This window comes from Kitasatospora sp. NPDC048296 (assembly GCF_043201815.1).
Lineage (GTDB): Bacteria > Actinomycetota > Actinomycetes > Streptomycetales > Streptomycetaceae > Kitasatospora.
This window is the reverse complement of sequence record NZ_JBICZB010000001.1, coordinates 330,176-371,885: the sequence shown is the minus strand read 5'-3', so window position 1 is coordinate 371,885 and position 41,710 is coordinate 330,176. Positions and strand designations below refer to the sequence as shown.

47 protein-coding genes, 2 pseudogenes and 1 riboswitch (1 of these 50 only partly in view) are annotated in these 41,710 nt (G+C 70.6%); of the genes and pseudogenes, 19 read left to right on the top strand and 30 right to left on the bottom strand.

The features are described from left to right. Positions 1-254: hypothetical protein (locus ACGF12_RS01755; protein WP_393023914.1), on the top strand; the 254-nt coding region annotated here is incomplete at its 5' end. 94 nt (positions 255-348) lie between these two features. Here the strand turns inward: ACGF12_RS01755 and ACGF12_RS01750 are convergent. Beyond that, on the bottom strand, positions 349-774 hold the full coding sequence (locus ACGF12_RS01750) for a hypothetical protein (RefSeq protein ID WP_393023912.1): 426 nt from the start codon (positions 772-774) through the stop codon (positions 349-351). Positions 775-1,037: 263 nt separating this feature from the next. Here ACGF12_RS01750 and ACGF12_RS01745 point away from each other — a divergent pair, with 263 nt between their 5' ends. Both ACGF12_RS01745 and ACGF12_RS01740 read left to right on the top strand, forming a co-directional pair. Beyond that, positions 1,038-2,270: a cytochrome P450 gene (locus tag ACGF12_RS01745; protein ID WP_393023909.1), complete on the top strand. Its 1,233-nt coding sequence runs from the start codon at positions 1,038-1,040 to the stop codon at positions 2,268-2,270. An 8-nt stretch (positions 2,271-2,278) separates the two neighbouring features. Beyond that, positions 2,279-2,473, top strand: coding sequence for a ferredoxin (locus ACGF12_RS01740; RefSeq protein WP_393023906.1), 195 nt, complete (start codon positions 2,279-2,281; stop codon positions 2,471-2,473). Positions 2,474-2,478: 5 nt separating this feature from the next. On the opposite strand, the gene ACGF12_RS01735 is transcribed toward ACGF12_RS01740, so the two are convergent. Continuing rightward, a complete protein-coding gene (locus tag ACGF12_RS01735) occupies positions 2,479-2,988 on the bottom strand; it encodes a GNAT family N-acetyltransferase (RefSeq protein ID WP_393023903.1) in 510 nt (169 codons plus the stop codon). A 118-nt stretch (positions 2,989-3,106) separates the two neighbouring features. Continuing rightward, entirely contained in the window at positions 3,107-5,191 is a 2,085-nt protein-coding gene (locus tag ACGF12_RS01730; RefSeq protein WP_393023900.1) for a transglycosylase domain-containing protein, read from the bottom strand. 736 nt (positions 5,192-5,927) lie between these two features. Between ACGF12_RS01730 and ACGF12_RS01725 the strand changes: the two genes are divergently transcribed. Continuing rightward, positions 5,928-7,160, top strand: a complete 1,233-nt coding sequence (locus tag ACGF12_RS01725; RefSeq protein WP_393023897.1) for a hypothetical protein — start codon at positions 5,928-5,930, stop codon at positions 7,158-7,160. Between the two features lie 230 nt (positions 7,161-7,390). Here the strand turns inward: ACGF12_RS01725 and ACGF12_RS01720 are convergent, their stop codons facing one another. The 8 genes from ACGF12_RS01720 to ACGF12_RS01685 all read right to left on the bottom strand — a co-directional run bounded on the left by ACGF12_RS01720 (position 7,391) and on the right by ACGF12_RS01685 (position 12,766). Then, positions 7,391-7,963 carry a GNAT family N-acetyltransferase gene (locus ACGF12_RS01720; protein ID WP_393023894.1) on the bottom strand — a complete coding sequence of 191 codons (573 nt, stop codon included), beginning with the start codon at positions 7,961-7,963 and terminating at the stop codon, positions 7,391-7,393. A 327-nt stretch (positions 7,964-8,290) separates the two neighbouring features. Further along, positions 8,291-9,391, bottom strand: a complete 1,101-nt coding sequence (locus ACGF12_RS01715; protein WP_393023891.1) for a hypothetical protein — start codon at positions 9,389-9,391, stop codon at positions 8,291-8,293. After that, positions 9,316-9,768 carry an NUDIX domain-containing protein gene (locus ACGF12_RS01710; protein ID WP_393023888.1) on the bottom strand — a complete coding sequence of 151 codons (453 nt, stop codon included), beginning with the start codon at positions 9,766-9,768 and terminating at the stop codon, positions 9,316-9,318. Before ACGF12_RS01710 ends, ACGF12_RS01715 begins: the two co-directional genes overlap by 76 nt. 166 nt (positions 9,769-9,934) lie before the next feature. After that, positions 9,935-10,783 carry a helix-turn-helix domain-containing protein gene (locus ACGF12_RS01705; protein ID WP_393023886.1) on the bottom strand — a complete coding sequence of 283 codons (849 nt, stop codon included), beginning with the start codon at positions 10,781-10,783 and terminating at the stop codon, positions 9,935-9,937. Next, positions 10,780-11,295 carry a DUF6879 family protein gene (locus tag ACGF12_RS01700; protein WP_393023883.1) on the bottom strand — a complete coding sequence of 172 codons (516 nt, stop codon included), beginning with the start codon at positions 11,293-11,295 and terminating at the stop codon, positions 10,780-10,782. Before ACGF12_RS01700 ends, ACGF12_RS01705 begins: the two co-directional genes overlap by 4 nt. Beyond that, entirely contained in the window at positions 11,279-11,491 is a 213-nt protein-coding gene (locus ACGF12_RS01695; protein ID WP_393023880.1) for a hypothetical protein, read from the bottom strand. Before ACGF12_RS01695 ends, ACGF12_RS01700 begins: the two co-directional genes overlap by 17 nt. Positions 11,492-11,709: 218 nt before the next feature. Further along, complete coding sequence (locus ACGF12_RS01690; RefSeq protein ID WP_393023877.1) at positions 11,710-11,910, bottom strand: DUF397 domain-containing protein; 201 nt, start codon at positions 11,908-11,910, stop codon at positions 11,710-11,712. Then, on the bottom strand, positions 11,903-12,766 hold the full coding sequence (locus ACGF12_RS01685; RefSeq protein WP_393023963.1) for a helix-turn-helix domain-containing protein: 864 nt from the start codon (positions 12,764-12,766) through the stop codon (positions 11,903-11,905). Before ACGF12_RS01685 ends, ACGF12_RS01690 begins: the two co-directional genes overlap by 8 nt. 282 nt (positions 12,767-13,048) lie before the next feature. Between ACGF12_RS01685 and ACGF12_RS01680 the strand changes: the two genes are divergently transcribed. The 3 genes from ACGF12_RS01680 to ACGF12_RS01670 are packed head-to-tail and all read left to right on the top strand — an operon-like array spanning position 13,049 to position 13,778. Further along, complete coding sequence (locus tag ACGF12_RS01680) at positions 13,049-13,411, top strand: ATP-binding protein (RefSeq protein ID WP_393023874.1); 363 nt, start codon at positions 13,049-13,051, stop codon at positions 13,409-13,411. Then, on the top strand, positions 13,408-13,659 hold the full coding sequence (locus ACGF12_RS01675) for a hypothetical protein (protein WP_393023871.1): 252 nt from the start codon (positions 13,408-13,410) through the stop codon (positions 13,657-13,659). The genes ACGF12_RS01680 and ACGF12_RS01675 overlap by 4 nt, the downstream gene beginning before the upstream one ends. Continuing rightward, positions 13,647-13,778: a hypothetical protein gene (locus ACGF12_RS01670; RefSeq protein WP_393023868.1), complete on the top strand. Its 132-nt coding sequence runs from the start codon at positions 13,647-13,649 to the stop codon at positions 13,776-13,778. Before ACGF12_RS01675 ends, ACGF12_RS01670 begins: the two co-directional genes overlap by 13 nt. Positions 13,779-13,839: 61 nt before the next feature. Here the strand turns inward: ACGF12_RS01670 and ACGF12_RS01665 are convergent, their stop codons facing one another. The 5 genes from ACGF12_RS01665 to hisC all read right to left on the bottom strand — a co-directional run bounded on the left by ACGF12_RS01665 (position 13,840) and on the right by hisC (position 19,295). Then, positions 13,840-14,460: a hypothetical protein gene (locus ACGF12_RS01665; protein ID WP_393023864.1), complete on the bottom strand. Its 621-nt coding sequence runs from the start codon at positions 14,458-14,460 to the stop codon at positions 13,840-13,842. Between the two features lie 13 nt (positions 14,461-14,473). Next, positions 14,474-15,685: an ABC transporter permease gene (locus ACGF12_RS01660; protein WP_393023861.1), complete on the bottom strand. Its 1,212-nt coding sequence runs from the start codon at positions 15,683-15,685 to the stop codon at positions 14,474-14,476. Then, a complete protein-coding gene (locus tag ACGF12_RS01655; RefSeq protein WP_393023858.1) occupies positions 15,682-16,485 on the bottom strand; it encodes an ABC transporter ATP-binding protein in 804 nt (267 codons plus the stop codon). Before ACGF12_RS01655 ends, ACGF12_RS01660 begins: the two co-directional genes overlap by 4 nt. Positions 16,486-16,487: 2 nt before the next feature. Then, complete coding sequence (locus ACGF12_RS01650) at positions 16,488-17,909, bottom strand: efflux RND transporter periplasmic adaptor subunit (protein WP_393023855.1); 1,422 nt, start codon at positions 17,907-17,909, stop codon at positions 16,488-16,490. A 300-nt stretch (positions 17,910-18,209) separates the two neighbouring features. Continuing rightward, positions 18,210-19,295: a histidinol-phosphate transaminase gene (gene hisC, locus ACGF12_RS01645; RefSeq protein WP_393023852.1), complete on the bottom strand. Its 1,086-nt coding sequence runs from the start codon at positions 19,293-19,295 to the stop codon at positions 18,210-18,212. Between the two features lie 336 nt (positions 19,296-19,631). On the opposite strand from hisC, the gene ACGF12_RS01640 reads away from it, so the two are divergent. The 3 genes from ACGF12_RS01640 (at position 19,632) to ACGF12_RS01630 (ending at position 23,368) form a co-directional block, all read left to right on the top strand. Beyond that, complete coding sequence (locus tag ACGF12_RS01640) at positions 19,632-20,789, top strand: LacI family DNA-binding transcriptional regulator (RefSeq protein WP_270145572.1); 1,158 nt, start codon at positions 19,632-19,634, stop codon at positions 20,787-20,789. A gap of 159 nt (positions 20,790-20,948) precedes the next feature. Further along, positions 20,949-22,262, top strand: a complete 1,314-nt coding sequence (locus ACGF12_RS01635) for a metallophosphoesterase (protein ID WP_393023849.1) — start codon at positions 20,949-20,951, stop codon at positions 22,260-22,262. Between the two features lie 263 nt (positions 22,263-22,525). Further along, the gene (locus ACGF12_RS01630; RefSeq protein ID WP_393023846.1) at positions 22,526-23,368 is read left to right on the top strand and encodes a hypothetical protein; all 843 of its coding nucleotides are present in this window, start codon (positions 22,526-22,528) and stop codon (positions 23,366-23,368) included. Between the two features lie 56 nt (positions 23,369-23,424). On the opposite strand, the gene ACGF12_RS01625 is transcribed toward ACGF12_RS01630, so the two are convergent. Both ACGF12_RS01625 and ACGF12_RS01620 read right to left on the bottom strand, forming a co-directional pair. Further along, entirely contained in the window at positions 23,425-24,393 is a 969-nt protein-coding gene (locus ACGF12_RS01625) for an aldo/keto reductase (protein WP_393023843.1), read from the bottom strand. Positions 24,394-24,406: 13 nt separating this feature from the next. Continuing rightward, complete coding sequence (locus ACGF12_RS01620; RefSeq protein WP_393023840.1) at positions 24,407-25,003, bottom strand: NADPH-dependent FMN reductase; 597 nt, start codon at positions 25,001-25,003, stop codon at positions 24,407-24,409. Between the two features lie 101 nt (positions 25,004-25,104). On the opposite strand from ACGF12_RS01620, the gene ACGF12_RS01615 reads away from it, so the two are divergent. After that, the gene (locus tag ACGF12_RS01615; protein WP_393023837.1) at positions 25,105-25,941 is read left to right on the top strand and encodes a helix-turn-helix domain-containing protein; all 837 of its coding nucleotides are present in this window, start codon (positions 25,105-25,107) and stop codon (positions 25,939-25,941) included. A gap of 130 nt (positions 25,942-26,071) precedes the next feature. After that, entirely contained in the window at positions 26,072-26,620 is a 549-nt protein-coding gene (locus ACGF12_RS01610; protein WP_393023834.1) for a hypothetical protein, read from the top strand. Between the two features lie 9 nt (positions 26,621-26,629). On the opposite strand, the gene ACGF12_RS01605 is transcribed toward ACGF12_RS01610, so the two are convergent. After that, the gene (locus tag ACGF12_RS01605) at positions 26,630-27,529 is read right to left on the bottom strand and encodes a LysR family transcriptional regulator (RefSeq protein ID WP_393023831.1); all 900 of its coding nucleotides are present in this window, start codon (positions 27,527-27,529) and stop codon (positions 26,630-26,632) included. Positions 27,530-27,663: 134 nt separating this feature from the next. Here ACGF12_RS01605 and ACGF12_RS01600 point away from each other — a divergent pair, with 134 nt between their 5' ends. After that, positions 27,664-28,050 (top strand): VOC family protein, encoded by a 387-nt coding sequence (locus ACGF12_RS01600; RefSeq protein WP_380608927.1) that lies wholly within the window; start codon positions 27,664-27,666, stop codon positions 28,048-28,050. A 336-nt stretch (positions 28,051-28,386) separates the two neighbouring features. On the opposite strand, the gene ACGF12_RS01595 is transcribed toward ACGF12_RS01600, so the two are convergent. The 4 genes from ACGF12_RS01595 to ACGF12_RS01580 all read right to left on the bottom strand — a co-directional run bounded on the left by ACGF12_RS01595 (position 28,387) and on the right by ACGF12_RS01580 (position 30,782). Further along, positions 28,387-28,539, bottom strand: coding sequence for a thiamine biosynthesis protein ThiC (locus ACGF12_RS01595; protein ID WP_393023827.1), 153 nt, complete (start codon positions 28,537-28,539; stop codon positions 28,387-28,389). A 187-nt stretch (positions 28,540-28,726) separates the two neighbouring features. Further along, positions 28,727-29,692 (bottom strand): hypothetical protein, encoded by a 966-nt coding sequence (locus ACGF12_RS01590; RefSeq protein WP_393023824.1) that lies wholly within the window; start codon positions 29,690-29,692, stop codon positions 28,727-28,729. A gap of 125 nt (positions 29,693-29,817) precedes the next feature. Beyond that, complete coding sequence (locus ACGF12_RS01585; RefSeq protein WP_393023821.1) at positions 29,818-29,946, bottom strand: hypothetical protein; 129 nt, start codon at positions 29,944-29,946, stop codon at positions 29,818-29,820. An 11-nt stretch (positions 29,947-29,957) separates the two neighbouring features. Beyond that, the gene (locus ACGF12_RS01580) at positions 29,958-30,782 is read right to left on the bottom strand and encodes a helix-turn-helix domain-containing protein (RefSeq protein WP_393023818.1); all 825 of its coding nucleotides are present in this window, start codon (positions 30,780-30,782) and stop codon (positions 29,958-29,960) included. A 110-nt stretch (positions 30,783-30,892) separates the two neighbouring features. Here ACGF12_RS01580 and ACGF12_RS01575 point away from each other — a divergent pair, with 110 nt between their 5' ends. The 3 genes and pseudogenes from ACGF12_RS01575 to ACGF12_RS01565 all read left to right on the top strand — a co-directional run. After that, positions 30,893-31,249, top strand: a complete 357-nt coding sequence (locus ACGF12_RS01575; protein ID WP_393023815.1) for a VOC family protein — start codon at positions 30,893-30,895, stop codon at positions 31,247-31,249. A gap of 17 nt (positions 31,250-31,266) precedes the next feature. Then, positions 31,267-31,713, top strand: a complete 447-nt coding sequence (locus ACGF12_RS01570) for an SRPBCC family protein (protein WP_393023812.1) — start codon at positions 31,267-31,269, stop codon at positions 31,711-31,713. A 19-nt stretch (positions 31,714-31,732) separates the two neighbouring features. Further along, positions 31,733-32,410 (top strand): annotated as a pseudogene (locus tag ACGF12_RS01565) (alpha/beta fold hydrolase); the annotation flags it as partial. 33 nt (positions 32,411-32,443) lie between these two features. On the opposite strand, the pseudogene ACGF12_RS01560 reads toward ACGF12_RS01565, so the two are convergent. Then, positions 32,444-32,710 (bottom strand): annotated as a pseudogene (locus ACGF12_RS01560) (SRPBCC domain-containing protein); the annotation flags it as partial. Between the two features lie 473 nt (positions 32,711-33,183). Between ACGF12_RS01560 and ACGF12_RS01555 the strand changes: the two are divergent. Next, entirely contained in the window at positions 33,184-34,575 is a 1,392-nt protein-coding gene (locus tag ACGF12_RS01555) for an FAD-binding oxidoreductase (RefSeq protein ID WP_393023809.1), read from the top strand. A 66-nt stretch (positions 34,576-34,641) separates the two neighbouring features. Here ACGF12_RS01555 and thiC read toward each other — a convergent pair whose 3' ends face one another. The 4 genes from thiC to ACGF12_RS01535 all read right to left on the bottom strand — a co-directional run bounded on the left by thiC (position 34,642) and on the right by ACGF12_RS01535 (position 38,150). Next, positions 34,642-36,456, bottom strand: coding sequence for a phosphomethylpyrimidine synthase ThiC (gene thiC / locus ACGF12_RS01550; protein WP_393023806.1), 1,815 nt, complete (start codon positions 36,454-36,456; stop codon positions 34,642-34,644). Further along, positions 36,451-36,586: riboswitch (TPP riboswitch) on the bottom strand. It overlaps the preceding gene by 6 nt. 162 nt (positions 36,587-36,748) lie before the next feature. After that, positions 36,749-36,949 (bottom strand): DUF5326 family protein, encoded by a 201-nt coding sequence (locus tag ACGF12_RS01545; RefSeq protein WP_380608924.1) that lies wholly within the window; start codon positions 36,947-36,949, stop codon positions 36,749-36,751. A 194-nt stretch (positions 36,950-37,143) separates the two neighbouring features. Continuing rightward, entirely contained in the window at positions 37,144-37,815 is a 672-nt protein-coding gene (gene tenA / locus ACGF12_RS01540) for a thiaminase II (protein WP_393023802.1), read from the bottom strand. Between the two features lie 17 nt (positions 37,816-37,832). After that, positions 37,833-38,150, bottom strand: a complete 318-nt coding sequence (locus ACGF12_RS01535; protein WP_393023800.1) for a cupin domain-containing protein — start codon at positions 38,148-38,150, stop codon at positions 37,833-37,835. Between the two features lie 108 nt (positions 38,151-38,258). Between ACGF12_RS01535 and ACGF12_RS01530 the strand changes: the two genes are divergently transcribed. Next, positions 38,259-38,639, top strand: a complete 381-nt coding sequence (locus tag ACGF12_RS01530) for a phage holin family protein (protein ID WP_393023797.1) — start codon at positions 38,259-38,261, stop codon at positions 38,637-38,639. Between the two features lie 188 nt (positions 38,640-38,827). Beyond that, positions 38,828-39,370 (top strand): NUDIX domain-containing protein, encoded by a 543-nt coding sequence (locus tag ACGF12_RS01525; protein WP_387620923.1) that lies wholly within the window; start codon positions 38,828-38,830, stop codon positions 39,368-39,370. Here ACGF12_RS01525 and ACGF12_RS01520 read toward each other — a convergent pair whose 3' ends face one another. Then, the gene (locus tag ACGF12_RS01520; RefSeq protein ID WP_393023794.1) at positions 39,371-41,071 is read right to left on the bottom strand and encodes a globin domain-containing protein; all 1,701 of its coding nucleotides are present in this window, start codon (positions 41,069-41,071) and stop codon (positions 39,371-39,373) included. A gap of 278 nt (positions 41,072-41,349) precedes the next feature. Beyond that, positions 41,350-41,710, bottom strand: the 3' end of a protein-coding gene (locus ACGF12_RS01515; protein ID WP_393023960.1) for a dihydrolipoamide acetyltransferase family protein. Its footprint extends 956 nt past the window's final position; 361 of the gene's 1,317 nt are visible here — the last part of the coding sequence; its start codon lies beyond the right edge, outside the window — the gene reads right to left on this strand; the stop codon is at positions 41,350-41,352.

Genomic DNA, 41,710 nt, shown 5'->3' with positions numbered 1-41,710 from the left:
CGGCGGGGATGTCCAGGACGGCGGCGATCGGGGCGGTGGTGGCGAACTTCTGCATGGCTGCTTCTCCTTCTCCGGCGGCGGGCCCCTTGTCGGCCCGTCGTTTTCGACAACGGAAAAGCTACGTTGCGTTCGCACATCTGGCAACATCCGCGTTGCGTCAAAACGCCATCACCGCAGGTGGATGCGGTGAAATCGTTGCAGTGGGCGTGAATCGAATGCAACAACCGCCACCCCGCCCGTTGCAATGGATGTGAAATGAACGCTACCCCAGAAGGGTCCGCACAGGCCGGAAACGCCGGATGGCCGGGTGCCGCGGGTGCGGACCGGCCATCTGCGGGGCGTGGAGCGTCAGTTGGGCTTGGGGAAGACGGCGCTCAGGGCGGCGCCACGGGTGAGGACGGCGACCGGGACCAGGGCGAGGGCGGAAAGGCCCTGGAGGACGGCGTACCAGGGCGGGCAGAGGCCGGGGATCAGATCGACGCCGATGATGGCGATCGGCATCACGGCGGAGAGGGTCCGGACGCGGTCGAAGGCCCGGTAGGAGCCCTCGGCGGCGCGGGCCAGGATGCGGAGCAGCACCAGGGCGAGCGCGGGGAAGAGGGCGCCGCGGATCCACATGAACGGCGTCGTCCCGTGGCCGATGGAGGCCATCACGGCGACAGTGGCGAGGACGACGACGCCGACGGTGCCGAAGAGCGTGACGCACTTCCTCGCCGTGGTGAAGGCTTCCTGGGTACGGGAGTTGCCGAGGTTCGCCGGCACGGTCGTGGCCATGGTTTCCGTTCCTCCGTGTCGTGGTGTCGCTGTGCCTACGACGCTACGGAGCGGGCGACCGGGCCGACACGGGTCTGGCCCCACAACCGGGGTGGGTCCAGACCTACCCCTCAGTCGCGGCCGGGGCGACGGTGGCCGAGGGTAGTGGGGGCGAAGAAAAGCTCCTTGATCAATCGACTGATGAAACGTCAAACATATTGCCTCCCATACCACTTGATGCTTCCAGACACCGTCATTCACGGACGGACCATCTGGCATGATTGATGACCGTGACACCCACCGGCAGCCGATCGAGCGAGGCCCCCGCCTATCCGATGGCACGCGGCTGCCCCTACCGGATGCCCGACGGCTACGAACAGCTGCGCGCTGACGGGCCGGTGTCACGGGTGACGCTGTACGACGGCCGGAATGTCTGGCTGGTCTCCGGGAGCGCGGAGGGCCGAGCCCTGCTGCTCGACCCCCGGGTCTCCGTCGATGTCCGGCACCCGTCCTTCCCCGCCCTGACCCCGCAGTCCGCCGAGCAGGCCGAGGCCGGGTTCGCACCCCCGCTCAGCGGCGTCGACGACCCCGAACACGCCCACCAGCGGCGAATGGTGATCCCCGCCTTCGGAGTGCGGAGGATCGCCGCGCTACGGCCGAGGATCGAGGGGTTCGCCGAGGAACTGGTCGACGCGATGCTCGCCCGGGGCGACCGGGCCGACCTGGTCGCCGCGTACTCGCTGCCGCTGGCCTGCGCGGCCAACTTCGCACTACTGGGCGTCCCCGAGGACGACGGCCGCTACATCGCGGAGCGCACCCGCCAGGTGCTCGCCCCCGCCGACGGGAACGCCCCCGGGGAGGCCGGGAAGCTCTTCGGCGAGATCCTGACCCGCCTGCGCGACCTCGTCGCACGCAAGGAGCGGCAGCCCGGCACCGGGCTGATCGACGACCTCCTGGCGGCCCGGCCGGACGAGGGCGGCATGGACGGCGACCAGCTGGTGGCACTCTGCGCGATCCTGCTGACCGGCGGCGACGACACCACCTCCAGCACCATCGCCGCCGCGACCCTCGCCCTGCTCGAACACCCCGACCAACTCGAAAAGCTGCGCCGTGAACCGGAGTTGACACCTGGCGCGGTCGACGAACTCACCCGGCTCACCTCGGTCGCGGACGTACTGCCCCGCGTCGCCACCGCGGACATCGAGCTCGCCGGGCACACCATCCAGGACGGCGACGGCGTCCTCGTCTCGCTGATGCTGATGAACCGGGACCCCGGGACCTGGCAGGAGCCCGACGCCCTGGACATCCACCGCAAGGCCGGCCGACACGTCGCCTTCGGGTACGGCATCCACCAGTGCGTCGGCCAGAACCTCGCCCGCGCCGTCATCGAGACGGCACTGACCGTCCTGCTCCGCCGCGTCCCCACCCTGCGGCTCGCCGTACCCGCCGACCAGGTGCGGGCCAATCCCCCGTACGTGCTGCAGGGCAGCCTGTCCGCGCTGCCGGTCGCCTGGTAGGAGGCGCCGTGGACATCGAACTCGACACCGGCCGGTGCATCGGCTCGGCCATGTGCACCCGGCACGCGCCCGAGGTGTTCACCCAGGACGACGAGGGCATCGTGGAACTCCTCCCGGGCGGCGCGGCCCGGTCCGGCGACCCGCTGGTCCGAGAGGCGGCGCAGGCCTGCCCGGTGCGGGCCATCACCCTGGACGCGGGCTGAAGCCGTCAGCCGAGGGTGCTCTGCATCAGGACGGTGTCGATCCAGCGGTCGTGCTTGAAGCCGACGGCCGTCAGCCGGCCCGCGTCGGTGAAGCCGTAACGGCGGTGCAGCGCGGCCGAGGCGTCGCTGCCGGAGTCGGCGATCACGGCGACCACCTGCCGCAGGTGGGTCCTCGCGCAGGCCGCCAGCAGGGCTTCCAGCAGGGCGCTGCCGAGGCCCCGACCGGTGTGGGCGGGCGCAAGGTAGATCGAGTTCTCGGCGGTGTACCGGTAGGCGGGCTTGGGCCGCCAGGGGGCCGCGTACGCGTAGCCCGCGACCTCGCCGGACACCTCGGCGATCAGGAACGGGAGTCCCCGGGCGGCGAGGTCCTCGAACCGCTGCTGCCAGACGGCGGGCTCGGGCGGCGTCTCGTCGAAGGTGATCACGGTGTCGCGGACGTAGTGCGCGTAGATCTCGGCCACGGCGCCCAGGTCGGCCGGGACGGCGGGGCGGATCACTGCGTCTATGGCTGTCATGGCGGGGAGTGTAGGCCGCGCCGGCCCGGTGGCCTTCGGTCGGGCGGGCCACGCGGTCCGAGCGGCGACCTGCCGACGGCCCCCTGCGAGGAGCAAGGGGCCGCCGGTGTGAGCGTGGTCAGTGCTGCCGGCCGGTCGGGGTGGTGGTCGGCGAGCCCGTGCCGGTGCCGGTGCTGCTCGGGTCGGGCTTGGGTGCGGGGTCGGGGATGTCGGCCATCGGCAGGGACTGCTCGGGCGTGCCGCGCAGGGCCTGGTTCATCGCCATCTGCCAGATCGGCCCGGGGCCGTCGGCGCCGAACACCTCGCCGTGGTGGTGCCCGTTGATGGTGATGTCGCGCATCTCGACGCCGCCCGCGGGGCCGCCGAGCCAGACGGCGGTGGCGAGCTGCGGGGTGTAGCCGTCGAACCAGGCGGCCTTCTTGTGGTCCGAGGTGCCGGTCTTGCCGGCGATCTGCCGGTCGTCGTCCAGGTTGAGCGCGGCGCCGGTGCCGTCCACGGTCACGCCGTTCAGGATGGTGTTCAGCGCCCGTGCCGTGTCCTCGGAGAACGCCTTCTCACAGTGTCCGGCCGGGACGGGCACGTCCTTGCCGTCCACGGTGGTGATCTTGTTGATGGCGAGCGGGTCGCAGTGGGTGCCTTCGGCGGCGAAGGTCGCGTACACGTTCGCCATGGTCAGCGGGCTCATCTCCTCGACGCCCAGGGCCATCGAGGGCACCTCCTCCAGGGGCTTGCCGCTGGCCTTGGTGGTGATGCCGAACTTGTTGGCCATCTGCTTGACCGCGCAGAGGCCGATCTCCTGCTCCATCTGCACGAAGTAGGTGTTGACCGAGCGCGCCATGGCCTCCTTGAGCTGGTAGGGGCCCTTCTCGCTCGCGGATTCGTTGGGCACCACCGTCTTGGGCCGGGCCTCGTTCTTCCAGGTCCCCTCGCAGGTCTTCATGGTCGGGTAAGGGAGCTCGTGCGGGGAGTCGTACTGCTGGGTCGCCGACAGGCCCGCCTCCAGGGCCGCGGCTGCGACGATCGGCTTGAACGTGGAGCCGGGCTGGAAGCCGGTGCCGCCGCCCATCGCCAGGTCGACGTTCAGGTTGACGACGGTCTGGTTCTTCTCCGTCGCCAGACCGTAGGGGCGGGTCTGGGCCATGGCGAGGATCTTGCCGGTGCCGGGCTCGACCATGGTGGCGGCGGCGGAGACGGTGTCGGTGACCCGCACGTTGTCGCTCACCGCTTTCTGGGCGGCGGCCTGCTTGTCCGGGTCCAGCGTGGTGTAGATGTTCAGGCCGCCGGTGTCCCAGAGCTTCTTGCGCTCCTCGGCGCTCTTGCCGAAGGCCGGGTCCTGCTTGACCACGTGGCGCACGTAGTCGCAGAAGAAGCCCATGCCGGCCTTGGCGGTGATGCAGCCGTTCTGCGGGTCCTTGTACCTCAGGCCCAGCGGGGCGGCCTTCGCCTCCTTGGCCTGGTCGGCGGTGATGTGCTTGTTCTCCACCATCTTGTCGATGACGGTGTCCCGGCGCTTCTGGGCGGCCTGCGGATGCAGCTTCGGGTCGTACTGCGACGGGTTCTGGACCAGGCCGGCGAGGGTGGCGGCCTCGGCGATGGTCAGGTCCTTGTTGCTCTTGCTGAAGTAGCGCTGGGACGCGGCCTCGACCCCGTAGGCGCCGTTCCCGTAGAAGGTGATGTTGAGGTAGTTGGTGAGGATCTGATCCTTCGGCAGCTCCTCCTCCAGCCTGATCGCGACCTTGAGCTCCTGGATCTTGCGGCCCAGGGTCTTGCGCTGGGCCTCCTGGACGGCCTCCTTGTCGTCGCCGGCCTTCTCCACGTTGACGTTCTTCACGTACTGCTGGGTCAGCGTGGAGGCGCCCTGGGCGGCGGTGCCGCTCTCCGCGTTCTTACTGAGCGCGCGCAGGACGCCCTTGAGGTCGACGGCGCCGTGCTCGTAGAACCGGGCGTCCTCGATGTCGACCTGGGCATGCCGCATGAACGGCGACATCTGGTCGGCGGTGAGGACGGTGCGGTCGCGCTCGTAGACCTTGGCGATCAGGCCGCCCTTGGCGTCGAAGATCTGCGTCGCCTGGGTCAGCGGCGGGGTCTTGAAGTCGTCGGGGATCTCGTCGAAGCCCTCCGCCGTGCTCTTGGCGGTCAGCCCGATGCCGCCGGCGACGGGCAGGACGAGGCCCGCCAGCAGCACACCGGACAGGACACTCACACCCAGGAAGGTCGCACCGAACCGGGCCAGCCGAAGCGGCCCGTTGCGGGACGGGCGGAGATCCGCGTCATCGGACGAATTCCGTGTCGGAGGGAGATTCGATTCCATTCCGGAATGCTAGAACGGTTTTTCGCATACGACTGTCACAGCCGTGCAACAAACCATCGAAATCAACTCCGGCGAGTCAAGTCGTATGCGAACTGAATGAATATGGCAGAATTCCACGGACAGAACAGAATCTGGCTCCCCTCGCGCGCGCCGCTCCCCTCCCGCAGCCCTACATCACTTTGATGCCGCGAGCGGGGCGAAACGTTGCATGCGTCCGGGCAGCCCTGCCCCAGCGCGGGGCCCGCACCCACCCACCTCCACCGGGGCGCCCGGCTCGCCCCCAGCCCGGTGGAGCGCCCCCGCCCTCCCCACCCGGCCGACGACGGCACCTGTCCTGCCGGTTATGCGGCCAGATTTCCGTTCTACGGGAGTTCCTGCCCCGCCCCCGACCTGCCCTTGTGCACCGGCCAGGCCCTGCAGATCGTCCACCGTCGCCGCGGCCCGCGCACCGGCAAGGTCGCCCCCGAACGCGCAATTCCATGCGGTTGGCCCACTGACTGGCGATCCGCTACTCTCCGGCCCGACGCGGTGGGGGGATTCCACGCGTTGCCGCGGATATTTGCGGCCATTTCGGACTTCTGAGGTTGAATTGAGACTTCGGCACGCAATTCTGGCTGCCTCCCTGATCGTGTCCCCGCTTGCGCTGTCCCTGCCGGCCCAGGCGGCGGGGCCGGACAAGGACCACTCCGTCGCGGTCGACGGCTTCGCCTCGGTGGAGGCCGGCGGCGGTTGGTCCGAGGGCACGGTGACCGTCAAGAACAACGCGGACGCGCCGTACAGTGGCCAGCACCTGGTGCTGTACCTGGGCAGCGAGATGCTCGGTACGGACCAGGTCGCCGCCGAGTACGCGGACGGCGCCTCCGGCAGTTGGCAGCCGGTGAAGCTGGTCAACCAGGCCATGAGCAACAAGCCCACGGGCTACGAGGGCGTTGCGGCCGATCTGACCGGCGCCGGGATCGACGTCCAGCCGCACGCTGCCCGTACCTTCAAGCTGCGGTTCAAGCTGGTGCAGTCCAAGCACGAGGGCCCGTGGGAGGACGTCGAGCTTCGGGCCATGCTGGCAGCTGCACTCGACGCGAACGGCCAGGTCAAGGACTGGACGGCCACGACGCAGAAGACGGTCAGGACGACGGGCCTCACCACCGCGATCACCGGTCTACCCAAGGAAATCCCGGCGGACGGCAGGCCCCACGCCTTCCAGGTCTCGATCAAGACCGCCTACGGCTTCGACTGGCACCTCACCACGTCGTCCTTCTTCCTCTGGGCCGGCCAGAAGTACGGGTCGATGGAGGGCCCGGCCGCATGTGACGCCCAGGTGGACGTCCAGGACCCGAAGGACGGCAGCTGGCACAAGGTCGGCATGAAGGCCGTGGGCATGATCGGGCAGGACGTCGACCTGACCAAGTGGGCCACCGGCCCGGTGGACAACCGGGTGCTCAACGCCCGGATCACGCTCGGCAAGAACTTCAAGGCCGAGAAGGACGCGACGCTCAGCTTCGGCTATTACCCCGGTGCCGGGCCGATGCTGTTCTGGGTCGACCAGCCGATCGCCGCCGTGCCGGTCGAGGGCGCTCCCGAGTGCGTCAACCCGGACGTGCCCACCCCGGCGCCTTCCGTGACGACCGCGCCGACCTCGACGCCGACCGCGCCGGCCGTGACCTCCGCGCCCGCGGTCGTCCCGGTCACCGCGCCCACCACCGCCGCGGCGGCGGCCACACCGGCTGCCGACACCCGCAGCGGCGCCGAGCTCGCCGATACCGGGTCCAGCGGCCTCGGCCTCACCGCCGGCATCGCCGGTGCCCTCCTGGCCGCCGGCGGCGCCGCCATCGTGCTGGCCCGCCGTCGTACCCGCAGCAACTGAGTCGGACAGTCGCTTCCCGAGGTCGTCGGCCTCGGGAAGCGGCTCCCGTCCGCTTTCCCGACGTCGTCGGTGAAATCCTCGCGAGGGGGGATCGCCCGGCCTGTCGGCGTCTGTCCGGTAAGGCGGAGCGGGCCTCGCCGCCGCCGATCACTACAGGTCACGCCCCGACCACACGCTCGACCTGGTCGAACCCGGCAACTGAGAACGCTCAACCCCTGCCGGGAGGGGTGTCAGCGGCTGTTGTTCACTCGGGGAGCTCGGCGCGGGGTGCTATGGGCGGCCTGGCGCCATTCGTCCTCAAGGATGCTGAAGATCAGGGAGTCCCGCCAACCATCGTGGAGCAATTGGGTGTGGCGGAGGCATCCTTCGTAGGTCATGCCGAGCTTGGCGAGCACTCGGGCCGAGCCGAGGTTCCGAGGATCGCAGGTGGCATGGATCCGGTGGAGCCCCAACTCGCCGAAGCCCTGGGCGAGAAGGAGCCGGCCGATCTCGGCTCCGATGCCCTGGCCCCAGACCCGGGGATGGACGATGTAGGAGATCTCGCCCTGCCGCTGGCGCTCATTGCGGACGTGCAGTTCGCCCATGCCGACGGCGTCCGGTCCGAGGCGGGCAACGTAGACGAGCCGGCGTGGTGGCGTGGCCGACCAGGCGCTGACCGCGCGCTCCACGAAGTCCTGGGTCTCCGCCTCCGTGTTCGGTCCCCAGGATTGGTAGCGGCACGCGTCGTCCAGCGATGCCCATGAGTGAATTGCCGACCAGTCCTCCTGAACGATCCTGTCCAGGGCCACGGAACGCCTACGCATGAGGCGATCATGTCGGCCTTCGCCACCGGGATTCAAGGGTGCGGCCCCTCGTGCGGGTGAGCGCGAGGGGCCGCAGAGAGCAAGGTGGCTCTGCGCGGGAAGTCGGGTCGGCCGACTTCCCGTGCCTCGTCTTGAGGAGGCCTCGGTCGGCGTGTTGCCAGAGGTCCGTCTCGGGTTCGACAGGAATCTCGACCAGCTTCTCGTGAGCCGGAAGCTGAACGCCGTGCTCAGTCAGGTGCTCGCCCTGGACGGAGAGGGTGCCCCTGTCCGTCAGGTAGAGCGTCGGGCATTCGCCCTCGTCGCGGGAACCCACAAGCCGTGTCAGCTTCACGATGTCTCCTCGCTCACTCGGTTCGGGTCAGGCCCCGTGTAGGCCGGTGAGCGGAAGGTGCGACGGAACGCTTCGGGCCCGTGCCGCTCATCGAGCCAACTCATCAGGCCGGAAAGGTCACCGCTGATCACGGCGGCGATGATGAGCGTGTGCAACGTGTCCGCATCGGTGCCGGCCATTTCGGCGAGGAAGCGCTGATAGCGCGCGCCGACGCCGCGCTCGTATCCGGACATCGCCAGGTGGAAGCGGTTGGCAACGTCTGGGTCGACGTCATCGAAGTCGCTCGGCTTCAGCCGACCCGTTGTGTCCCGGAATGCCACCTGGTCCGGCGATGCGATGCGCTCGGCCAGACCAAGGCGGTCGGCCACAGCGGCGGCAATCGTCCGGGCCTCACGATCGGTTGCCCCTTCCATCACGATGCCCAGGTTCCGCGTCGAGGCAGTACCGCTGCTGTCCCGCGCCGAGTACGTTCGCCCTTGTGGATCAACCCGGTTGATTCCGTACCGACTTCGAATAATCTGCCCACCCCGGAGTCGGTACTCCCGGAACGACCCCCAATGCAGGCAGTCGTGCGCGTAGGCCCGCAGGAGATCGAGCGCGACCAGCTCCGGCGATGCCAGTTGTGGATCGTTCAGCCGCCCGTACCTCGTGATGACCGACGCCAACTGCTCGTGCCGGTAGCCCTGGTTCGCGTAGTGGAAGCCGCCGAACGCGTCGGGGCGGGTCGAGCGCACCCCGACCCACACCCGATCGATCGGGAGCAGTTGACTCAGCCCCAACTCACGGTAACGGTTGGCCAGTAGATCCGCCCCTTGACGGAACACCTCTCGGGATTCCTGGTCGAGCCAGGTGTCCAGCACCCAGTGAAGCAGCGAGAACGTCACGTGCGGGTGCGCCCGGTCGAGTGCGGCAGTCGCCCGCCGCGCGGCCAGCAGATGGGCCAGCTCGGCGCGCTCGGCCGCGTCGCCACCCAGGTATTCGTTCGGGCCCAGGCAGGACGGCGTGAGCGAGCGGCCGAGGGTCAGTACGACCGACGCCTGATCAGCTGCCGGTGCGGATCCTGCACTCCCTCGGGGAGATCGTCCGGTGAGAACCATTGAGCCTCCAGGATCTCGAACGAGGCCGCCTTGATCTGTCCGCTCACGTACAGGGCCTCGTAGGCAACTTCGACGCGTAGCTTGTAGCCACTCCTCAGGTGCGCCAGCTCGCACACCTTCACCATGAGTCCGGTCTCCTCCCGGACCTCACGCACGATCGTGTCCTCAAAGCTCTCGCCCGCGTTCGCGTAGCCGGTCGGCAGGCCCCACTGCCGGCCCTCCGGCCACATCCGGTGCTTCAGCAGCAGCACCCGGCCGTCCTGGTCGCGGACGATGCCCGTCACGCCGACCATGAACTTCGAGTGCCACAGCCACAACACGCGCCACTGCATCGGGCCACGAATGATCCGCCAGAGCTTCGCAGCGATCTTCTTCATGGGCTCACCCTTCGTCCGGCGGGCCGACCGCGCGGCGCGCGTCCGGCCCGCAATCCCGCACACCTGATGTCAGCGGACATGCTCGTCTCCCCTTCGCCCGGCGATGTGAGCGAGAAGCAGACTAGGGGAATTACAGGCAGCCGCTCAATGATATTCGCGATATCGACTAAAGATCTCGCGATATCCCTCGACAGCGGTTCGCCCACTCACCCAGCTTGATGCGGGCATCATCACCGAACAGGGCACAACCTTCAAACATTGAGAAGATCTCACAATAGTGCAGGACGTCTCGCGGGTCCCGGAACACTACGCGGCCAGTGAACGACTCCATGGTGACAAGGCGATCATCGTACATCGTGAACGTGTTCATCGGGCCGCGGGTCAGCCGTGTTCCGTGTGGGATCACGCCGATTCGCACCCTCGGCAAATAGGTGAGCGAGGCAAGGCGGTCGATCTGGAGGGCCATTGCCAGAGGAGGCACCAGTGCCCAGTTCACCGCCTGCTCCGTGAGCAGGAATGTGAATGACTTCGATTCGTCATAGAGCACCGCCTGGCGCTCCAGCTTGCGGCCGATGACGGCCGTCTTGTCGCCTGGGGCATGGCTCAGGCTCGCCCGGATGTACTCTGGCGTGGCCAGCAGGCCAGTGATCATTGCAGGAAGGAAGTACCGCAGCTCCGTCGCGTCCGCCTCAAGCGACATCAGCTCTGCCTGACGCTTCTCGATCCCCCGCCGCCACGAAGCGCGCTTGTCCTGCCATTCGGTATTTGCAATTCGCGCCAACGAGGAAACTTCCTGGAGGAGCGCAGCCGGCGCTCCCAACGCCCTGAGGATACGCTCCACGTCGACCAGGTTCGGAGTTATTTTCCCGGTCTCGATCTTGCTGATCTTGCTTTGAGAGATGCCGCAACGCGCCGAAAGCCGGTCTCCCGTGAGACCGGCTTCCAGGCGGAGCCTTCTTAACGTTTCGGCCAGGTCCGACTTCGATCTGCCGAGCTGGTCGGGATCGAGCGTCACCCGTGCTCTTTCAGGTACTCGGCAAAGGGAACAGAATGAGCCAGGGCAATTCGCTTCCACTCCTGGTACTGGCGCATGTCGCCGGTGACCAGCTCCCGATTGATCTGGGTGCCGTCAGACCGGAAGTTCAAGTGGACCGCCGAGGAATCATCGAACAGCCACCAGTCCTGGTTCGGAATCCCGAGATCCTGCCCAGTGGCGTCCAGAATTCGGATGTCCTCCCCTGCGACAATGTTGCCCGGGATACCCCAGGAGAACTGATACCTCTGGTAGTCCGTCAGAGGCCGACGCACCACTCGGACCCGGCCGATCGTACGTCCCGAGGAGACGAAGCCGCGCACCCGCTGGTGCCACGCCGTGTTGTGATCGACCGGCTTCGGCTCCCCACGCAGGAAGCGAGAGAGGCTCTCGGCCTCCCTGGGCATCGTGTAGACGGGCTGCACCTCGAACCGGAAGGCGTCGTGTTGGTAGCTGTCGAAGTGGGCGCGCCACTGGTCACCATCCAAGAGCACGGACGGCCTCCCTCAGAACATGCTCGGGGATCTCGACGGCGGACTCCCCGGTCGGCACCTTCAGCTCGGTGAAGTGGTCACCCTGGAACACGAACGTTCCTCGATCGGTGGCATACACGTTCGGGCAGTCGTCATCGTCGCAGTTCGGGCCATTGAACTTGCCGGTAAGACGCGTCAGTTGCTGGTGCTCAGCCATGCTGGTCCCTCCCAGCGTCGGGTACCTCCCGACCCGCCAAAGACGCTAGGGCTGTCCGCGATTCCTGTCCACGATGTATGCAGCATATTCCTGATCTGGAATAAGAATCTTGCCTGCTCTGGAAGATCCAGAAGTCGGCGGCATACCAAATCGGGGACTCCAGTGCGCGGTTGACCGGTGGCCTCTTGCGAGGAGCAAGGGGCCACCGGGACAGATCGCTAGGCGCTGGTGCTCAGGTGGTCGAACTCGCCGACCTTCGCGCCCCGGAGGAACGCGGCGAAGGTGGACGGTGTGGTGCGGACGATGACGTCCCGCTCGTCGGACTCACGGAGCTCGATCAGCTCGTTGGCGGTGCGGACCTCGACACAGTTGTCATTCGCACCGCTGTAGCTGGACTTCTGCCATTCGGAGCTAGGCATGCTTGTCTTTCATCTCCTTGAGGATCGACTGGATGAAGTCTCGTGACTCACCTTCCGACAGCGCGATGGAGTCGACACGTTCGAACGTCGCACGATAGCTCGTGAGCTGGGCAGGAGAATCGAAGAACTGCACGCCGTGGGCGGTGTCCATCTCAACAGTGTCGAGTTCGGGGACAGTGCCTGCTGCGTACGTGAGGTCGGAACTGGGGCCTGGATAGTTGGCGGTGTCGAACGGAACCACTCGAACTGAAGTCTCCGGGTGATTCGAGGCTTCGATCACCGCTGCAAGCTGGTCGCTGAGAACGCCCGGCTCTCCGAACTGGATGCGAAGGGCTGCCTCATGGAGGAACGCCTCATAACGGGGTCCTTCAGAACGGATGAAGTGCTGCCTCTGCAGTCGGAAGGACGTTCTGAGGTCGACTTCGTCTTGAGGTAGAGGCGGGAACCCCAACGAGAAGATGGCGTTGGCGTAGGCCACTGTCTGAAGCAGCCCAGGAATGAATGTGATCGTGTAGGTGGAGAGCCGCTGAGCGTGGCCCTCGATCTCGGCTACGTCGATGGCGTCTGTACCGACAGTGCCGCGATAGGACTCCCACCAGCCCTTCGTTCGCTCGCCTGCCATGGCGGCAAGGGCATCGATGAGCGGCCGGTTGGCACACTTGCAGGCCGCGGCAACGGTGCGGAGACGCTCGGGGCTGACACCGATCTTGGCAGTCTCCATCTGTGTCATCTGTCCCGGGCTGATGCCGAGTTCCCGTGCAAGCTGCGTGCCGCCGAGGCCGGCTTGCTCGCGCATTCTCCGCAGCTCGGCCCCAAGCCGACGCTGGCGGAGAGTCGGGTTTGAGCGAACAGCCATGTCGTCCTCTCTGCGGATGGTGAGGCCAGTCTGCCGCCCCGCGTGGCGAGGGTCCATCTGGGCCCTTCGCCACGGACGGGGGAACTTCTCCACTTCCACCTAAAGTTTCAAGCCGAGTGCGCTATGGTCATTCTCAGATAGATCCGACGGATCGTCAGTAATGCTTCTATTCCGGGCAGTAGGCGCCTGCTGCCCGCGCACCGAAGAGCAGCCATGTGCGGCCTGGCTCACGGCGACGCATCCGTCGTCCCCTCCTCACACCACCGCCTCACGGAGGTTCCCGTGTGCACCCGTAACACCCCCTCGCTCACCCTCTCCAAGCAGGCCCTGCGGAACGCCCTGATCCGCAGCAACTGCGACCCCGAGACCATCTTCAACGCCGAACTCGCCCTCGCCGAGCTGATCGTGAACGCCTGGCGGTACGGCGACACCACCGCGCCCGTCGTCTTCTTCTCCATCCTCGGCCGCACCCTCCACGTCTCCGTCTCCGACGAGTCCGACGCCCTCCCCCACCAGCGCACGTCCGCCGACTTCGCCGAGACGGGCCGGGGCCTCCAGCTCGTGGAGGGCCTCACCCACCGCTGGGGCGTCGACCCCCAGAAGCGCGGCAAGAGCGTCTGGTACGAGCTGGACTTCGCCTCGTGAGCCGCGACCCCATCGCCCCCGACGACCCCCGGATGCGCGACTACACCAGACCCCAGATCACCGCTCTCCTCGGCGAGTTGCACCGCCGAGGCATCCCGCACGGACTCCTCTGGGGCTCCGCCGCCACCCCCGAGACCACCCTCGACGGCCGCATCCTGGTCGACTTCGGCAACGCGCCCGTGAGTACTCTCCTCAACCTCCTCCACCTGCTCCGCGACCTGGACCGGAACGAGGCGTGGACCCCGTGAGGTTCTTCGTCGGCGCCGTCCTCCTCGCCCTCCTGGCCCTCGCGCTCGCCACCGTGGCCCTGGGGGCGATCGCGACCCTGAAGATGCCGCGTCCCGACGACAGCGAAGAACCCCGCTGAACACGCGGAGGCCCTCGCCCCGAACAGGGCGAGGGCCTCGCGGGCGTCCGACGGCTCCGGGTTAGCCGCCGGACGGGTTCCGGTTACCGCCTCCGAAGCCGCCGCCACCACCGCCGCCACCGAAACCGCCGCCACCAGCGGCGCCTTCGACGAGCTGGCTGGCGTTGTAGCCGCCGCTGGAGTCCGGCGTCCCCACGACCGTCACGCTCTGGCCGGGCTGAAGATCTGCGACCTTGCCCTCCTTGTTGAGCTGGACCTTGGTCGAGTCCGCCGTCGTCACCTTGATGGTGTTGCCGTTGGCGTCCGTCAGGTACACGGTGTTGCCGTCCACGGCCTTGACGGTGCCCCGCGCGAAACCAGGCTGCGAACCGCCCTGGCCGCCCTGACCACCCTGACCACCCTGGCCGCCCTGACCACCTCGGCGCCCACCGCCCTGGCCGCCGTAGCCGCCCGCCGCAGGGGCACCCGCAGCCGCAGCCCGAGGCGAGGAGGACTTCCCGCTCGGCGCCTGCCCCTGCTGGTACCAAACCCCGCCGGCGAAAGCCCCGGTGGCGATCACTCCGCCCGCCAGCACCAAGCTCAGCCAAGGCAGCTTCCGCCTCGGCGGCGCCGCCAGCTCCCCACTGACGTCCCGCGCATCCGGCGCAGTCGCAAGGAGCGCAACCTGATCGGCCTGATTCATCGAAGAACTGCTCCTACTCGTGCCGAAGGGCGTCGATCGGCCGCAGCGAGGCGGCCCGGTTGGCGGGGTAGCTGCCGAAGAACAGCCCGATGGCGACGGCGATGCCGAACGCGCCGAGTACGGACTCGGGGATCACCACCGGCTTGATGCCGACGATGCTGAAGTGCGAGCCGGCGATCCCGGCCGCCACGCCCAACCCCGCGCCGATCACCGATAGCAACGTCGACTCGGTCAGGAACTGCCCGAGGATCACGGCCCTAGGAGCGCCCAGCGCCTTGCGGATGCCGATCTCACGCGTTCGTTCCGTCACCGTCACCAGCATGATGTTGGTGATCCCGATCCCGCCGACCAGCAGCGAGATCGCCGCCACCGCGCCCAGCAGCACGGTGAAGGTCTTCGTCGTGCTCTCCCGGGCGGTCAGCAGGGACGCCTGGTTGGTGATCCGGAAGTCCGCCTTGGTCGGGTCGGTGATCGCGTGGGTCCCGAGCAGCACCCGGGTAATATCGGCCTGCGCGGCGGTAGTCGTATCGGCGGAGGAGGCCTGCACCAGGATCTGGTTGACCGGCCCGAACCCGGTGAACGCGTTCTGCACGGTCGGCAGCGGCGCGATCACCACGTCGTCGGGGTCGGTGAAGCCGCTGCCGCCCTTGGCCTGGAGCACGCCCACCACCGTGAACGGGGTACCGCCGAGCACGATCTTCTTCCCGACCGGGTCCTCGGTGTCGAACAGCTGCTTGGCCGTCGTGGCGCCGAGCACCGCGACCTTGCGCGAGCCCAGCACGTCGTCGTCCGTGAAGTACTCGCCGCGCGCGACCTTCTGGTTGGAGGTCTCGAAGTACGCCGGGTACGTGCCCACGATCGAGCCCGGGCTGTACGAGATGTCCCCGTACAGCGCCGTCGCACTGGTCGTGACCACGGGCGCGACGGACTTGATCGCCGAGGAGTCCGTGTCGCTCGCCAACGCCTTGGCGTCCGCGACCGTCAGCTTCTTCACCGACGAGGTGGCCCGGGAGCCGCCGGCCGCCGAACCGGCACTGACCGTCAGCGAGTTGGTGCCCAACGAGGTGATGGAGTCCTTCACCGCCTGCGAGGAGCCGTTGCCCACCGCCAGCAGCAGGATCACCGAGGCGACACCGATCAGCACCCCCAGCATGGTGAGCGCCGACCGCACCTTGTTCGCCACCAGCCCGCCGACCGCGAAGCGGAGCGTCTGCCAGAGGATCATGCCGACACCCCCGCCTCGCACAGGAACGGTGGCGGCCCGTCCACCGGGGCCTGCCGGACATCGCTCACGATCTGCCCGTCGACCAGCCGCAGCACCCGCTTGGCGTGCTGCGCGACCTCGTCCTCGTGGGTGATCAGCACGACCGTGCGGCCGGTGGCGTTGAGCCCGTCGATCAGGGCCAGCACGTCCTCCGTCGAGCGGCTGTCGAGGTTGCCGGTGGGCTCGTCGGCGAGCAGCAGCGCGGGGGCCGTGACCAGGGCGCGCGCCACCGCTACGCGCTGCTGCTGGCCGCCGGAGAGCTCGTTGGGCTTGTGCCCGGAGCGCTCGCCCAGCCCGACCAGGGACAGCGCGGCCATCGCCCGGCGCCGGCGCTCGGCGGCGCGCACGCCCGCGTAGGCGAGCGGCAGCTCGACCTGGGCGAGGGCGGTGGTGCGGGGCACCAGGTTGAAGGACTGGAAGACGAAGCCGATCTTGCGGTTGCGGACCAGCGAGAGCTGCTGCTCGTCGAGGTGGCCGACGTCGATGCCGTCCAGCAGGTAGCGGCCGGCGGTCGGGACGTCCAGGCAGCCGAGGATGTTCATCAGGGTGGACTTGCCGGAGCCCGAACTGCCCATCACCGCGACGTAGTCGCCCTGCTCGATGTCCAGGCTGACGCCCATCGGGCCGCCGGTCGCCGGGTCGTCCGGGCCGCGCAGGGCGTGCACGGTGGCGTCGCCGTGCCCGTACGACTTGGTGAGCCGGCTGATCCGGATCACCGGCACGGGATGCGCGGGGACGCGCTTGTCGATGACGTGCTGCATGCTCAGCCCTTACCGCCGCGGCCACCGCCGGCGCCGCCACCGCCGCCACCGCCGCCCGAGAAGCCACCGCCGCCACCGCCCGGGAAGCCGCCTGCGCCGCCGGCGCCGCCCCGGCCGCCCGCCCCGCCGAGGCCCGGGAAGGAGGCGTTCGGGAAGCCGTTGCTGGCGCTGGTGGTGGGGAGTTCGACCTTGTCGCCCTCCGTCAGCCCGGAGGTGACCTGCACGGTGCTGTCGCCCTCGACGCCGACCCCGACGGTGACCCGCTCGGAGCTGCCGTCCGTGTGCACCACGGTCGCGGTCCGCGAGGTTCCGGTGCCCGACAGGGCGGAGGTGGGCAGCGAGAGCGCGTTGTCCGCCTCGCCGGTGATCACCTGGACGGTCGCGCTGAGGCCGGTGCGCAGGGTGCTGGTGTCGCCGCTGAGCTGCAGCGTGGCCGCGTACTGGACGGCCGACGAACCGGCGGCACCGCCGGAGCTGCTCGACGGCAGCGAACTGACCGACAGGACGGTCGCGTTGAGCTTGGTGTCGGACTGCGCGTTCAGGGTGACGGAGGCCGCCTCGCCCTTCTTCAGCTTGAGCGAGTCCAGCTCGGAGAAGTTGGCGGTGACCTGCATCCCGGTCGGGTTGGTCAGCACGATGAAGCCGCTGGGGGAGCCGGAACCGGCGCTCGTACCGGTCGACTTGGCCGTGGAGGAGGACGAGGAGCCGGAGGACGTCGCGGCCCCGACGGTGTCGCCGACCTTCGCCGAGACCGAGGCGACCGTCCCGTCCACCGTCGCGGTCAGGGTGGTGCCGGCCAGCGCCGCCTGGGCGTTGGTGAGGCTGGTCTGCGCGGTGGCGACCTGCTGCTGGGCCTGGGCGACGGCCGCGTCGTCGACCTTGGTGGTGGTGATGGTGGTGGTCTGCGGGGCGGGCACACTGCTCCCGCCCGCCCCGCGACCGCCGCCGCCGCTGCCACCGCCCGAAGCCGCGCCCGACGGGGCGGGCGAGGGAGCGGAGGACTGGGGCAGCGGCTCGGTGGTCGTCGTGGTGACCCCGGCCTGCGCCTTGGTGAGGTTCGCGTTGGCCGTGGTGAGGGCCACCTGCGCGGCGTCCACCTGCTGCTGGGCCGCCGTGGTGTCGACGGTCGCGAGCACCTGGCCCTTCTTGACGGCGTCCCCCACCGCGACCTTGACGGCCGTGAGCCGCCCGCCGGTGGTGAAGTCCTGGGCCGCGTCGGTCGGCGAGACCAGGGTGCCGGTTCCGGACACGGTGGCCAGGACCGTCCCCTTGGTGACGGTCGCGGTACGGGCGACGGGTTTGGCCGCGGCCGTGCCGCCGCTGCCGTCGACCGTGGCGTACACCAGGGCCGCACCGCCCAGCAGGGCCACGCCGAGCGCGGAGTTGACGAGGACGGCGCCTCGCCGCCGTGGGAGCACCTTCATGGCGGACAGCTTCGCCGGGCGCTCTTGCGGAGCCCTGGGCGCGGGCTGGGAGAAGACTGACCGGCCGGATCCGGGCATTACGGACCAACCGCCCATCCCGCGCGGGCACCTTGGCGCGGGCGTGGCCAGCCGTTGGCCGAACTCCCAGCGCCCTCCCAGCGTTCCTCAGCCATCCGGCAGCGCATCCTCAGACGGCCGGCCCGGCAACGCCGCAGGGGCGCACCCCCGTGGAGTGCGCCCCTGCGGAACCGGCGATCGTCAGCCGTCGATCTCCTGACGTCAGCCGCCGGTCTCCCGACCTCAGCCGTTGATCTCCTTGCGGAACGCCTCCGCCACCGCCAGGAAGATCGAGTTGCCCTCGGCCTCGCCGATCGACACCCGCACGCCCTCCGGGAACGGCCGGACGATCACGCCGGCCTCGGCGCAGGCCGCGGCGAACTCCGCCGAGCGCTCGCCGAGCCAGAGCCAGACGAAGTTGGCCTGCGAGTCCGGGATCTCCCAGCCCTGGGCGCGCAGCCCGGCCACCACCCGGTTGCGCTCCTCGACCAGCGCCTCCACCCGCTCCAGCAGCGCCTGCTCCGAGCGCAGCGAGGCGACGGCGGCGTCCTGGGCGAGCTGGCTGACGCCGAACGGGACGGCGGTCTTGCGCAGCGCGTTCGCCACCGGCTCGTGGGCGATCGCGAAGCCGACCCGCAGGCCCGCCAGGCCGTACGCCTTGGAGAAGGTGCGCAGCACGCAGACGTTCGGGCGGTCGCGGTAGAGGTCGATGCCGTTGGGCACCTCGGGGTCGCGGATGAACTCGATGTACGCCTCGTCGACGACCACCAGGACGTCGCTCGGCACGGCGTCGACGAAGCGCTCCAGCTCGGCGCGGTGGATCACGTTGCCGGTGGGGTTGTTGGGGTTGCAGACGAAGATCAGCCGGGTGTTCGGCGTGATCGCGGCCAGCATCGCGTCCAGGTCGTGGTCGCCGCCCGCGGTGAGCGGCACCGGGACGGGCGTGGCACCGGCGATCTGGGTGATGATCGGGTAGGCCTCGAAGGAGCGCCAGGCGAACATCACCTCGTCGCCCGGGCCGGCCGTGGCCAGGATCAGCGACTGGGCGACGCCGACCGAGCCGGTGCCGGTGGCGATGTGCTCGGCGGGCACGCCGAAGCGCGCGGCCAGCTCCGCGGTCAGCTCGCCGACGCCCATGTCGGGGTAGCGGTTGAACGAGCCGGCCGCCGCGACCGCCGCCTCCAGCACGCCCGGCAGCGGGTTGTTGGGGTTCTCGTTCGAGGACAGCTTGTAGGCGTCGGCGCCGGCCGGCTTGCCGGGCCTGTAGGTGGGGATGCCGTCCAGGGTCGGCCGCAGGCGCGGGCCCTGCGCTGACGTACCACTGCTCACGGTCGTACTCCTTCGTGTCTCTCCGGTCCGCCCGCCGTGCCACGGTCGGGATCACCGCCGTGCCCCGGGTACTCGGAACGCGCCCGGACCACCCCGGTCGGGTGCTTTGCACGATACCGACCGGCCCTCACCCGTAGGAGTGAGATGCCCGGACGGGTTACAGGCGCAGATCAGCCATTCTGCCCGGTTCCTATGGCACATGTCAGAGGTAAGACGGCTGGTTTCGAGCGGGTATCGAAGGGGCGCACTCCGGCTCACTAGCGGAGAAACGTATCTCCAAAGCCTCCCGATGCGCCGGTCACAGACCCTTGTCAGGAGCCATACGATCGGTCCGCCATGACAGCAGCAGCCAACCAGAGCGGTCGGCGTCCCACCACCTCACGGCGTTTGGAGCGGGCCGGCATCCGGGATGTGGCAGCAGCCGCCGGAGTGTCGATCACCACCGTCTCCGACGCGCTGAACGGAAAGGGCCGCCTGCCCGACGAGACCCGCAGCCGGGTGCGCGAGGTCGCCGAGCGCCTCGGCTACCGCCCCTCGGCGGCCGCCCGCACCCTGCGCACCGGACGGTCCGGCCTGATCGGGCTGACCGTCACGACCTACGGCGAAGAACCCTTCACCTTCACCGAGTTCGCGTACTTCGCCGAGATGGCCCGGGCCGCCACCAGCGCCGCCCTGGGCCGCGGATACGCGCTGGTGGTGCTGCCCGCCTCCTCCCGGCACGACGTCTGGGGCAACATCGCCCTGGACGGCACCGTGGTGATCGACCCGCCCGACCAGGACCCGCTGGTCAGCGAGCTGTACCGGTCCGGCGTCCCGGTGGTCAGCGACGGCAAGCCCGGCAACTGCCCGGTCACCGCCTGGGTCGACAACGACCACGAGGCCGCCGTGCTCGGCATCCTCGACCACCTCTCCGAGGCCGGTGCCCGCCGGATCGGCCTGCTCACCGGCACCAGCACCGACACCTACACCCGGCTCTCCACCGAGGCCTACCTCGGCTGGTGCGCCAAGGTCGGCCAGGAGCCGGTGTACGAGGCCTACCCGGCGCACGACCCGGCGGCCGGCGCGGTGGCCGCCGACCGGCTGCTCGCCCGCCCGGACCGGCCGGACGCCGTCTACGGACTGTTCGACCCCAACGGCACCGACCTGCTCGCCGCCGCGCGCCGCTACGGCCTGCGGGTGCCGGACGACCTGCTGCTGGTCTGCTGCAGCGAGAGCGACGTCTACGCCGCCACCGAACCGCCGATCACGACACTCTCGCTCAAGCCGCGCAAGATCGGCACCACCGTGGTCAACCTCCTCATCGACGCCATCGAGGGCGTCGACTCCGGGACGGGCGTGGACATCGCCCGGCTCTTCCCGCCGCGCTTCCGCACCGCCGGGAACGGCCCGCCGCCGGGCACCCTGATGCCCACCGAGCTGATCGTCCGCGCCTCCTCCCAGCGGCGGAGTCCGCGCACCACCGTCAGCCCGCCCCGACCCCCGGGCGAGGTCTAGACCTCACTCGAACCGGGCCGACAACCCCGTCGAGGCGCTGACGAGACCATACCGAGCCGGGACAAAACGGACCCCGCGGGACCGCCCGGCTGACGCTCCGGAGGATTGGATACCCACCAGGTGACGACGGCGGGAGAGTGGTCTTCCTATGATGGGCGAATGACACCCGAGGACCGCTTCCCCGGACCTGAGCACCCCCACTCAGGCCCCCGCCACCAGCCGGACCTCGACGTGCTGCCGTACGGCACCTACTACGAACCCGAGCCCGCCGCGGGCTACCAGGGCACGCCGTACGACGCGGAGACCTACAGCGGCTACGGCGGCGCCCGCTACCTGGAGCAGCACTGGCCCGCGGACGGCCACGGACACAGCCACACCGTGCACGCCCAGGGGCTCAACACCGACCAGGCCCCGGCGTTCCCGCACCAGGGACAGTACGACGGCGGCTACGAGAGCCAGGACGTCTACGAGGGCCAGGACGCCTACGAGGGCCAGGACCAGAGCGGCTACGACGACCGCGCCGGCTACGAGCCCACCCTGCCCGACCAGCCCTCCCCCGCCCTCCAGCTCCCCGGCCGCGACGACCCGCCGACCATCGAGCTCGGCCCGCCGCTGCCCGACCCCGCCGCGCCGACCTACCCGTACCCGGCCCCCGGCCCCGACGAGCCGCCGGGCCCGGTCTACGTCGTCGGCGACGTGCACGGCTACCTGGAGGAGCTGCGCGCCGAACTGCGCCACCAGGGCCTGATCGACGCCGACGGCCACTGGTCGGCCGGCCGGGCCCGGATCTGGTTCCTCGGCGACTTCACCGACCGCGGCCCGGACGGCATCGGCGTCATCGACCTGGTCATGCAGCTCGCCGCCGAGGCCGCCGCCGCCGGCGGCTACTGCCGCGCCCTGATGGGCAATCACGAACTGCTCTTCCTCGGCGCCGCCAAGTACGGCGACGAGCCCGTGCAGTCCACCGCCGGCACCGCCTCCTTCCTCGCCGCCTGGCGGCTCAACGGCGGCCAGCAGAACGACCTGGACCGGCTGGAGGCCCACCACATCAGCTGGCTCTCCCGGCTGCCCGCCGTCGCGCTGGAGGACGGGCACCTGCTGCTGCACTCCGACACCACCGCGTACCTGGAGTACGGCGAGTCCATCCCCGACGTCAACGACGCGGTGCACAGCCTGCTCTCGGACGGCAGCGTGGACGAGTGGTGGGACTGCTTCCGCCGCTTCACCAAGCGCTTCGCCTTCCGCGGCGACGCCGGGCCGATGGCCGTCCACGAGCTGCTCGACACCTACGGCGGCACCCGGATCGTGCACGGGCACAGCCCGATCCCGTACCTCACCGGCGCGGTGCACGCGGACGACGGGCAGCCGCCGCACATCCCCGGGCCGTACGTCTACGCGGACGACCTGGCGGTGGCGATGGACGGCGGGGTCACCATGGAAGGGCGCCTGCTGGTCGCGCGGCTGCCGATCTGACCATCCGACCGGCCGTCAACTCCTACCACCACTCGAACAGTTGTTCCCAGCGCTCGGGCCGTCATACGCGCGCGGCCCGGGGCGCGAAATTCCGGAAACCGACTGTCAGCACGGCTGCACCCGCCCCTACCATGAGGCACACCAAACCCGGCCGCCCGTCCGGCGGCCCGCCTCCGCGCCCGCTTCGGCGTCCTGAGGGTCCCCGCGTCCTCGATGCGCGTCCTTCCGCGATGCCGATCGGGGTCCGCATGAACGGGGTCCCCATGTCCAACCCCCCGCCGCTGCTCGCCGAGGACCGCCCGGAGTACGAGCGCCTCCTCGGCGAAGCCCTGCGCGACCGCACCGTGCTCACCGCCCTGCGCGCCCCCGGCGCGCTCACCGCCGACCAGCTGCGCGTCCGCGCGCTGCGCGACGCCGACCGCGTCAACGCCGCGGCCGCCACCGAGTACGCCCACTACACCGCGCTGCGCGAGGACCTGCGCGCCACGCCCCCACCACCGGCCGGCGTCGAACCGTACGCCCCCGGCCTGCTCAGCCAGCTGCGCTCCGCCAACGGCGGCGCCGGGCTGTTCCCCGTCCTCACCGTGCTCACCCCGATCCTCGCCTGGGCCGCCGCACTGGCCCTGCTGCTGATCGGCTACCTGCTGCGCGCCGCCGACTCCGGACTCACCCTCGCCCGCTCCCTGGTCACCGCCGGTTGGGTGGCGCTAGCCGCCGGAGTCGCCGCGATGGCCGTCGGCATCATCGGACTGCTCCTCACCGCCATACGCGACGGCGCCGCCGCCGTCCCGGCGGGCACCGACCGGGAGCTGGCCGCCGAACTCGCCGCCGCCCGCAACGAGTGGCGCACCGCCCTTCGCGAGCGCGGACTGCTGCCCTACCTGCACACCCAGCTGCCCGCCGTCCCCGGCCGACCCGCACCCGGCTTCAGCAGCCCCGACTTCAGCAGCCCCGGCTACACCCCGCCCGACTTCACCAGCCCCGGCCCGGACGGCCTCACCGACCCCGACGGCCGCGCCTCCCGGCCCGCCGCCTTCACCCCGCCCGACTTCACCGGTCCCGGCTACAGCTCGCCGGACTTCACCGGACCGGACGACGTGGGCTGAGCCCGCCCTGGAAACCGGGCGCACCCCGGGACCGCTCGGCAGGTCGGCTCAGAAGCTCAGAAGCCGGTCGGCAGCCGGGGCGTGTACGACGCCTCCAGCGCCGTCACCTCCGCCCCGGTCAGCCGGACGTCCAACGCGGCCACCGCGTCGTCGAGGTGGCCCGGGCGGGTGGCGCCGACGATCGGGGCGGTGACCACCGGATTGCCCAGCACCCAGGCCAGCGCGACCCGCGCCATCGGCACCCCGCGGGCCTCGGCGACGGACTGCACGGCGTCCACGATCGGCCGGTCGACGTCCGCGAAGAACCGCCCGGCCACCTGGTCCCCGGCCGAGCGGGCCGTCGGCTGCCCGTACGGGCGGGCCAGCCGGCCCGAGGCCAGCGGGCACCACACCAGGCTGCCCACCCCCTGGTCGGCGAGCAGCGGGAACATCTCCCGTTCCTCCTCGCGCTGCACCAGGCTGTACTGGTGCTGCATCGACACGAAGGCCGGACCGCCGTCCCGGGCCGCGGCGTGCCGCAGCTTCGCGAACCGCCACGCCCACATCGAGGACGCCCCGACGTACCGGACCTTCCCGGCCGCCACCACCTCGCGCAGCGCCGCCACGGTCTCCTCGACCGGGGTCGCCGGGTCGAAGCGGTGCAGCTGGAAGAGGTCCAGGTGGTCGGTGCCGAGCCGGGCCAGCGAACCGTCGACCTGCTCCAGGATCGCCCGCCGGGACAGCCCCGAGCCGCCCGGTCCGTCGTGCATCGGCAGGCCCGCCTTGGTCGCCAGGACGACGTCCTCGCGCCGGGTGTACCGCCGCACCGCGCGGCCCACCAGCTCCTCGGAGGCGCCGCCGCCGTACACGTTGGCGGTGTCCCAGAAGGTGATGCCGAGCTCCACCGCCTGCCGGAAGACCGGCGCGGCCGCCTCCTCGTCCAGCGCCCAGGGGTTGTGCCCGCGGCCGCTGCCGCCGAAGCCCATGCAGCCGAGCGCGATCCGGCTGACCTCCAGCTCGGTGCCGCCGAGCTTCACGTACTCCATCGTCGTCCCCTTCTCAGGCCGGGTACGGGGCGGCGGCCCGGGCGTTCTTCAACGCGCCCGCCCACCAGGACAGTTGGTCGAGCATGGCCTTGGCGTAACCGGCCGCCTGCGGGTCGTCCGGGCGGCCGTCCGACCAGGCGGTGAAGTAGTTCGGGAAGGCCAGGCCGTCCCGGACGGTCACCGCGTGCAGCTCGGTCAGCACGTTCTCCGGGTGCAGCACCGCGTGCCGGCCGCCGGCCGCTCCGCCGTAGCTCACGAAGGCGACCGGCTTGGCCGTCCACTGGGTGAAGTGCCAGTCGATGGCGGCCTTCAGCGAGGCGGGGTAGCTGTGGTTGTACTCGGGGGTGACGATCAGGACGGCGTCCGCGCCCTCCAGGGCTCCGGTCAGCTTCGCCATCCCGGCCGGGCGGGGGTAGTCGGCGCCCGCGAACTTCGGCGAGGCGGCGGGCAGGGCCAGCGGTACGTCCACCTCTGCCAGATCGACCACCTCGACCTCGAACCCGCCGTGCGCGGCGGCCTGTTCGGCCACCCACGCGGACACCACCGGGCCGAACCGGCCCTCCCTGACACTGCTGACCAGGACGACCAACTTGTGCGTGTTCTTCTCCATGGCCACCACTCTCGGCCCGCCCCGCAGGCACAGCCAGACCGTGCCCAGGCTGGCCCTCGCAGGGCCACCCTCCGCATCGCCCCGGTCCGTACGATCGTCACATGGGCACACCACTCGGGGACTTCATCCGCGCCAAGCGCGACAGCATCCAGCCCGAGACACTCGGCCTGCCCGACCACGGCCGCCGCCGCTCACCCGGACTGCGCCGCGCCGACCTCGCGATCCGCGCGGGCATCAGCGTCGAGTACCTCACCCGGATGGAACAGGGCCGCGACCGCAACCCCTCCACCACCGTGGTCAACGCCCTCGCCGACGCCCTCAGCCTCGACCCCGCCGAGCGCACCCACCTGCGCTACCTCGCGAAGATCACCGGCGGCGCCTGCCCCGACCACGTCCGCCCGGCCCCGCCCTCCCGCGAGGTCCGCCCCACCGTCCGCGACACCCTCCGGCTGCTCGAACCGGGCATCGCCGCCGTCACCAACCGCCTCGGCGACGTCCTCGCCCACACCCCCGGCTACGCCACCGTCCTCGGCGCCGCCGGCCTCCTCGACCACCCCGCCCCCAACCTCACCCGCTACGTCTTCACCGACCCCCGCGCCCGCGCCCTCTTCGCCGACTGGGACGACATCGCCGACGAACAGGCCTTCGACCTCTGGCTCGGCCCCTCCGCCGAGAGCGCCGAGTGGCTCAGTGCCGAACTCGCCCCCGTCGCCGGCCCCGAGTTCACCCGCCGCCTGGGCAACCAACTCGTCCCCCGCCGCGGCCCGTTGCGCATCCACCACCCGACCGGCCCCGAACTCCGGCTCCACCGCGAGGTCCTGGAGTTCCCCGCCGACGCCCAACAGCTCCTGGTCCTCCTCCCCGCCGACCCCGAAACCGCCGCCCACCTCGACCGGTTGCCCCGGCCGGCCCCGACCCGCCTGCGCGCCATCTCCTGACGCCCGAGCCGGGATCCCCCGCCAGGGGGAGCCGGTTCACCCCGGCTGCGGACGCCCCACCCCACGCCTTCCCGTGATCCTCGGAGCAGCGACGGACGAACCGCGTCCGCCCAGACCGGGAAGCGACAGCATGAACCCACGACTGCACGGGACACCGGCCGAAGGGGCGCCCCGCTGGGCGGTCCGGGCCGCCTACGCGATCTCCCTCCTGGTGCTGCCGTCGTGTCTCTGGCGGATCGGCGGCTTCATCCTCGACCTGCCGCTGCTCGAGCACGGCCCGATCCCACCAGGCCAGGACCCGGCCTCCTTCGACGGCGGCCCCGCCTACATCCTCGCCCTCAGCGTGGTCAGCGAGGCCCTGGCACTGCTCTGCACCGGCCTGGTCTGCCGCTGGGGCGAGGTCTGGCCGCGCTGGATACCCGCCCTGCGCGGCCGCCGCGTCCCCGTCCTCGCCGTTGTCATTCCGGCCGGCCTCGGTGCGACGATCCTGATGGTCTTCCCGTACGCCATGGTGATGTTCGCCCGCGGCCTCACCATCCGCGGCGACCGCGGACTCGGCCTCGTCACCCACGGCTGGCAGACCGTCGCCTTCTGGGGCAGCTACCTCCCCCTCGCCGCCTGGGGCCCGGTGCTCGCCGTCCTCACCGTGCACTACTACCGCCGCCGCACGGCGGGTTGAGCCCTACCGTCAGCCCGGTCCGGCACCGCCGGTGCCCACCTCGGCCGCGGCCCGGGCGAACTCGCGGACCCGCGCGGTGGTGTTGCCCGTCCGCCAGATCAGGCCGCGTTCGATCGGCGGGGCGTCGTGGATCGGGACGTAGGCGAGATCGGGGCGCGGGTAGTACTGGCGGCAGTGCTCGCCGACCGGGAGGACGCCCCGGCCCATGGCGACCAGGCTGAGCATCTCGGAGAAGGTCCCGCCGGACGGGCCCTTGGGGACGAGGCGGCCGGACGGGGTGCGGTCGGGGGTGCGGTCACGCTTGAAGCCGATCGAGGTCACCGCCGGGTACTGCACCACCGGGTGGTCGGCGAGCACTTCGAGCGACACCGAGGCCTCCGCGGCCAGCGGGTGCCCGGCCGGGACCGCCAGGGCGCGCCGCTCGGTGAGCAGGACCGGGCCGGTGGTCATGCCGTCGAAGGGGTAGGAGGCGACCAGGATGTCGATCGAGCCGTCCTCCAGACTGGAGCGGGAGTTGGAGAGCTGGACCTCCCGGACGTCCACCCGGCACTCGGGGTGGCGCTCGCCGAACAGCGCCACCGCCCTGAGCAGCACCGGCGCCGTCCACTCCCCGAGGAACGCGACCCGCAGCTCGCCGGTCACCCCCCGACTGGCGTCCACCGCCCGACGCAGCGCCTCCTCCAGCGCGGCCACCACCGGAGCGAGGTCCTCGGCCAGCTGCCGCCCGACCGGGGTGAGCCGGACGGACCGGCTGGTGCGCTCGAACAGCGGGCCGCCGACCCGGCGCTCCAGGGTCTTGACCACCTGGCTGACCCGCCCGGTGGTGAGGCGCAGCCGCTCGGCGGTCCGGCCGAAGTGCAGTTCCTCGGTCAGCGCGAGGAAGACCTCGATCTCCAGCCGCTCCAGCATGTCTCCCCCGCCGTCAAGCCCGAACCGTTTAGTCCAGCTCAACGATCGTACGGCGATCCGGCATTGATGATCTCCTCCGCTCGGAGGATCGTTGAACCCGTCACCAGCGAACCCACCCACCGGAGCCGATCACCATGCGCGTCGTCGCCCTCGACCACCTGGTCCTCAACGTCGCCGACATCGAGCGATCCCTCGCCTTCTACACCGGACTCCTCGGCCTGGAGCCGGTCCGGGTCGACGAGTGGCGGGCCGGCAAGGTCTCGTTCCCGTCCGTCCGGGTCACCCCCGAGACCATCATCGACCTGTTCCACCGCCCCCGGCACGAGTCCAACGTCGACCACATCTGCCTCACCGTCGAGCCCCTCGACTGGCAGGAGGTCGTCGACTCCGGCGTCTTCACCGTCCTCGACGGCCCCGGCCCCCGCTACGGCGCCCGCGGCACCGCCACCTCCCTCTACGTCCAGGACCCGGACGGCAACACCGTCGAACTCCGCTGGTACCCCCAGGACGCCACCAGCTGAACGGCCACCACCGGAAAAGGCGCTGTCCCGGCCCCACAGGGGAGGGCCGGGACAGCGCGTCAGCGACGCCCGGGGCGGACGGAGCGCAGGGCGAACCGGACCGCCGGGAGCAACGCCCAGCGGGCGGACTGGGCAGCCGGGCAACTGACCGAGCACCTGTAGGCCAGGCCCGACCCGGCTCGCTCCGCCAGTGGAAGGTGCCCCGGTTGCCCTGGGCCGCGCTCTTCCGGCCCGGCCTTGAACCCGTCCACCTGACACCAGGACGCGGCAACGACGCAGCGCCGCCCCGAGAAGCGGAAGCTCTCGGGGCGGCGCTCAGGTGTCAGCTGTCCTGCGTCAGTCGGCCAGCGGGGGGGAGACCCGGTTGCCCTGAGCCGCGAACTCGGCCGACTTCTCGGCCATGCCGGCCAGAGCCTCGGCGTCGAACTCGCTGGAGACGGCCGTCGAACCCTCGCCGTGCTCGTCGCGGATCTTCTGGGAGATCTTCATCGACGACAACTTCGGCCCGGAACCAGCATTTACGTGCCGTCCGCCAAGGGCTGGCGTGTGGCCACCATCAGCGAGACGACCCGATCACCTGAACACTCGGATCACGGACAGTCGCTCAGCCGGTTGAGAACGTCCACGGAACTGAGGTTGCCACCGGCCACGACGCCCGCCAGTCGAAAGACTCCAGTCACTGCCGAGTCCCCAGGAGCCGCAGGGCTGCTGCACGGTCACGGAGGAAGGCCTGCCGGGGAAACAGGGTGTACTGCCAGCCCGACGTGGATGCACAGCGGCCCATGGCTCGAAATTGAGCCGCAGCCTCCGAGCGGCGCTCCAGACGGCTCAGATAGAACGCGACCAGCGAACGGTCGGCGATGACGCGCGGATGCAGCTCGGGCCCGGCCTCGATCCAGCGCTCCTGAACCTGGGCCAGATCCGTACCGAAGAGTGCAGACCCCAGCCCCACGTTGCCGTCGGCCAGTCGCATCTCCAGGTTGGCAAGCAGCGGGAGCACCACGAGCGGGTGGCCGGCCGGCGCCCGTTCCGCGGCGTTCCTGGCGAACTCGAACATCTCCTTGTGGGAGCCGAACCACTTGGCGCACAGGTATTGCAGAGCCTGACGATGCCCGGTCCAGTGCAGTGGGTCCCGAGCGACCAGGGCGTCCCATCGCGCATCGAACTCATGCCGGGAAACCTGCAGCCCTCGGGCTATGAGCACGGAAGTCGCCCGCGAGGTGGGGTCGTTCGGCGCCAGATCACCCGCCAGCGCAGCCAGTTCGTCCGCCTGGCCAAGGATCTCGAAGAAGGTCGGCCAGGCGCTCTTCTGGACGTACTTCGCCCGTCGGGCACCGCGGACGGCCCAGGCACGCGCGACTTCTGCCCGGGAGAGGACGGCGAGAGGATCTCCGCTCTCCGGCTCCGCCTCAACCCACTCCCGTAGCACCGCTTTGCCGGTGGCACGGTCGGACAGGTACTGCACCCGGTGATCCTTCGCCGCCCAGTCGCCGTCACTGGCAAGTAGGAGGTCCCGGGCAGGGCGCCAGTCACCACGTTTCACCAGCGCATCGGCGGCGGCACGGAGCTCGCGATCACCATAGGCCTGGTCGAAGGAGACGGTCGGAAGGAAACCGAACGAAAGCACGTTGAGCACGGTCACGAGCGAACGCTAGCGCCTCGCCACCACAGGATGAAGATCCCCCGGGCCGTCGACCACCAGCCACTCGAAGACACGGGGCTGTGGCGGCCAACAGGCCCCACAGCCCCGTTCGTCCTCGCCCCGCGTCAGTCCGCCAGCGGGAGGTGGACCCGGTTGCCCTGAGCCTTGAACTCCTCGGACATGGCCTTCATGCCCTCGACAGCAGCCTCGTCGTACTCCGGCGAGGCCTGACCGCCGCCGAACTTCTCATTCATCGAGGACGACTTCAGCCCGGAACCAGCACATCCGATCGGCTCCTGGCCGCCCGCGACGCACGCGAACCGGGGGCGAGCAGTCGGCGCAACGCAGTGGGGGTGTGTCCCACGTGCTCGCGGACGGTGCGGGTCAGGTGAGCCTGGTCGGCGAAGCCGAGCTGTGCTGCCAGGTCGGCCAGGCTCGCTTCGCCCTCAGTGATTCGGTCCATGGCCCGGGAGACACGCACGCGGTTGCGGTAGCGGGTCAGCGAGACGCCCGTCTCCCGCGAGAACACCCGGCTCAGCCGGTAGGGCGACACTTCCAGCAGCGCGGCCAGTGAGCAGAGCCCTGCGGCCTCCGGAGCCCCTTCGGTGATCGCCTGACGCGCCGCGGCGGCCAGAGCCCGATCGGCCGGCACCGTACGCAGGGGCAGCCCGCCGGCCGCCGCCGCGACAAGGCGAAGCAGTTCCTCCGTCAGCGCATAGTCCAGGTCGCCGGTTCCTGCGGCGGTCAACAGGCGACGGTGGGCGAGATCGACGCGCGCGTCCACGTACACCGTCGTCGCTGCCAGCGGACGTCCCAGGAGGGACGGGTCGAAGCTGACCGACGTGCAGACGTCGCCGCCGACCGGGTGGGCGAAGCGCTCTTCCTCACCCGGAGCGCCCAGGTAGGCCATGGTCGGGTCCAGATCGGCATCGGTTCCATCGGCCCACCGCCGAAACCTTCCACGTCGTACCAGCACCAAACGGTGATCGCCGCGGGCCTCTGGCTCCGACCATCGGGTGTGGTCCGACCGGCAGCCCACGGCCGCCATGGTGAACGCGGGCCCGGCAGCGAGCATCGACACAGACAGCATGCTGCGGACAGTACGGGCCGGGTACGACAGAACGGCCCGCAAGGATCTTCAAGACCCAAGCGGTCGCCGCGACGGATGCTGAGGCGGTGACAGCACGAAGGGAGCCGTCCATGGCCGTCCGCGCGGAGATCACCGCAATCACCATCGACTGTGCCGATCCCAGGGCACTCGCCGAGTTCTACCGAAAGCTCACCGGCTGGGAAATCGCCCAAGGCGACGATGACTTCGTCTACCTGGGCGAGGGCTCGATCCAGCTGGCGTTCCAGCGGGTTGCCGGTTACCAGGGGCCGGGCTGGCCGGACAGCGCCAAGCACGCCCACCTCGACTTCAAGGTCGCCGATCCGGAGATCGCGCTCAAGGAACTGCTCGCGGCGGGCGCGACCAGGCCCGACTTCCAACCCGGGGAGGGCCAGTGGACCGTTCTGGCCGATCCCGAAGGACACCTGTTCTGCATCGCTGCCGCCTGACCGGGAGTTGATCGCCAATGGCCTCCATCCACAAGGAATTCATCATCGACGCCAACCCCGAAGCGGTATGGGCGGTGCTCAGCGACTACGGCGCGGTGCACGAGCGGCTTGCACCCGGGTTCGTCATCGACACCAGCCTGAGCTCGGACACCCGCACCGTCACCTTCTCCGATGGCACGATCGTCCTCGAACGGCTCGTGGACCTCGATCACGAAACGAGGCGGGTCGCCTACACCGTCATCGGTGGAAGCCTCCATCCGTCCCACCACCACGCCTCCATGCAGGCCCTGCCGGAAGCCGAAGGCCGGACGAGATTCGTGTGGCACACCGACGTCCTCCCGGACACTCTCGCTGCGCCGATCGCCGACTTCGTGGAACACGGCTCAGCGGTCATCCGCCGCACGCTGGAAGCCGCGACGACGCCCATGCCCGAACCGACCCGCACGTCGGCCCGCTCCCAATGACGCGACGACTGAGCGCCGGGACGCCCTCGCGGCACGGCTGAGCCCCCATCACCGCGTGGTCGCGGTCGACCAGCGCGGCCACGGCGCCAGCGAACGCCGGCCCGGCGACGTCTCGCGCGCCGCCTACGTCGCCGACGCGGCGGCGGTCCTGGTCGCGCTCGGCCTGCGCGGGGCCGTACTGGTCGGCCAGTCACTCGGCGGTCACACCGCCATGCTCACCGCCGCCGCCCACCCCGATCAGGTCGACGCGCTCGTCCTGATCGAGGCCGGGGCCGCCGCGGCGAGCCCCGGCGTCCAGGCCGAGGTGGGCGGTTGGCTCGACTCCTGGCCCTGCCCGTTCCCCTCCCGCGAGACCGCCGCCGACTTCCTCGGCGGCGGTCCGGTCGGAGCCGGCTGGGCGGCCGGGCTGGAGCAGCGCGCCGACGGCTGGTGGCCGCGGTTCGACCGGGATGTCATGGTCGACTCGCTCGCCGAGAACGCCCGGCGCGCCTTCTGGGCGGAGTGGGCCGGCGTCGCCTGCCCGACCCTCGTCGTACTCGGGCAACGCGGCATCATCCCGCCGGCCGAGCTGGGCGAGATGCTCCGCCTTCGCCCGGACACGGTGGCCTCAAGCATTCGCGGCACGGGCCACGACGTGCACCTGGAGCAGCCGGAGGAACTGGCGCGCCAGCTGCTCGACTTCCTCGCCGACCGCTAGGTACGACGAGGCGGAGACGGCGAGCGCCGGCGGTCAGTGCTGGGCGGCGAGGTGCTCGACCAGGCGGCCGAAGCTGGAGTTGAGCCCCGCCTCGGCCTCCGGGCCGCGGAACATCGCCGGCACGTCGCTCTGGTGCAGCACCACCCGGGTGCGGCCCTCGCCGAGGTCGGTGAAGGTGAGGGTGGAGCGCATGCCCGTGCCCTCCTCGACCATCGTGAAGAACTCTCCGGGCCGGATGTCGGTGATCTCGGCCTTCAGCGGGTACCGGTCGCCGGTGGCCTCGATGACCATGGTGCTGTCGTAGCGTCCGTCGGCCTTCGGCCTTCGGCTCGATGGTCACGGTCTCCAGCGGAACATGGGTGCCGACCGGGCCCCAGAAGCGGACGAACTGCTCGGGGTCGATGTACGCCTGGAACGCAGCGGCCGGGGTGCCCGCCAGCTCACGGGTGATAGTCAGCTCGCCCAGGTTCTCGGTCATCTCGGTGTCTCCTCCATGGTCGCGTTGTCGCTTTCACAGGGGTGGACCGGGGCCGCATCGAGAACTCATCGCTGTTCGCGGAGGTTTTTTCGACGAGTTTCCCGGGGCCGGTGCCGGCTCCATGTCCTCCACCGGGTGGGCGCCGCGTTCCTCGGACGGTCGTTGGTCGCACATCACGTCCGGTGGGGCCGTCCCCCAGCGCGGCGTAGCGTGAGAAGTGGCCGACCGGGGACCGTCGGCGAGGTGCGCCGATCGTTCCGCCGGCAGGGCGGGGCCCACGGCAGGAGCAGCGCACATGAGCAAACAGACGGTTGAAGAGTTGACGGGCCGGGTGCACGGTGCGGTGGTCACTGCCGGCGACGAGGACTACGACGAGGCCCGCAGGGTCTACAACGCCATGATCGACCGCAAGCCGGCCGTGGTCGTGCGGTGCGCCAACGCGGGCGATGTCATGGCCGCGGTGGACTTCGCCCGGGAGAACGCACTGGACCTGGCGGTCCGCGGCGGGTCACACAGCGCCCCGGGGTACGGGACCTGCGACGACGGCATCGTGGCCGATCTCGGGGGGATGCGCGGTGTCCGGGTGGACCCGGAACGGCGGACGGCCCGGGTCGAGGGCGGGGCCACCCTGGCGGACCTCAACGCGGCGACCTACCCCTTCGGCTTGGCCGTCACCGGCGGGATCATCTCCACCACCGGGGTCGGCGGGCTCACCCTCGGCGGCGGCTTCGGATACCTGGCGCGCAGCCTGGGCCTGACCTGCGACAACCTGCTCTCCGTCGACCTGGTGACGGCCGACGGCCGGTTCCTGGTCGTCGACGAGCAGAGCCACCCCGACCTGTTCTGGGCGTTGCGCGGCGGGGGCGGCAACTTCGGCGCGGTGACCTCCTTCGAGTACCGGCTCTCCCCCGTCAAGGACGTCTATGCCGGGCTGATCCTCTACGAGCTGGAACACACGGCCGGGATCATGCGGTTCTACCGCGATGCCATCGTCGACGCCGCCGAGCAGCTGAGCGTCTTTCCCGGCTTCCAGATCGCACCCCCACTGCCGTTCATCCCGGCGGACCGGCACGGCGACACCTTCGCGATTCTGGTCGCCTGCTGGAGCGGCCCGATGGAGGAGGCCGAGCGGGCTGTGCGGCCGTACCGCGAGGTGGCGCCCGTGGTCGCCGAGATGGTCGGCCCGATGCCGTACCCGGCGCTTGTGGGCATGTTCGACGCGCTGCTGCCGCCCGGGCTGCACCAGTACTGGAAGGGCGCGTTCTCCACCGAGCTCACCGACGGGGCGATCGCCGCACACGTCGCGTACGGTCCGCGGGTGCCGACGGTCAATTCGGCCTGCCACGTCTATCCGCTCAACGGCGCCGTCCACCGGGTTGCTCATGACGGCACGGCCTTCTCCTACCGCGACGCCAACTTCGCCACCGTGATCGTCGGCGCCTGGCCCGACCCGGCCGACTCCGAGGCCAACATCGCATGGGTGCGCGGCTACTACGCGGCCCTCGAACCGCACTCCGCTGCCGGCGGCTACGTCAACTTCGTGAGTGCCGACGACCAGCACCGGGTGACCGCCGACTACCGCGACAACTACGCCCGTCTGGTCGCCGTCAAGCAGACCTACGACCCCGACAACCTCTTCCACGTCAACCACAACATCCGGCCTTGGACCACGAGCGCGGCCGGATGACGACGGCCGCCGAGACGGCGAAGCGCCGACCCGGAGCGTGGAGCACGGGGTCGGCGCTTCTGACTGTCAGTCGGCCAGCGGGAGGTAGACCCGGCTGCCCTGGGCCTTGAACTCCTCGGACATGGCCTGCATGCCGGCCTCGGCGTCGGCGTCGAACTCGCTGGAGACGGCCGTCGACCCGTCGCCGTGCTCGTCGCGGATCTTTTGACTGATCTTCATCGAGCAGAACTTCGGGCCGCACATCGAGCAGAAGTGGGCCGTCTTGGCGGGTTCGGCGGGGAGGGTCTCGTCGTGGAAGTCGCGAGCGGTCTCCGGGTCGAGGGCCAGGTTGAACTGGTCCTCCCAGCGGAACTCGAAGCGGGCGTCGGAGAGGGCGTCGTCCCAGGCCTGGGCGCCGGGGTGGCCCTTGGCGAGGTCGGCGGCGTGGGCGGCGATCTTGTAGGTGATCACGCCGGTCTTGACGTCGTCCCGGTTGGGCAGGCCCAGGTGCTCCTTGGGGGTGACGTAGCAGAGCATCGCGGTGCCCCACCAGGCGATCATCGCGGCGCCGATGCCCGAGGTGATGTGGTCGTAGCCGGGGGCGACGTCGGTGGTGAGGGGGCCGAGGGTGTAGAACGGCGCCTCGTCGCAGATCTCCTTCTGGAGATCCATGTTCTCCTTGATCTTGTGCATCGGGACGTGGCCCGGGCCCTCGATCATCACCTGGACGTCGCGCTCGCGGGCGATCCGGCCCAGCTCGCCGAGGGTCTGCAGCTCGGCGAACTGCGCCTCGTCGTTGGCGTCCGCGATCGAGCCGGGGCGCAGGCCGTCACCGAGCGAGAAGGTGACGTCGTAGCTCGCCAGGATGTCGCAGAGTTCCTCGAAGTTGGTGTAGAGGAAGTTCTCCTTGTGGTGCGCCAGGCACCACGCGGCCATGATCGAGCCGCCGCGCGAGACGATGCCGGTCTTGCGGCGCGCGGTGAGCGGGACGTACCGCAGCAGCACCCCGGCGTGGACGGTCATGTAGTCGACGCCCTGCTCGCACTGCTCGATGATGGTGTCCCGGTAGACCTCCCAGGTCAGGTCCTCGGCCCTGCCGTCCACCTTCTCCAGCGCCTGGTAGAGCGGCACGGTGCCGATCGGCACGGGGGAGTTGCGCAGGATCCACTCGCGGGTGGTGTGGATGTTGCGGCCGGTGGAGAGGTCCATGACGGTGTCGGCGCCCCAGCGGGTGGCCCAGGTCATCTTCTCCACCTCCTCCTCGATCGAGGAGGTCACGGCGGAGTTGCCGATGTTGGCGTTGATCTTCACCAGGAAGTTGGTGCCGATGATGGCCGGCTCCACCTCGGGGTGGTTCACGTTCACCGGGATGACGGCGCGGCCGCGGGCCACCTCGTCGCGCACGAACTCGGGCTCCAGCCCCTCGCGCAGCGCCACGAACTCCATCTCCGGCGTCACCACGCCCCGCTTGGCGTAAGCGAGTTGAGTGACGGCCACACCGCCGCGACCGCGCAGCGGGCGGCGCGGGCGGCCGGGGAAGACGGCGTCCAGGTTGCGCAGGTTGCCGCCGCGCGGCGAGGTGTGCTTGATCCCGTCGTCCTCGGGGCGCGCCTCGCGGCCGTCGTACTCCTCGACGTCGCCGCGCTGGCGGATCCAGGAGTCGCGCAGGGCGGGCAGGCCGCGCCGCACGTCGGGCTCGTAGGCCGGGTCGGTGTACGGGCCGGAGGTGTCGTACAGCGGCACGGTCCTGCCGTTGGTGAGCTGCACCTCGCGGTAGGGCACCCGCAGGTCCGGGCGGGACCCGTCCCGGTAGGCCTTGCGCCAGGCCGGGGTCGGGTAGCCGGTGCGCTCGCTGCTGGGGGTGCTCTGGGCAGACTGCGGCTGTGCTTCGAACGTGGTCATCTGACCTCTACTCCCTACGCCGGCATTACCCGGTCCAGGTTCCTGCGGTCGACGCAGCCGTCGGTCCGTCCGTCGACGTTCCGGTCAGCGCCCTCTCAGCCCGGTGCTCCGAGCTCCCGCGTCGCAGGCGGTGTTGCCTGCACATGACGCCCAACACGGTAGCGAGCCGATCGCCGCAGGTCCAGAAGGCCCCCGCACCGAATATCCGGCCGAAAAGGCCGAGGCCCGGCCCCCGCTCACGGGGTGCCGGGCCTCCGGGGTGCTCCGCCGCGGTCCGCGCGGCGGAGCGGATTCAGCTCTTCGCGGCCTTCTTCACCAGGATCACCACGGCGGCCGCGATGCCCACCACGACCAGCAGCTTGATCAGGATGCTCAGCAGGGCACCGACCACGCCGAAGACGAAGGCGATGATGTTCCAGGCCAGCACCAGGACCAGCACCGGGATGACGATGTTGCGCACCCAGGAGGGCAGCGACTTCCAGAGCTCAGCCATGTCGGTTCCTCTTCTCCCCTCGGGCCGGCCGCCGACTCGGTGCCGCATCCCGCTTGCTTTCGATGCTTCGATCGTACGGTGGCCGCAGCCCCGGAACGAGGCCCAACGGCCCGGAGAGAACCCCGAGATCACCCCGATCCCCACCCCCGGGGAGACCCCCGAGACCGACCGGGTGGGGCGCCCCCGGACGGGGGTCAGACCGGCCAGCGCTCCCCGCGCCAGGCGGCGTCCCAGAACATCCACTCGTAGCGCGAGGTGGTCCTGAAGTGCTCGACCACCTTGCGGCGTTCGGCCGCGGACAGCTCCCCGCCGAGCCGGTCGGTGAGCGCCAGCACCCGGCGCACCACGGACTGGAAGGCCTCGTCGCCGTAGGTGGCGATCCACTTGGCGTACAGCGGGTCGGGGGAGCCCTGGGCGAGTAGCGCCTCGCCGACCCGGGCGTAGATCCAGTAGCAGGGCAGCACCGCGCCGAGCGCCTCGGCGAAGGACCCGCCGTAGACGGTGGCCAGCAGGTAGCTGGTGTAGGCCCGGGTGGTGGGCAGCACCGGCTCGGCGGCGGCCTCCTCGGCGGTGCCGCCGAAGGCCGTGAGGAACTCGGCGTGCATGCCCTGCTCCGCGGCCAGCGCGCCGACCGCGTCGTCGGCGAAGGCCCGGACGTCCGCCTCGCCGGGTGCCTTGGCGGCGCAGACGGCGAGCGCGCGGGCGTAGTCGCGCAGGTAGTGCGAGTCCTGGACGACGAAGTGGCGGAAGGCCTCGCGCGGCAGGGTGCCGTCGGTGAGGCCGCCGATGAAGGGGTGGGCGAGGATCTCGGCGTAGACCGGCTCGATCGACGCCCAGAGTTCCTCGGTCAGGGTCCTGGTGCTCATGCTGCGACCCTAAGCGCTCAGTCCTCCGGCGGGGAGAACACCACCAGCACCCGCAGCTCCTCGGTGATGTGGTGGAACCTGTGCGGGGTGCCGGCCGGCACGTACACCACGGTGCCGCGCGCGACGGTCGCGGTCTCGGCGCCGACGGTCAGCTCGGCGCGGCCGCTGATCACCTGGTAGATCTCGTCCTGCTCGTGCGCGGTCTGCGGGTCGGTGTCGCCGGGGGAGAGCGCGTACAGCCCGGCGGACATCCGCGGCTCGCGCAGGAAGCGCAGGTACGCGCCCTCGTTGGCCGCCCGCTCGGCGTCCAGTTCGTCCAGCCGGAACAGCTTCACCGCTGCCGTCCTCCCTCGTCCGTACACCGCGTGGACCAGGTGCATTCAACACCAACTCGTCCGACGGGAGCTTCCCCCCGGGCCGGGCGCCTGCCAGGCTTGGGCCGCATGAAGGGTTTCGTCATCAAGACACTGATCAACGCGGCGGCCATCTGGGTCGCCGCCTGGATCGTCAGCGGCATCCAGCTCGGTGAGGGCAAGGCCGACTGGCAGCACAAGGCCATGACGGTGCTCGCCGTCGCCGTGGTCTTCGGCGTCATCAACTGGCTGATCAAGCCGGTGGTGAAGCTGTTCTCGCTCCCGCTGTTCATCCTCACGCTCGGCCTGATCACCTTCGTGATCAACGCCCTGATGCTGCTGCTGACCTCCTGGGCGTCCACCAAGCTGTCGCTGGACTTCCACGTGGTCAACTTCGGGTCCGCACTGGTCGGTTCGCTGATCATCAGCCTGGTCGCCTGGGGCCTGCACCTGGCCCTGGACGACGACTGACCGCCGCCGTGCGCGGATCCGAAGCGGCCCGCGCACGGATGCGAAAGGGGCCCGTGCCCGGGTGGCTCCACCCGGTCCGGGCCCCTTCGTCGTTCGGAACGCCGAACGGATGCACCCGAGCGGTCGGCGTTTCGATCCCCGCCCGGCGCGGGAGACTCCCGCACAACGCTCCAGCCCCGGAGGTCACCATGGGCCCCGACAACCGAACCCCGCCACCGCGCCCGGTCGTCAAGCGCACGGCCCGGGCGATCCTGCTGGAGCTGGACCCGGACGATCCGCACGGCCCGGCCTCGATCGTGCTGATCCGGCGGGTCCGGCCCGGGGCGGCGCACCCGTACTGGATCACCCCCGGCGGCGGGGTCGAGCGCGACGACCGGACGGTCGTCGAGGCGCTGCACCGCGAGGTGGACGAGGAACTCGGCGGCAAGGTCGTGGACGTGGTGCCCGCCTTCGTCGACACCATCAGCCACACCCACCACGACGACGGCACCCTGCTGCACCCGCACGGGGTCAAGGTGCAGCACTTCTTCGTCTGCCGACTGGCCTCGATGGACCTCAGCCGCCGGCACGGGCCCGAGGTGTCGGACCCGAACGGCGAGTACGAGGTGGTCCGGCTGCCGTTCACCCGCGAGGGCGTGACCTCGGTGAACGTCGTCCCGCCCAAGCTGCGGGCGTACCTGGCGGCCAACATCGAGGGCATCCGCGCGCTCCTCGCACCCGACCTGGGGTGATCACCGGGAAGCCAGGTCTCCCACCAGGTCGTGCTGGATCCGCCCGGCCGGCACGCCCGCCCGCAGCAGTGCCTCGACGCCGCGGCGGACCATCGCGGGCGGCCCGCTGAGCACCGCGTCGCGGCCCGCCCAGGAGCCGAACCGGCCCACCACCTCGGGAAGTTCACCGGTCAGCGCGCCCTCGCCCGACCCGGCGCCGGACAGCACCGGCCGCACGGTCAGCCAGGGGTTGCGGGCGGCCAGCTCGCGCAGCCCGTCCAGCGCGTACAAGTCGACGGTGCGGCGGGCCCCGTAGAACACCTCGACACTGCGGCCGGACACGCCGTGCTCGGCCGCCTCCTCGACCAGGGCGCGGATCGGCGCGATGCCGGTGCCGCCGCCGAGGCAGAGCAGATCGGCGCCGGCGCTGTGGTCGACGGCCATCTCGCCGGCCGCCGGGCCCAGTCGCAGCACGTCCCCGGGCGCGGCCCGGTGCACCAGCGCGTTGCTCACCCAGCCCGCCTGGACGGCCTTGACGTGGAAGGTCAGCAGCCCGTCCGGGCGGGGCGCGGCGGCGAAGGAGTAGTGCCGCCAGACCCGCGGCCACCAAGGCGTCTCCAGGCTGCAGTACTGGCCGGCCCGGAACGGGTACACCTGGTCCGGGCGGACGGTGACCACCGCGACGTCCCGGGTGCGGCGCTCGTGCCGGACCACCTCGCCCTGCCACCAGGGCGGCGAGGTGCGGGCGGCCTCCTCGGCGGCCTCGATCATGATGGTGGAGATCAGCCGGTAGGCCCGGCGCCAGGCCAGCTCGGTGTCGGCGTCCCAGCGGCCGCCCGCGTACCTGGCCAGCGCCTGCACCAGGCACTCCCCCACCGGGGCGTAGTGGCCGGTCAGGGTGCCGTAGCGGCGATGACCGCGGCCGAGCGCGCTCAGCCCGGCGCGCAGCGCCGCCGGGTCCTCGGCGCCGCGGGCGGCGGACAGCAGGGCGCGGAACAGCCGGTCGCGCTGGACGTCCATGGCGGCCGGGAAGAGCGAGCGGACCTCGGGGTGGTTCAGGAAGAGCAGCGCGTAGAAGTGCGCGGTGGCCCGGTCGGCGACCGGCTCGACCACCGCGAGGCTGGCCCGGATCAGCTCGATGTCCCGTGCGGTCAGGGGAAGCTCGGCGGCGGGGCTGCTCTGCGTGGCGCCGACCTGTGCCGGGCCGACCTGTCCCGGGCCGATCTGTGCGGAGGGGAACTCGGCCGGGAGGTGCCGGGCGGACGGCTGCGCGGCCCAGGCCTCGCTCCAACTGTCGCCAGCTCCAGCCCAGTTGAGACTGGGAGCATCGGCGAACAGGGGCTGGAAGGCGAAGGCGGTGCCGGTGGTCGAGGGCGGCTCGGGGTAGCTCGGCGCGGGGACGGCCGGCGGCTGGGCGGGCGGGTCCGGGATCACCGGATGGGCGGGGCTCATGACGGGCGCAGGGCTCATGACGGGCGCGGCTCCGAGCGCGGGCGGCTCCGCGAGGTCCGTCGCTGGTGGCAGGACGGCCGTCGGCGCGTCCGCCGCGACCAGCGGGGGGAGGTCCGGCGGGTCCAGCGGCATCGGCGGCAGGACGGACTGCGCCTCGATCGGGGCCTGCTCCACCGCCGGGTCGGGCGGCAGCTGCGACAGGCCCGGGACGGAGGCGGCCCCCGCCGAGCCGTGCCCGGTGCGGATCAGGAGTGTTCTGCGGGACTTCACCGCTACGTTTCGAGTACCCAAGAGAATCGTTTCGCCTCCGGCCGGCCTGCGCCACCACCTGGCTTGTCTCTGCTGACGCCTAGGCAGCGTGGCACGCCCGAACTGCTCATCCGACGAATCACGCGAAGCCCGGACACCCGGCCCGGGAACGCGCTACTCTCGCTCGATCGGCGGTCGCCCTGAGTGCCGAGCAGCACACCCAGGGCGACCCCGCCCTGATCAGGCCCCCGCCCTGATCAGAGCCTTCTGCTCACAACCGCCTGCTCACAGCTGCCTGCTCACAGCTGCCGCAGCAGCATCCCCGGCTGCTCGACGCAGTCCGCGACGAAGCGCAGGAACCCACCGGCCGTCCCGCCGTCGCAGACCCGGTGGTCGAAGGTGAACGACAGCTGCGTCACCTCGCGCACCGCCAACTCCCCGCCGTACACCCAGGGTTTGGCCACGATCCGGCCGACCCCGAGCATCGCCGCCTCGGGGTGGTTGAGGATCGGGGTGGAGCCGTCCACGCCGAACACCCCGTAGTTGTTCAACGTGAAGGTGCCGCCGGTCAGTTCGGCCGGGGTGAGCGAGCCCTTGCGGGCCGACTCGGTCAACCGGCCCAGCTCCTCGCCGAGTTGCTCGGTGCTGCGGGCGTGCGCG

Coding starts and splice junctions, on each gene's coding strand:
- ACGF12_RS01635 (WP_393023849.1), top strand. CDS start 20,949: ATGACACCCGAGGACCGCTTCCCCGGACCTGAGCACCCCCACTCAGGC.
- ACGF12_RS01585 (WP_393023821.1), bottom strand. CDS start 29,946: ATGAATGAGAAGTTCGGCGGCGGTCAGGCCTCGCCGGAGTACGACGAG.
- ACGF12_RS01530 (WP_393023797.1), top strand. CDS start 38,259: ATGAAGGGTTTCGTCATCAAGACACTGATCAACGCGGCGGCCATCTGG.
- ACGF12_RS01580 (WP_393023818.1), bottom strand. CDS start 30,782: ATGCTGTCTGTGTCGATGCTCGCTGCCGGGCCCGCGTTCACCATGGCG.
- ACGF12_RS01630 (WP_393023846.1), top strand. CDS start 22,526: ATGTCCAACCCCCCGCCGCTGCTCGCCGAGGACCGCCCGGAGTACGAG.
- ACGF12_RS01715 (WP_393023891.1), bottom strand. CDS start 9,391: ATGGTTCTCACCGGACGATCTCCCCGAGGGAGTGCAGGATCCGCACCG.
- tenA (WP_393023802.1), bottom strand. CDS start 37,815: ATGAGCACCAGGACCCTGACCGAGGAACTCTGGGCGTCGATCGAGCCG.
- thiC (WP_393023806.1), bottom strand. CDS start 36,456: ATGACCACGTTCGAAGCACAGCCGCAGTCTGCCCAGAGCACCCCCAGC.
- ACGF12_RS01720 (WP_393023894.1), bottom strand. CDS start 7,963: ATGCGTAGGCGTTCCGTGGCCCTGGACAGGATCGTTCAGGAGGACTGG.
- ACGF12_RS01570 (WP_393023812.1), top strand. CDS start 31,267: ATGGCCTCCATCCACAAGGAATTCATCATCGACGCCAACCCCGAAGCG.
- ACGF12_RS01640 (WP_270145572.1), top strand. CDS start 19,632: ATGACAGCAGCAGCCAACCAGAGCGGTCGGCGTCCCACCACCTCACGG.
- ACGF12_RS01695 (WP_393023880.1), bottom strand. CDS start 11,491: ATGGCTGAGCACCAGCAACTGACGCGTCTTACCGGCAAGTTCAATGGC.
- ACGF12_RS01525 (WP_387620923.1), top strand. CDS start 38,828: ATGGGCCCCGACAACCGAACCCCGCCACCGCGCCCGGTCGTCAAGCGC.
- ACGF12_RS01595 (WP_393023827.1), bottom strand. CDS start 28,539: ATGAAGATCTCCCAGAAGATCCGCGACGAGCACGGCGAGGGTTCGACG.
- ACGF12_RS01610 (WP_393023834.1), top strand. CDS start 26,072: ATGAACCCACGACTGCACGGGACACCGGCCGAAGGGGCGCCCCGCTGG.
- ACGF12_RS01710 (WP_393023888.1), bottom strand. CDS start 9,768: ATGAAGAAGATCGCTGCGAAGCTCTGGCGGATCATTCGTGGCCCGATG.
- ACGF12_RS01735 (WP_393023903.1), bottom strand. CDS start 2,988: ATGACAGCCATAGACGCAGTGATCCGCCCCGCCGTCCCGGCCGACCTG.
- ACGF12_RS01575 (WP_393023815.1), top strand. CDS start 30,893: ATGGCCGTCCGCGCGGAGATCACCGCAATCACCATCGACTGTGCCGAT.
- ACGF12_RS01625 (WP_393023843.1), bottom strand. CDS start 24,393: ATGGAGTACGTGAAGCTCGGCGGCACCGAGCTGGAGGTCAGCCGGATC.
- ACGF12_RS01750 (WP_393023912.1), bottom strand. CDS start 774: ATGGCCACGACCGTGCCGGCGAACCTCGGCAACTCCCGTACCCAGGAA.
- ACGF12_RS01605 (WP_393023831.1), bottom strand. CDS start 27,529: ATGCTGGAGCGGCTGGAGATCGAGGTCTTCCTCGCGCTGACCGAGGAA.
- ACGF12_RS01745 (WP_393023909.1), top strand. CDS start 1,038: ATGACCGTGACACCCACCGGCAGCCGATCGAGCGAGGCCCCCGCCTAT.
- ACGF12_RS01690 (WP_393023877.1), bottom strand. CDS start 11,910: ATGCCTAGCTCCGAATGGCAGAAGTCCAGCTACAGCGGTGCGAATGAC.
- ACGF12_RS01615 (WP_393023837.1), top strand. CDS start 25,105: ATGGGCACACCACTCGGGGACTTCATCCGCGCCAAGCGCGACAGCATC.
- ACGF12_RS01600 (WP_380608927.1), top strand. CDS start 27,664: ATGCGCGTCGTCGCCCTCGACCACCTGGTCCTCAACGTCGCCGACATC.
- ACGF12_RS01650 (WP_393023855.1), bottom strand. CDS start 17,909: ATGAAGGTGCTCCCACGGCGGCGAGGCGCCGTCCTCGTCAACTCCGCG.
- ACGF12_RS01660 (WP_393023861.1), bottom strand. CDS start 15,685: ATGATCCTCTGGCAGACGCTCCGCTTCGCGGTCGGCGGGCTGGTGGCG.
- ACGF12_RS01685 (WP_393023963.1), bottom strand. CDS start 12,766: ATGGCTGTTCGCTCAAACCCGACTCTCCGCCAGCGTCGGCTTGGGGCC.
- ACGF12_RS01555 (WP_393023809.1), top strand. CDS start 33,184: ATGAGCAAACAGACGGTTGAAGAGTTGACGGGCCGGGTGCACGGTGCG.
- ACGF12_RS01665 (WP_393023864.1), bottom strand. CDS start 14,460: ATGAATCAGGCCGATCAGGTTGCGCTCCTTGCGACTGCGCCGGATGCG.
- ACGF12_RS01655 (WP_393023858.1), bottom strand. CDS start 16,485: ATGCAGCACGTCATCGACAAGCGCGTCCCCGCGCATCCCGTGCCGGTG.
- ACGF12_RS01545 (WP_380608924.1), bottom strand. CDS start 36,949: ATGGCTGAGCTCTGGAAGTCGCTGCCCTCCTGGGTGCGCAACATCGTC.
- ACGF12_RS01620 (WP_393023840.1), bottom strand. CDS start 25,003: ATGGAGAAGAACACGCACAAGTTGGTCGTCCTGGTCAGCAGTGTCAGG.